Below are 57,671 nucleotides of genomic sequence, written 5' to 3'. Positions count from 1 at the left end.
ACTTGGCCCGGAACGCGCGCTTCGGGTCGAGGATGCGGGCGTAGCTGGCGAGCACGTCGGCGGCGCGGACGGGACGGCCGTCGTGGAAAGCCGCCTGGCGCACCGTGATCCGCCATCTGGTCAGGTCGCCGTTCGGCTCCCATCTCTCGGCGAGGCGGGGCACCGGGGCGACGTCGTTGCCGAGGTCGGCCAGCTTGTCGAACATCGCCTTGGCACGCGACGCCTCGACGAAGAGGTTGGCCATGTGCGGGTCGAGAACCTCCTTGGCCCCACCGCCGGCGAAGGCGGCGCGCAGCCGGCCGCCGGAGCGGGGCTGGCCCGGTCCCGCCCCCTGCGATCCCCCGGCGCAGCCGGCGAGCGCGAACGCGGAGGCGGCCGCCGCGAGGCCGAGGAAACCCCGACGGCTCAACGGGACGGGATCTCTCGACGGACGGGCGGCGACGCGGGCGGAGCGCAGGGGGAACATGGATCACTTCCTTCGGGGCGGCGGGTGGGGTCACGCGCGCAGGCGCGCGACGACGTGCAGGCGGTCGGCAGACAGGGCGGTGGACAGTTCGGCGTCGGCACTCCACGGTCGGTCGGTGCGGGGACCGGGCTGGTCGAACATCGCCAGCACCTCGAACCCGGCGAGGGACAGGAAGTGGCGGAGTTCCTGGGGGAACAGCAGCCGCCACGCGGAGTTCTGGTGCAGCGGCTCGACGCAGCCGGGCCACTCCCACACGCGGTGCCGGCGCAGGAGTTGTTCGGCGTGGTCGATCCACAGCGTCGTGCGCGACGTGTAGGTGACCCCGTCCCACGTGACGCTCCGGGTGCTGGTGCCGTCCAGCAGCTCCGTGTTCCCCAGGAAGAAGGCGCCGTTGCGCATCTCGGCGACGAGCAGTCCGCCCGGCGTCAGGTGCTCGCGGCAGCGGTCGAGGAACGCGGACAGCTCCTCGTTGCGGTGGCAGTAGAGGAAGGCGCTGTCCAGGCAGGTGACGGCGTCGAACCGCCGGCCGAGCCGGAAGGAGCGCATGTCGCCGTGCTCGAACCGCACCGCGGGGTGCCGCTCCCTGGCGTGGGAGAGCATCCGCTCGGAGAGGTCCAGGCCGGTGACGGTGTAGCCGAGGGACGCCAGGTGGCCGGCGTCCCTGCCCGTGCCACAGCCGATGTCCACAATGGACTTTCCACCGCCGAACCGGCGGAGGACGTCGTGGACGAAGCGGGCCGCGCGGTGGTCGGGGTCGGGAAACTGGTGCTCGTAGAGCTCCGGGTTGTCAGTGAGCAGATTTTGGCTGACGATCGCGGGTTCCACAAGCTCACCTCGACATTTCGACGTTCGCGTGCGCCGGGCTGACCGCGCCCCGGCGGTCGAGCCAGCGCACCGCCGCCGCCGAGGCCAGGCCCGCCGCCGCGCACAACAACCACGCGGGCCAGGCGACACCGCTGCCGGAACCGGCGCTGGCCCAACCGATGACCGCGTTGCCGCCGGCGGCCACCACTCCGGACACCAGGTAGAACACCCCGAAGTAGGTGCCGGACAGGCCGTCCCTGCCGAAGGCGGGGATCAGCTCCAACACGAACGGCTGGGCCACCATCAGCCCCAACGACATCGTGAACACGGCCACCAGCACGGGCGCGAGGCGCACCGCCGCCGCCACGAAGCCCCCTGGCGGCGCCGTCGTGGCCGGCAGGAGCGCGGAGCCCAGCAGGGGCACGAAGAACGCCGCGCCCATCAGCCCGAGTCCCACCGCGATGGCCACCCCCCGGGACACCCGGCGTTGGCACCACTGCGTGATCCGCACCTGGAGCGCCAGACTGGCCATAGTGGACACCAGGAACACCGCGGCCACCGAGCCCGCCTGACCGGTCGCCCACTCCGCCTGCATCGGCAGCACCAGGTAGAGCTGGTTCTGGAGGGCGAACATCCCGGTCAGCGCCAACGTGAACGCCACGAACCGCCGGTTGGTCAGGCACTCCCGCCAGTCGCCCAGCACGGTTCCCCTGCTGGGTTTGACGGGCAGGGCGGGCAACGCCATCGTCTGCGCGACGGTCAGCACGGCGAACACCAGCGCCGCGACCACCGCCGAGGCGCGGAAACCCACGACCAGCAACGCGCTGCCCAGCAGCGGGCCGAGCAGCGCCCCGGTGTTGGCGAACACGTTGAACAGGGAGAAGGCCTCCGCGCGGCGGTCGGCCGCCGCCACCGAGAGGTAGGCCCGGACCGCGGGGTTGAACAGCGCCCCGGCCAGGCCGCTAAGCACCGAGGCGGCCAGCAGCACGGTCAGCGAGTCGCCGATCGCGAACAGTCCGAACCCGACGGTGCGCAACCCGCACCCGACGATGATCACGGAGCGGGCGCCGAGCCGGTCCGAGGCCGACCCGCCGATCAGGAACAGCCCCTGCTGGCTGAGGTTGCGCACGCCGAGCACGACGCCGACCAGGGCGGCCGACATCCCGAGGTCCTGCCCCAGGTGCGTGGCCAGGTAGGGGATCAACAGGTAGAAGCCGGTGTTCACGCCGAGCTGGTTGACCAGCAACAGCCGCACCGACAACGGGAAACTGCGCAGAAGGCGGAGCGTGGTCACCGGGTCGCCCCCACCGGGCTGACGCCCAGGCCCGGGCGTCCGGTCAACCGGAGCACGCCGTCCTCCCCGCCGATGCCGGTCCACGGGTCGTTGGCCAGCAACAGGTGCCCGTCCAGGTCCACCCACCGGGCCTGGCCGGCCAGGTGCACCGCGGGCGCGATGCCCAGGGAACTGGCCACCAGGCAGCCGAGCATCACGTCGGTGCCCCGGGAGCGCGCGGCCTCGATCAGCCGGCGGGCCGCGCTCACCCCACCGCACTTGGCCAGCTTGACGTTCACGCCGTGCACCACGCCGGCGAGCCGCTCGACGTCGGCCAGGGTCGACGCGTCCTCGTCCGCGATGACCGGCACCGGCGAGCGCTCCGCGAGCGCGGCCAGCTCGTCCGGGGTCCCCGGTGGGATCGGCTGTTCCACCGCGTCCACGTCGAAGCGGGCGAAGTCCGCCAGCAGCCGCGGTGCGTCCTCCGGCCGCCACGCGCCGTTGGGGTCCAGCACGAGCCGCGCCGCCGGCGCGATCGCGCGCACGATGGCCACCCGCGCCAGGTCCTCGGCCGGGTCCGGTGCGCCCAGCTTGAGCTTCAGCGTGGTGAAACCTCGGTCGGTCAACTGCTTCGCGGTGGTGGCCGCGTGTTCCGGGTCGGTGATGCCGATCGTGCGGGCGGTGGCCACCGGGCGCCAGGTCGACTGGCCGAGCAGGTGGTGGACCGGAAGGCCCACCTGCCGCCCCACGAGGTCGTGCGCGGCCGCGTCCAACGCGGCGAGCACGCCGGGCGCCTCCGCCAACGGCCCCGCCGCCTCGGGCAGCGCCGCCAGCAGGCTCGCCGGGTCGGGGAACTCGCGCAGCCGGGGCGCGAACTCCATGACCAGGCTGGTGATCCGGCGGACGTCGAGTCCGAAGTAGACGCTGGTGACCACCTCGCCGTGCCCGACGACGCCGTCGTGCTCCAGTGCGAGCTGGACCGCGTCCCTGGTGGACATCACCGAGCGGGAGATCCGGAACGGCTCCCGCAACGGCAACGCCACCACGTTCCAGTCGAGCTTCACGCGGGGACCTCCATCGTGTTCAGGGGATCGACGACGCCGCGGCACCGCGCCCACCCGGTCACCTCGACCGCGCGCGGGTCGGCGATCTCCACCGGGTGCGCGGCGGCCGGGCCGGTGAGGCCGCGCGTCCGGCAGAAGTCGTCGTCGAAGATCGTGCCGAGATAGCGGTGCGGGCCGTCGGGGAACACCGTCACCACGCGCGCGCCCGGTTCGACCCTGGCGATCCAGGCCGCCACCCTGGCCACCGCGCCGGTGCTCCAGCCGCCGGTGACGAAGGCGTGGGCGGCCAGCCGCCGGCAGGAGTCGACGGCCTCGGCCGGCCCGACCCAGTGCACCTCGTCGAACTGGCGGTAGGCGACGTTGCGGGGGTAGATGCTGCTGCCCAGACCGCGCATCACCCGGGGACGGGCGGGCTGACCGAAGATCGTCGACCCGACGGTGTCCACGCCCACCAACCGCATCCGGGGCCAGTGCTGGCGCAGCGCCACCGCCAACCCTCCACTGTGGCCACCCGTGCCGACACTGCACACCAGGACGTCGGCGTGGTCGAGCTGGTCGACCAGCTCGCGGGCCAGCGAGACGTACCCCGCCGGGTTGTCCGGGTTGTTGTACTGGTCCGGCCAGTACGCCCCGGGCAGCTCGCGCAGCACCTGGTGCAGCCGGTCCAGCCTGGCCTGCTGCCAACCGCCCGTCGGGTGCGGCCGCCCGACGACCTCCAGGCGCGCGCCGTGCGCCACGAGCAGCGCCCGCATGGCCGGCTCCAGGTCGTCGTCGACCACCAGCACCACCGGGTGGCCCAGCGCCTGGCCGGCGAAGGCCAGGCCCACGCCGAGGGTTCCGCTGGTCGACTCGACCACGGGCGCGTGCGGGCGCAGCTCGCCGCGCTGCCGCGCGCCCCGCAGCATCGACACCGCCGCGCGGGCCTTCATCCCGCCGGCGCTCAGGCACTCCAGCTTCGCGAAGAAGCCCCGGTGGGCGTGCGGCAGCGGGGTGGTGATCCGCGCGACCGGGGTGTTTCCCAGCAGTGCCAACAGGTCCTGGTTCGCGCCGATGCTCACGACGCGCCGACTCTCGTCCACTGTGGACTTCACGATGCGTTTCCCCCGTACCGGTAGAGCACGCTCGGACCGCCGTCCAACCAGAAGAACGGGTAGGGCTCGGCGGAGACCGCGGTGACGCCCGAGCCCAGGAACCACGGCAGCACGGCGCTGCCGGTCTGGGCGAACAGCACGAACGGCTTGCCGGTGCGCCGCGCGTGCCGGAGCAGGGGCTCGAACGTGCCGTTGCCCACCGTCATCCCGGAGGCGAGCAGCACGTCGCAGTCGTCGACGACCGCCATGCAGTCGGCCACGAACGGCTCGCCCCACTCCGTCACCCCGTCCTTGAGGTCGCACGGCAGGTAACGCAGCCCCCGGGTCCGCAGGTGGGACAACAGGGAGTTCACGACCCCGACGACCAACACGGTCTGCCCGGGACGGGCCGGAACCAGGTCGGTCACCGCGGCGGCGCGGGCCATCGACTTCTCCAACGACGAACCCCCCGGCACGGTGACGGCCGCGTCCGCGACCCGCTCGTGGGGGTGCGCCGCCATGAGGTACGCGTCGAGCGCGGCGACCCGGACGGCGTTCACCGGATGCGCCAACAGGTCCAGGACCGGCGCGCCCACGCAGTCGTAGACCACGTCGTCGGGCACCTCGTCCGGTTCCACCGCGCAGGAGCCGACCGCGCGCTCCACCCGGAAGCTGACGACGTGGTTGCGGTAACCGCTTTCCCGGGACGCGTGCCGCACGCCCTGCCGGGTCACGAAGGCGACGCTGACGCGCACCTCGGCCGGGTCGGGCCCGAGCCGACCGGCCGCCGCGTGGTCGACCAGATCGGCCAGCGAGTTCGGCCGCAGCCCGTCCACGCGGGGGAAGGGGACCGCGGCGGAGGACGCCGGGCTCACGCGGGACACCGGTCCGGCTCCGTCGCGTACTCCACGCGCAGTCCGCCGACCAGCCGTTCGGCGTGCGTCCGCGCTCCGGCGCCGTGCCGGTCGACCACCATGACGTGGCCGAGGTAGTTGTTGTTGCTCGTGGCCGCGCCGGCCTGGACGCCGTCCTTGACCTGCCACTCCACGACGTCCGGGTCGGCGGCCAGCGCCTCCGTCCCGTGCACCCGGTCGACCAGCCCCGCCCTGGGCGGCAGGAGGAAGGAGACCGCCGCGCTGCGCGCGCCGGTGTCGACCTGGGCGAGCGCGGGCCGGTTTCCCAGTGCCAGCTCGGCGAAAGCCATCGGCAGGTCGACGCCGGTGACCCTGCGGACCAGCTCGGTGATGCGGTTGCCGGCGGGGCGCGGGTTGATCTCCACGATCCGCGGGCCGTCCGGCGTGAGCTTGAGCTCGGTGTGCGCCACGCCGTGGTCCAGACCGACGGCCCGCAGGGCGGCGACCGCCGTCTCCTCGGTGGCGCGCCGGAGGTCGGCGTCGAGGTTCGCGGGGAACATGTGGCCGTTCTCCACGAACCACGGGTCGCCGACGACGCTCTTGTCGGTCACGCCGATGACGTGGGTCTCCCCGCGGTAGGTGACCGTCTCGACGCTCACCTCCTCGCCCACCAGGACCTCCTCCAGCAGCACGGCCGGCGACCTCGGCTGCTGCCGGGCGTTGACCGGAAACCCTTCCAGCGCCAGGAAAGCCTCCCGCAGCTCGGCCTCGTCGGAGACCTTGCGGACGTACATCCCCGCGCACAGGTCGACCGGTTTGAGCACCAGCGGGTAGCCGAGCTCCGCCGCGGCCCCCGCGGTGGCCGCCCAGCCCTCGGTCACGGCGAAGGCCGGCCCCGGCAGCCCGGCCGCGCGCATCGCCTCCCTGGCGAGGTCCTTGCGGTAGGCCCGTTCCACCGCCCCGGGGCTGGCTCCGGGCAGGCGGAGGTGCTCGGCGACCCTGGCGACCGTGCCCAGGTAGTAGTCGCAGGAGGAGAGCACGCCGTCGAAGCCGAACACCTCGTGCAGGCGCGCCACCCGGGGCAGCAGCTCTGCCAGGTCGTTGGTCTCCGCGGTGAGCACGTTCTCCGCTGACAGCAGGGGATGCGGCCCGCCGGGTGGGGTCGCGCGCAGGTAGTGGTGCAGGTCCCGGGTGAGGAACGTGAACCGGTGGCCGGCCTCCCCGATGGCTCGTGGCAGCAGTGTGCTCATCGCGCCCACCCAGCTCTCGATCAGCAAAAGGTGACCCACGGCACTCCCCTCGGTCGCTCGCGGGCCTCGTCGGCCCGAGCTCGTTGACCCTACAATGAAAACGGTTATCAATTGCTTCGATAGTAGACCACCTGGACGAGGCCGTGTCACCGCGTAGTCACCATTTCCTGGTCACCGTGCTCACCTTCGGGCTGCTCACGGGCCTCCCGGCGTCGTCATCAGCGATGACACCGGAACCCGTCACCGGCGCCCGGATCTCCTTCGGACCGTGCCCTGAGCCGCCACCGCCCACCCCGGACGGAGCGACGGTGGAGTGCGGCCGGCTCGACGTCCCCCTGGACCACTCCCGACCGGACGGACCGACGCTGCGACTGGCGGTCTCCCGCGTCCGCGCGTCCGGGACTCCCGAGGAGCACAGGGGAATCCTGCTCGTCAACCCGGGCGGCCCCGGTGGCCGCGGCGTCCCCTACGCGGCCACCAAACGCGCCAAGATGCCCGAGTCCGTCCGGCGGAGCTTCGACGTCGTCGGCTTCGACCCCAGGGGCGTCGGCGCCAGCACGCCCGTCGACTGTGGACAGATGGGCGGGCGCTTCGACCACCCCGCACCCGAGCCGGTCCCCACCACCCCCGAGGCGGAACTCTCCTATTTGGACGGTCTACGCCGGACCGCTCGGGACTGCGCCGCGGCAATCGGGGATGTCCTCCCGCACATCAGCACCACGAACACCGCGCGGGACATGGATCTGCTCCGCGCGGCGCTCGGCGAGCGCCGGCTGAGCTTCCTGGGCGTGTCCTACGGCTCGTACCTCGGAGCCGCCTACGCCACGCTGTTCCCGCACCGCGTCGACCGGATGGTGCTCGACAGCGTCGTCGGCCCGGTCGGCTGGTACGACTTCGACCGCGACCAGGCCGTGGCCCTGCTCCGCCAGCGGGACACGCTGTTCGACTGGCTGGCCGAGCACCGCGCGGCCTTCCGCCTCGGTGCGACGAGGAACGAGGTGCGGGCGCACTACCTGCGGACCCGCGAGGCCCTCGCGGCTCGCGGGGACTCCTTCGGCCCGGCCGAGTTCGACCGGCTCGTGTACCGGGCGCTGGGCCGAACCGAACGCTGGGAGAAGCTGGGACTGGGCCTGCGGGCGTTCGCGGAGACCGGCAGCGACGAGCCGCTCCGCGCGCAGCTACCCGCGGAGGACGCGGCCACGCGCAACTTCGAGGCGGCCAACCGCACCGTGAAGTGCGCGGACGGCCCGGGACCCCGGAGCGGCCTGCGGATCGTGGCCGACCTGCGGTGGCTGCGCGCGCTCGATCCGCGGCCGGTGGTGACCGGCATGGAGGCGGCGGTCTGCCGGTACTGGGCCCACCAACCCCGGGAGCGGGTGGCCTTCGGCGGGCCGGACATTCCGCCGATCCTGTTGACCCAGGCGGAGTTCGACCCGGTGACTCCGTACGCGGGCGCGCGTCAGATGCGGCGCGCCCTGCCGGACTCCCGCATGATCACCCTGGCCGGCGGCTACTCCCACGGCGTGTTCGCCAGTCAGCGCAACACCTGCGTGGACGAGACCGCGGCGGCCTACCTGGTGCGGGGCGCGCTCCCGGCGCACGATCTCCGGTGCACCGGAACAGGGTCGGGTCTGCCCACACCGTCGTCGTAAGTCTGATCACCGGGTTTCCGTGTGGCCAGGCCGAAAACGGCGACAGGCGCCCACCTTCTGGCGGGCGCCTGTCGTCGGAGCGGTCGATCAGCGAGTGATGATCAGCTCGCGGCGGGGACGGGAGCCGGAGCCGGCTTCTGCACCGACCGCAGCGTGAGCAGGCTGGCCAGCAGCCCGGAGAAGACGCACACCACGCCGGTGGCGATCAGCGTGGCCGACGGCAGGACCAGCCGGACGATCTCACCGGGGACCAGGTCCGCGAAGTCGTGCGAACCCCACCACGAGACGGCGAAACCGGTGCCGACCAGACCCGCGACGACCAGCAGCAGCCCGATGCCGAGCAGCACCTCCAGCCGCATCACCGACAACAGCCCGGATTTCCCGGTGTCCCGCGTCAGCCCGTTGGCCCTGCCGTAGATCTTCGCGCAGCCACCGAACAACAACAGCTGCACGCTGACCAACACCAACAGGCACGCGTACACCAGCGCGGCGATGTCGAACCGCACCTCGCCCAGGGTCACCGGCCCCGCGGTGAGCACCGCGGACCCGACCAGGCCGAGCAACAACAACACCGCACCCGGCCAGACCAGGGTCTTGCCCGGCGCGAACACCAGCAGGAAGCGCAGGTGCCGCCAGCCGTCCCGCCAGGTCCGCAGGTGCGGCGGCCGGGACCGGCCGTCCGGCTGCAACGTGGTCGGCACCTCGACGATGTCGTAGCCGGCGAGGGCCGAGCGCACGACCAGCTCCGAGGCGAACTCCATGCCCGGCATGCACAGGCCCAGCGCGCGAATCCGGTCGCGGTGGAAACCCCGCAGGCCGCAGTGGAAGTCGCCCACGTTCTTCAGTCCGAACAGGACACGACCCAGCCAGCTCAGCACGGGGTTGCCGAGGTAGCGGTGCAACGGCGGCATCGCCCCGGGCGCGATCCCACCCCGGAACCGGTTGCCCATGACGACGTCGTGGCCCTTGCGCAGACCCTCGATGAACGGCCCGAGGTTGCCCAGGTCGTAGGAGTCGTCCGCGTCACCCATGATCACGTACTTGCCGCGGGCGTTCTCGATGCCCGCCAGCAGCGCGCCGCCGTAGCCGCGGATCGGGGCGTGCACCACCCGCGCGCCGTGCTTCTCGGCGATCTCCTGGGAGCCGTCGGTGCTGCCGTTGTCCGACACCAGCACCTCGCCGGCGACACCGAGCTCCCGCAGGCACCGCACGGCCTTGGTCACGCAGGTCGCCAGTGTCTCGGCCTCGTTGAGGCAGGGCAGCAGGACGGTGACTTCGAGGTCGTCGTTCACACCTTCTCCGATGTGGTCTCGCGCCGCGGCCCGCCGTGCTCGGCGCGCCCGTCGATCCGCGCTGGGGTGTTCGGGGGACTCGTCGAGAAAGTCGTGCGCAGCCGGTGAACGGCCAGGACGCCGCCGACCGACAGCAGGGTGATCGACGGGATGCCGTACCTCGGTTCGAGCATCGAGGTGGCCACCGCGAGCACCAGCAACGCGACGCCGACCGCCGCGAACAGCAGCGCGTCCAGGCCGACGCGGAAGCCGGGGCGCCGCACCCGCCAGACCACCGCCGCCAGCGCGAGCAGGACGGCCAGTCCCAGCGCGGCCGGCGGGACCTGCACGGCCCTGGAGTAGTCGGCCAGGAACTCCCGCGACCGCGAGGACGGCGTCCACTCGTTGGGCGCGGCCTCGCCGACGAAGGCGCCGTCGCGGTTGAGCTGCTGCTTGCAGCGCGGCTCGCCGGGGACGTCCCGCAGGTCGGCCGGCATGACCCACCAGTTGCCCAGGCACGTCAGGTCCGGTCCGTACTTCTGGCCCGGCAACAGGTAGTGGGCGAGGTCCCCGGCCACCGACACGGCGAAGTCCACCGGCTGCTGCCGCAGCACCTCCTTGGCGAAGGTCCCGACGAAGTCGTCCTGGTCCAGCCCGAAGCGCTGGATGTTCGGGTCCGACCACAGGTAGTAGTCCGCGCGCTCGGGCCGCTGGCCGAGCGGCTCCCTCGGGCACAGCTCCCGCTGCTGGTCGGTGAGCTGGAGCCGGTCGCAGTCGGCGACCAGCGCGGTGCGGGCGTAGAGGTAGTGGCCCTGCATGATCGTGAAGGAGAACCGGCCGGTGTTCGCGTGCGCCCACGTCAGGTAGCCGCCCAACAACGCGCCGACGGCGACCGTGAAGGCGACGACCTGCTTCCAGCCCACCCGGCGGACGATCAGGTAGAGCAGCACCACACCGCAGACACCGACGCCGACCGACCGGGTCAGCGCGGCGCTGGCGGCCAGCACGCCGGTGATCCCGCACACCAGCCAGCTCGGCCGCTCCCGCCACAGCAGCAACAGGAGCGCGGACATCAGCAGGACGGTGAACAGGGTCTCGGCCAGCAGGTAGTGCTCAAGGGTGATCTGGCGGCCGTCGAGCGCCGTGGGCGCGACGCCCAGGGCGGCGAGCCAGCCGGGCAGGCCGCGCCGACGCAGGAACGCGTAGGCGACCACGACCAGCGCGAGCGCCATCAGGTGTTGCAGCACCGTGACGACGGAGATCGAGCCGGTGACGCTGAGCAACCGCAGGAGCAACGGGTAGCCGATGAGGTTGGCGCCGTGCGCGGTCGCCGGGTTCAGGTGCTCGCTCGCCCTGACGTACGCCGAACTGTCCGGGAACCAGAACGCCGGGCGGTACGCGTGCACCACCAGGGCGCGCACCGCGACCCCCGCGACCAGCAGCAGGGCGATCGCCCAGTGCCGGCGGAGGAATCCGGCGACGCCGCCCCGCCCGGACGTGACTCGGCGCGGCGCGTCCGCCGTGTCCCCCGGGCGCTCGGCCACGAGGGACGACGCGCCAGGAACATCGTTCATTGGCTCCGTCTACCTTTTTGGTCACACTTCGACAACAGAAGCAATGGCACAGTGTTGGCACGCACAATTGAGGGCCGCGTCGAACCACCCAGCCGTTCGACGTCGACCCCACCGAGACAATACGTCCCCACTTCGTTTTCCCCCAAGGCGGGCGAGTGCCGCTCCGGTCGTATTCCCGGAGCTGACACGGGTTCGACACTTCGTGGACGCCCGGGGGTGAGCCCCGGTTGTCACGCACCCCACACACTGTGTTCTTGGCCGCACGCAGCGGAAATCGCCGCGTCGTCGCCACCGGCCCCGGCGCGCGCACGGGGCCGGCGAAGCGCGCGAACGACGACGCCCGCGCTCACCCGGAAGATCAGGGTCCGGGTGAACGCGGGCGGGCTGTGTGGTGACGGTGGGTCAGCGGGCGGCCACCGCCGCGCGCTCCCTGGCGGCGCGGACGCAGCGCCACAACTCCTCGCCGTAGGGCACCGCGATCAGGCCGACGACCCCGGCGGCGACACCCGCCAGGTACCTGCCGGGCAGCCGGTTCCGCTTCAGCCGCAGCCGCCAGGCGTCGCTCCGGTCGGAGCCGCTCAGCAGCTCCCGCGCCTGCCGCCAGTGCAGGCAGGCCACGGCGGCGCTGCCCATGAACGGCAGCGACTCCAGGAAGCTGTGGATGTGCTGCTCGACCGGGCGCACGTCCCGCCCGCTCTCCACGGCGGTCGTGACGTCCCACAGCGCCGTGGCCTCGTGCGCGGCGATCGCCGCCAGCATGATCAGCATGACCGCCGGGTTGATCTCGCAGAGCAGGGTGAGCGTGATCGGCACCCCGATCTCGGCCATCATCAACAGGTGGATCAGCGACTCGCGGACGCCCGCGTTGTCCTGGATGTGGGTGCGGCGGTGCTGCCACCAGTCGAGCAACCCCGGGACGAACCATGCGGGGAGCAGGCCGTAGAGCAGGTAGCGCAGGGTCGCGCTCTCCACGTCGCCGGCCTCCTGGGGGATGTGGATGCGGGGGCGGGACAGCACCGCCCGCCGCAGCCGCGACAGCGGTGAACGCATCGCCTGACCTCCTCGTCCGTGCTCCGCGTCCGAATGTCGACCTGATGCCGACCTGATGCCGTTCGGCGCCGACGGCACAGCGGCCGGCCCGCTTCCAGGCTGCACCGGAACCTCGTCCCCCGCTGGCCGAGCACGGGGACCCGAAGCGGTGGCACGACAGCGGGTCACCGCACGCGCATCGCCCGTTGCGGTGAAGCGCCAGCGTTTCCCCACCGCGGCCGGCGGCGGCGTTGTCTCCTCGCCGAACCGGGTTCGACCGCGTCCGAGGGGAGACGGAGATGGCCGCACCAGGGGAGTTCGTCCCGACGTCGACCTCGTGGACCAGCGCGGAGCGGGGCTGGGTCCTCGGTTTCGCCCACGACGACACCACAGCACGTCCGGTCCTGCTGTCCACCGAGGACGGCGGTGCGCGCTGGACGCGCCGCAACGCTCCGGACATCACCGTGTCGCCGATCTCGGCGCAGGTGCGCGTCCACCTCGCCAACGACCGGGACGCGTTGGCCACCAACGGGGAGATCCTCCACGCGACGCACGACGGCGCGGCGAGCTGGCATCCCGTCGAGCTGCCGGACGCCCGGCCGCCGGTGCGCGTCGAGGCCCTCGCGACCAACGGCGCCTCGGCGTACGCCCTGGTCATCTCCGGAGCCGAGGACGACAGGCGGACCCGGCTCTTCGCCTCGCCCGTCGACCAGTCGCGGTGGGCGCCCGTGCCCGGGCTCGCGGCTCCGGGCGTCGCCGGCGGCTCCGTCGTCGGCGTCGGGAGCGCGGCGTTCGTCGTGATCGGCGGCGGCGGGACGCCCGGCCGCTACTGGACCACCGAGGACGGGAGCGACTGGCGGGAGGCGGACCCGCCGTGCGCGGAGCCCGAGATGGCGACCTGGCTGGCCCTCGTGCCCGGCGACCGGGCTGTGCCGTCCGCGGTGTTCGCGGTGTGCGCGTACCGGGCCGAGCTTCCCCCTGGGCAGAGCCACAAGGACCTCAGGCGGTCCACCGGCGGCGGCCCGTTCGAGCTGCTCGGGCGGGCCCCGACCACCGGCATCGCGCGGGGCCTGGCCGTGCCCGCCCCGGACACCGCCCTGGTGGCGTCGGTCGGCGGCGGCTTCGCCTTCCTGTTCCGCACCACCGACGGCGGCCGGACCTGGGACACGGTGCTCAGGCAGGAACCGCCCGAGTTCCTCGACCTGGCCTTCCAGGACACCACGCACGGGGTGGTCTTCCGCGGCTCCGGCACCGGGTCGCACGGCGCCGTGCTGCGCACCACCGACGGCGGGGTGAGCTGGCGCGAGCTGTCGTTCGGCGAAGCCCGACCGGCTACCGCTCGGCCGTGACGGTCAGCGCCGGCCCGAGCTTCCCCTTCGGCGCCCCGGCCTCGCCACCGTTCTCGCTCACACCGTTCTGGCTCGCACCGCTCTCGCTCGCGCCGCCCTCGCTCACGCCGCCCTCGCTCACGCCGTCACCGCCCCGGCGGCCGACGAGCCACGCGTAGACGAGGACACCGGCGAACAGCAGCAGCGTCCCCTGGTACACGGCGGCCTGGCCGGCCCCGGCGATCAGCCACAGCGAGAACGCGAAGGACACCCCCGCGACGAGCAGGTCGCGCCCCAGCCGCAACGGGCGCACCCGGGCGCGGGCGCCGGACACCAGCCAGCGGAGCTGGGCGGCGGCCGACAGCAGGTAGGGCACCGCCACCGTGAAGCTGGTGATCAGCACCAGGCTCTGGAACACACCGGCCGTCCCGCCGAGGTAGTTCAGCACGATGAGCGCGGAGGCGAGCACCTGGCCGACGAGCACGCCAAACCGGGGGATGCCCCGGTGGCGACGGGCGAACGCCGCCGGGAACAACCCGTCCAGCGCAGCCGCGTACGACACCTGCGCGGTCATCAGGATCCAGCCGTTCAGCGCGCCCACGATGGACGTGACCGCGGCCAGCGCGACCACGACACCACCGACCGAACCCCCGACGACGGTGTTGACGGCGTCGGCGAACGGCGCGGACGAGCCCACCAGCCGGTCGTGCGGCACGATGCCGAACACCGAGACGATGCCCAGCAGGTAGACCACGGCCGCACCAACCGTGCCGAGCACGCTCGCGCGTCGCACGTTGCGCTTGGGGTCCCTGACCTCCCCGGCGCACATCGCCGCCGACTCGACGCCGAGGTAGCTGTAGAGCAGCAGGGCCGCGGACGCCGAGAGCGCGCCCGGCCAGCCCTCCCCCGTGGCGTCGAACGAACCGAAGTTCTCCGCGCGGACGAAGAACAGGCCGCCGACGGCCACGAGCAGCAGCGGCACGAACTTGAGCACCGTCGAGACGACCTGCACGAGACCCACCGAGCGGGCGCCGGCGAAGTGCGCGACGGCGGGCAGCCACAGGCACGCCAGCGCCACCCCCGCCTGGGCGGCGGCGTTGTCGTGCAGGGGGACCAGCACGTTGACGTAGCCGACGGCGGCCACGGCCAGCGCGGCGTTGCTGGCCCACGTCGTCGTCCAGTAGGACCACGCGGACAGGAAGCCGGCGAAGCTCCCGAAGGCGTCCCTCGGGTAGACGTAGAGCCCGCCGGTGACCGGGCTGCGCTCGGTGAGCCGGCCGAAGAGCAGGGCGAGCGCGACGGCGCCCACCGTGAGCACGGCGAAGGCGAGGATGCTCACCGTGCCGTAGGGCGCGACCGTGGCCGGCAGGGTGAAGATGCCGCCACCGATGATGTTGCCCATCACCAGCGCGACCGCCGTCGCGAGGCCGAAGCGCGACGCGCGTCGCCCGGCTCGCGCGTCGGTCGGCTGGTCCGGTGCCACGGGCGTGGCGCCGCTGTCCCGCATCCCTGCCTCTTCCCTGTTCCGGTCCCTGTTCCTGGCCTGTTCCGGCAGAACAAACCGGCGAAGCATAGGGCGGGGAAACGGGGCGGTTCCAGGGCTTCCGGGGCCCCCGAACCAGCGACACGTCGGGGGAGGGAAAATCTCCTGACGGCCCGTGGGCGGAAGGGAAATCCTGTCGCCCACGCCCGAAGCCGCTGCTCAGGCCCGGCTCAGCCGCCGCCCCGCTCGCCGGAGCGGTCGAGCGGTCCCCACCCGCCGGCCTGCTGCTCGGCGACCACCCGGTCGCAGTCCGCCAACACGGACTCGTGGACCCACGCGACAGGTTGGCGACAGACCACCAGCGGCTCGTTGTCCGGGCCGCGCCCCCGCTCCTCCGCGCGCAGCACCCACGGCCGCACCCCGGGGCCGCGCTGGTCGCGCAGGTGCCGGTAGTCGTGCAGCCGGCGCGCGACCCACAGCTCCCGGGACCGGTCGCCCCACCAGTCCTCGACGCGCAGCGGGTTGGCCGACAGGCCGGGCAGCCGCACCCCGGTGAGGCCGTCCCGGCTGGACTGGCCGCCGCCCTCGGCCAGGTCCGCCGCCGGCCCCTTCGACCACCGCAGGTACAGGCCGAGGCCCCGGTCGGGGCCGGCCACCAGCTCGGCGAGCTCGCTGAGCCGGGTGATGGTGGGCAGGTCGGCCGGGTCCTCCGGTGTGCGCGCGCTGTTCACACTGTTCACGCTGTTCACCGCCGAGGAGTACCCGCTGCCGGGCGAGACGTCGCCGTCAGTGGCGCACGGCGTCGGCGGTCTGCTCGGCGGTCCGCCGCAGCCCGGACAGCTCGCTCGCCCGCCGGCCCCGGGACGGGTCGTCCTCGTAGCGGGACAGCGCCAGGCCGAGGCCGAAGAAGGTGGGCGCCCACTCGCCGATGAAGATGCCCCACCGGTCGGCCCTGGCGAGGGAGGCGTCCTCGGCGTTGCGGGACACCAGCCAGGACACGAACGACGCGACGATCGAGCAGAAGGCGGCGAAGTAGGCGTGCTCGCTGCGAACACCGAGGTCGTACATCTTCTTGACGATCATGGTGGCTCCTCCTTGGGCTTGGGCCGTTCGCGGGTCCGCTCGCGGGTTCCGTCGTGGTTCCGTCGTGGGTTTGTCGTGGGTCCGTTCGCGGGTCCCGCGCTGGGTGCGCCATCCGTCGAGGTACCCCGGAAGCCGGGGGTTCTCCCCAGCACGGCCTGAAAGCGTGAACGAGGGGCGACAGGGTGTGATCACGGCGAGGCAGGATCGGTGCGGGACCGGCCGGCGCCGGGCAACCCTTCCGTATCCCACGGCTTCCGCCCGCCCGCAACTCGTTTGTCGTGTTCAGGCGGTAGTTATCCACAGACGCCCGTTTTCCACTCTGCCGGGTGATGCCTTTTCCGGAGTTGTCCACAGGCTCGCGCCGGGTTCTTGGCCCCTCCGTGGCTGGCCGATAGGCTGGAGCAGGGCTCGCCCCCCAGGGCGGGTGGGGGCTGTCCCCGGGTAGGGAGTTCGGGGCGGCGCGGCCCACGGGAATTCCGCCGGAGCGGCGGGAACGCTTTCCCGGTTCAGATCGCCGAGGTCATTGCCGAGAATCGGGGCATCAGGACGACGACCGATTTCCCGGCCGTCAGGAGAATGTTTCGGAGCGGGCAGCCGCACGGGATTTCCCCCGCCCCCGCGCCGGACTTCCTCGTCGCCGGGTCAGCTCCCGGGCAGCGGCCGGCGCGCGGCCAACGCCAGCAAATCAGCCGAGGACAGCCCGGTGAGCCGCTCGACCTCCGCCGCCTCCACCGCGCCGCAGTCCACCGCGCGCCGCAACGAGCCCGCCAGCGCCTGCGCGGTCGCCGGTTCGTCCAGCACCGCGCCCCCACCCCGCCCGACGTACCGCCGCAGCCGCGCGGCGTCGGCGTCCAGTCCCGAGCGGAAGAAGGCGAACACCGCGGCGTACCGGCTCACCAACTGCGCCGGGTGCAGGTCCCACCCCTGGTAGAAGCCGTGGTCCAGACCACGGCGCACCAGCGTGCCGTGGGTGCGCCACCCCGACCGCACCTGCCCGGCGTCGCCGACCGGCAGCACGTTCGTCGACCCGTCGGACAGCCGCACCCCGGTTCCCGCGGCCGCGAGCTGCATGACGTGCCGCGCGAAGTCGCACGCCCCGTGCGCCAAGTGCTGCTGCGCCGCCGACAGCCCGCACGCCGCCGTGTAGTCGTAGGTGCCGAAGTGCAGCCCGCTCACCCGGCCCTGCCCCGCCTCGATCCACGCTGGAAGGGCCAGACTGCCGCTGCCGTCCAACACGGACTGCGTCGTCTCGACCTGGATCTCGAACCGCAGCGCGCGGTCCGGAAGCCCCAGCGCCCGCTCGGCCAGCCCCAGCACGGCGACGAACGCCTCCACCTGCGCGGTCGCGGTGACCTTGGGAAAGGTCAGCACGAACCCGTCCGGCAGCGCGCCGCCGGTCCGTTCGAGCAACGCTGTCAGCAACACGTCCAACGTGCGGACGCTACGCGCACGCAGCACTGGGGTGTCGAAGGACTTCACCCGCGCGCCGAACGACGGCGGGCAGGTCCCAGCAGCGCACCAGTCGGCGACGTGCCCGGCGGCGGCCACGGCGTCGGCGTCCTCCTGGTCGTCGCCCGGCGCCCCGTACCCGTCCTCGAAGTCGATCCGCAGGTCCTCCACCGGCTCGCCGGCGAGCTTGGCCCGCACCCTGGGGTGCACGGCCCCGGCCAGCTCCGGTGCGAGGTCGAGCACCGCCGCCAGGTCGGCCGGCGTCGGCGCGTGCTCGTCGAGTGCGGCGAGCGCGGCGGCGCCCCACTCCCCCGGCAGGTCGGCGTGCACCCGGTCGGCGGGCACGTAACAGGTGTGCACCGGCTGCCGGCCCCCGGCGTCACCGGGGTAGCGCCGGGCGCGCTCGGCGTCCACCTCGGCCAAGGAAGCGAGCGCATCGGCGACGGCGGTGGCGTCGAACGAGGTCCGCGCCACGGCTCAGTCGATCCGCTCGCAGGCGGGCAGGGTCAGGAACTCCACGAACTCCTCGGCCAGCGCGACCTCCTCGAAGACCTCCCTGGCGTCCCGCCACCGGCCGGCCCGGAAGGCCTCGTCGCCGATCTCGGCCCGGATGCGCTCCAGTTCCTCGTCGACCACCCGCCGCACCAGGTCCGCGGTCACCCGCTCGCCGACCAGGGAGTCGCCGGCGGCGAGCCGCACGTCGTTGCGAATCCACTGCCAGACCTGCGAACGCGCGATCTCGGCCGTCGCCACGTCCTCCATGAGGTTGAACAACGCGGCGGCGCCGATGCCCCGCAACCACGACTCGACGTACCGCAGACCGACGTTGACGTCGCTGCGCAGCCCCTCCTCCGTCACCTCACCTGGTGTGGCGGCCACGTCGAGCAGATCGGCCGCGGTGACCACGACGTCGTCGCGGCGCCGGTCGACCTGGTTGGGGCGCTCGCCCAGCACCGCGTCGAACGCCTCGGCGCACACCGGAACCAGGTCGGGATGGGCCACCCACGAGCCGTCGAAGCCGGCGACGGCCTCGCGCTGCTTGTCCTCGGCCACCTTCGCCATCGCGCGCGCGTTCACCTCCGGGTCGCGGCGGCTCGGGATGAACGCGGCCATGCCGCCGATCGCGAAGGCCCCGCGCCGGTGGCAGGTGCGCACGAGCAGGTCGGTGTAGGCCCGCATGAACGGGGCGGTCATCGTGACCGAGTTGCGGTCGGGGAGCACGAAGTCGGCTCCGGCGTCCCGGAAGTTCTTGATGACGCTGAACAAGTAGTCCCACCGCCCGGCGTTCAGGCCGGAGGCGTGCTCCCGCAGCTCGTGGAGGATCTCCTCCATCTCGAACGCCGCGGTGATCGTCTCGATCAGCGCGGTGGCCCTGACCGTGCCGTGCGGGATGTCCAGCGCCCGCTCGGCGTGGGTGAACACGTCGTTCCACAGCCGGGCCTCGCGGTGGCCCTCCATCTTGGGCAGGTAGAAGTACGGGCCGCTGCCCCGCTCCAGTAGGCGCCGGGCGTTGTGGAAGAAGTAGAGCCCGAAGTCGAGCAGCGCGCCGCTGACGGGTTCGCCGTCCACCAGCAGGTGCCGGTCGACCAGGTGCCAGCCGCGCGGCCGGAACACGATCGCCGGGGTGCGCTCGGCGGTGAGCCGGTACTCCTTCCCCTCCGGGGTGGTGAGGCTGATCCGCCGTTCGATGGCGTCCGTCAGATTCACCTGGCCGGCGATCACGTTGTGCCAGGTGGGGGTGTTGGCGTCCTCGTGGTCGGCCAGCCACACCCGGGCTCCGGAGTTGAGGGCGTTGATCGTCATCTTGCGCTCGGTGGGGCCGGTGATCTCCACCCGCCGGTCGCGCAGGTCGGCGGGGGCCTCGGCCACGGTCCAGTCGCCCTCGCGCACGGCGGCGGTCTCGGGGAGGAAGTCCAGGCGGCCGGTGCGCGCGATCTCCGCCCGGCGCTCGCCCCTGCGGCGCAGCACCTCGGCGCGCCGGGGGCCGAACCGCCGGTGGAGGTCGGCCACGAACGCCAGCGCCGCCGGCGTGAGCACCTCCTCCCCCCGGTCGACCGATGGGCCATGGACGGTCACGCCGTTGTGGTCGCTCACGATCCGCTCCTCGGCAGTACGAGCGTCATCATTCTGCGATTCGGAGCTTAGATTCTGTATGGTGGAAGTCAACAGCCGCGGGCGGATCGGGCTCCCCGATCTCGGACCCGGCCGTCGGCGGGTGTCCCTAGAATCCGCGCGGGAGTTCGCCCGGCGAGAGGGGAGACGGCATGACGCCGCAGAGGACGGAGCGCGGCTCCAGCGGCGGCGTGCAGTCGCTGGAACGCGCCTTCCAACTCCTGGAACGACTGGCCGACGCGGGCGGCGAGGCCGGCCTGTCCGAACTGGCCGCCGCCTCGGGCCTGCCGCTGCCGACCATCCACCGGCTGGTCCGCACCCTGGTCACCCTGGGCTACGTCCGACAGGACAGCTCCCGCCGGTACGCGCTCGGCCCCCGGCTGATCCGGCTGGGCGAGACCGCCAGCCGCCAGTTCGGCGCGTGGGCCCGCCCCCTGCTGGCCGACCTGGTCGAGCAGGTCGGCGAGACCGCCAACCTGGCGATCCTGGACGGCGACGAGATCGTCTACGTGGCGCAGGCGCCGTCGCGGCACTCGATGCGGATGTTCACCGAGGTCGGCCGACGCGTGCTGCCGCACGGCACCGGGGTCGGCAAGGCGGTGCTCTCCCGGCTTCCCCGCGAGGAGGTCGAGGAGCTCCTCGACCGCACGGGGCTGCCCGCCTTCACCCCGCACACGATCACCGACCGCGCCAAGCTGCTCCGCCAGCTCACCCAGATCACGCGCCAGGGCTACGCCATGGACGAGGGCGAGCAGGAGGTCGGCGTGCGCTGCGTGGCCGTGCCGCTCGGCGCGGGCCCGGCGCTCGCCGCCATCTCCGTGTCCGGCCCCGAAGGACGGCTCACCAAGGCGGTCGTCAGCCGGATCGTCCCGCTCATGCAGCGCACCGCCGAACAGCTCACCCAGCAGTTCGCCAACGCCGCCTCCGCCTGAGCCCCCTGGACATCCGACAGCCAGCACACGACCATCAGCTGGCCGGCCCACACCCACTCCACGAGTCGGGGTGATCCCCGTGCCCGGACCGCCGCCGCGCGACCGCTTCGGCAACGCCCTGCTCGACTTCCGCTTCCTCACCGGGCCAGGGTCTTCCGGCCTGGACGGGCACACCCCGCTGCCCCTCGCCCTCGTCGTGGTCCACCACGCGGAACACGTCCTGATGGTGTTCGACCGCCGACGCCAGCAGTGGGAACTCCCCGGTGGACTCATCGAGCCCCACGAGTCCCCCGCCGAGGCCGCCGTGCGGGAACTGGCCGAGGAAACCGGAATCCACGGCGTTCACGCGCGACTGACCGCCCTCGCCGAGTTCGAGCTCCAACACCCGCCCCGCCGCGAGTACGCCGCGGTCTTCCGAACCGCGCTGTCCGCCCCGCCAACCCTGACCGTCAACGACGAGGTGTCAGCCTTCCACTGGTGGCACCCGAACTCCCCCGTCCCCAACACCATGAGCCCCCTCGACGCCGAAATCGCCCACCGCGTCACCACCCACCCCCACCACGACTGACGCCCCCCGCACGTCGCATCTGACACCCACTCGACGACCAAACCACCGTCCATCCACAGTGGACAGAGTGATCGAAACACCTGTGGTTGTCCTCGGTGTCGCCGGGCAGGTTGCTTCAGGCTCGCGGATCGACGGGGACGACGCGGAACGACAGTCCTTCCGGACCGGTCAGGCGCAGGACCCGGCGCCCCACGCGTTCGAGCCAGGCGACATGGCCCAGGCCGTGGGCGGCGGCGCGGGCGGCGACGCCGTCCACGTCGGTGGCGCTGACGACGAGTTCCCAGCGTGGGGCGCAAGATTCCGGCTCGGGTGGCGGAACGAAGTCCGCGAAGGCGAGGTCGACGCCCAGCAGCTCACGGTAGAAAAGCCGTGCCTGGTTGGGCTGATCGCTGATGTGGACCATTCGGTGCGGAGCGAACGGCGCACCCGGTGGGCACTGCCAACCGCCAAACTCCCGTGCCTGCCAAGGAGAGAAGGCCGCGCCGAACGGGTCGACCAGGGTTGCCGTGCGGCCCTGGTCGCCGGCGTCGAAGGGAGCGACGACGAGTCGAGCACCGTTCGCGGTCGCCGCGTCGACACGGCGCTCGACGTCGTCCACGGCGAGGTAGTAAGCGATGTGGGCGGGAATCCCGGGCGGGTAGACCGGATTGGCGAGGTCGCTCACCCCACCGATCTGGTGTCCGCCGGAGCTGATCCTGACCGCTCGACGCCAGTCGCCCTCGTCCACCGCGAACCGCCATCCCAGCGCCGCGCTGAAGAACTCGGCGACTCCGGCGACGTCGTGGGCCTTGAGGTCCATCCAGCAGAACGAGTTCACCGAGCCGAGGCGGGTGGTCATCCGGTCGCTCCTCGCCGTTCGGGGGCTTGAGGCGAGGGCGCCCTTCGTATACGAAAGACGCCCCCTCGGCCGCGCTTCGTATCCGAAGGACGTTCTCTCCTTCGACCTTCGTATACGAAGTGCGCCTGGGTTTTGTCCGAAGTCTTTCGTATACGAAAGACGGCGGGGCCTCCATCGGATTTCCGCCTCCCGAACGCCCTCCCCGCGGGGAGGGCACGGCTCAGCCAAGTCGGGCCAACACCTCCTCCGCCGACAGGCACCCCGCGGTCGTCAACTCCAGGTTCGCCAACGACGCGGCATGGACCGCCTCGTCAGCGGCGGTGACGCAGTCCGAGACCACGTGCACCGTGAACCCGAGATCCGTCGCGTGCCGAGCGGTCTGCTCGACAGTGAGGTTGGTGGCGACACCGGTCAGGAACAGGGTGTCGACCCCCCGACCCGACAACCAGTCGGCGAGGTCGTTGCCAGCCAGGCCGGACAGCTTCTGGTTGTCGACAACCCGCCCCGCCTCGGCCTGCGCCGCCATCTCCGGAACCACCGCCGCCCCGGCCGCGGTGGGCCGGAACGCCTCCTGGGCGTCCCCGACCGCGCGCATGAACCCGGTGTTGCGCACCAGACCACCCTCGCCCACCGGAATCGTGAAGCGGGTGAACACCAGCTCCGCCCCGGCGGCCGACGCCCGCTCGTGGAACCGCGCCGCGCGCCCCACGACCCCGCTCCTGGCCACCGGCTCGCCGAGCATCCCACCGAAGAAGCCCTCCGGCTTGATCACGTTGACCTGCCAGTGCAGGGCGAGCACGGCCGCGCCCCTCGCGTTGATCACCATGGGCACATCCTGCTCCACACCCCGCCGATCCGACGGGCTACCGCCCTCCCGCGCCCACCAGCTCCGGGTGCCCGACGACGGCCGGACGGTCGCCGAACAGCGGGTCGAGCGGAGTGGCGGAGGCACGGGTGACCAGGTCGTAGTCCGCCTCCCGCACGCGCCGCGTCCGCAACCAGTAGGTGAAGGTGAAGCCGGGCCACAACGTGCGGTTGACCCCCTGGTCGTCGAGGTACCAGCTCTCGCATCCCGACTGCCACACCGACCGGTTGAGCCGGCCCTGCACCTTCCGGTTGAAGTCGTCCTGCACGCTGGGCCGCACCGCCATCCACTGCGCCCGGCGCTCGTCCAGCAGCCGCAGGCACTCCACCACGTACCGCGCCTGCGCCTCGATCATGAAGACGATCGAGTTGTGCCCGAGCCCGCTGTTCGGGCCGACCAGCATGAACAGGTTGGGGAAGCCGGCGATGGCCACGCCCAGGTGCGCCTGCATCCCCTCCCGCCGCCACAGGTCGTTCAGCTCGACGCCGCCCGCGCCGACGATGTCGAGCGAGCTGACGTCGCCGACCCGGAACCCGGTGCCGTGGATGATCGCGTCGACCTCGCGCTCCACCCCGTCGGCGGTGACCACGGAGTGCTCCCGCACCTCGCGGATGCCGTCGGTGACCAGCTCGACGTTCGGCCTGGTCAACGCCGGGTAGTAGTCGTCGGAGATCAGCACGCGCTTGCAGCCGAGGGTGTAGGTGGGCGTCACCGCCGCGCGCAGCGCCGGGTCGTCGGGGATCTGCCGCGCGATGTGCCGCTTCGACAGCGCCTCGGCCGCCCGCACCAGGCGCTTGTCGACGTTGAAGCCGAGGATGCGGCTCTCCAGCTGCCAGTAGATCGCGTTGCGGTAGAGCCGCTGCACGAACGGCAGCCGCCGGAACAGCCGGCGCTCCACCGCGCTCATCACGCGGTCGGGCTTGGGCATGATCCACGGCGGCGTGCGCTGGAACAGGTGGAGCTGGCCGACCCGCGCGGCGATCCTGGGCACGAACTGGATGGCGCTGGCCCCGGTGCCGATCACCGCGACGCGCTTGCCGGTGAGGTCGTAGTCGTGGTTCCACCGCGACGAGTGGAACGTGACGCCGCGGAAGCGGTCCAGGCCGGGCACGTCGGGGAAGGCGGGCACGTGCAGCGGGCCGAGGCCGGCCACCACCACCCGCGCGGTGAGGCTCCGGCCGTCGGCCAGCGAGACGTGCCAGATCCCGGCGGTCTCGTCGAACGCGCACCCGGTGACCTCGGCCCCGAACCGGATGTTGCCGCGCAGGTCGTACCGGTCGACGCAGCGCCGCAGGTACTCCCAGATCTCCGGCTGCTCGGCGAACATCCGCGACCAGGACGGGTTGGGCTCGAAGGAGAACGAGTACATGTGGGACTGCACGTCGCAGGCGCACCCGGGGTAGGTGTTGTCCCGCCAGGTCCCGCCGACCTCGTCGGCCTTCTCCAGCACCACGAAGTCCCGGCAGCCGGCCTGGCGGAGGCGGATCGCCATGCCCAGCCCGGCGAACCCGCTGCCGATGATCACGACCTGGTGGTCCGGGCCCTGCGCGTGTGTCGCCATTCCGCCTCCTCGCCCCGACGGCGGGGGCCGTCGCCCGCAGTGGACGCCCCGCCCGGCTCTACGTGTTACCGACGGTAACACCAACGGCGTTGACCAGGTCAAGGCGACGAAATGGTGACCCAGATCACAACATGGCCCGCGTTGGCCGGGCGGGACGACGGTCCGGCAGACGGCAGGGAGGACGGTCAGAAGAAGGTGCCGCAGTAGGGGCGGCCGGCGGCGAACAGCCGGTCCGCCCTGGCCAGGGCGGCCGCGTCCCGCACCCGGATCCGGCCCACGCCGGCGAGCACCGAGGGCGCGACCTCCCCGAGGTAGGTCGCGGCCAGCTCGGCCACGTCCAGCTCCAGGTCGGCGGGCGCGTCGGTGCGCCGAACCCCGTCCGGCCCGATCCGGTAGCGACCGGCGTTGTCCGGCAGCGTCCGGTCGGCGACCTCCACCACGACCGGCTCGGCCTCGCCCCAGCTCCGCGCCGCCAATGCGGCGGGCACGTCGACCAGGCGCACCCACAGCCCGTCCTCGACGTTCTCCGTGGTCGCCAGGCGCGGGTCGGTCAGCAGCCACTCCAGGGGCTCGTCCACGGGGCGGTCCGCCCGGACCTCCGCCACCAGGTCGATCCCCAGCAGGAAGGACCACAGGCCCGCGACCGCGGCCGGCGTGGCGGCCTGCATGTCCTCGATCTGGAGCACCGCGCCCTGGCCCAGGTTCTCGCTCGGCACCGGCCGCCAGAGCACGAAGCCGTCCTCGCCGTCGGGGCCGTGGTGCACGGCGGCCCGCGCGCCCTTCCACACCAACGCGCGACGGGTGCGCACCACCGTCCACCACGCGTCGGGACGGGTCAACATGCCCGACCGGAACAACCCGATCCGCTCGTACACGGCACGCAGACGCGCCTCGACGTCGCTGGCCGGGACGATGCTCACCCGGCCGGCCGGAGCCTCGGCCCGGACCGCGCCCCGGCGGGCGCGCACCCGCACGACACGGCTCGTGGTCGCCGGCCCGTACCCGAACCGGCCGTAGATCAGCGGCTCGCTCGCGTTCAGGGCCGCGAGCACCTCGCCCCGCTCGCGGACGTCGGCGAGCTGGCGCCGCATGAGCGCGCCCAGCAGGCCGCGGCGCGTGTGGTCGGCCCGCACGGCCACCCGGATGACCGCGGCCGTGGGCAGTTCCGCACCGCCCGGAACCGCCAGCCGGGTGGGCCAGCTCGCCGCGGTCCCCACCAGCTCGTCGGCGACGTGGACGCCGAACACCCGCCCGTCCGTGTAGGTCGGGATGGCGTGCGTCCACTCATCGTCCGACTGCGGGGGGAAGTGCAGCGCCTCCCGCATGATGTCGATGGCGGCGCGGTGCTCACTCGTGTCGAGGACGCGGACGGCGTGATCGGTCATCGCCCGATCCTGCCGGCCCTTCCCCCGGGCGAGCGACAGATTTCCGAGAACCCCGGTCCCGCGTTGGCCCGCCCCGGTCAGGGCGGACCAACGCGGCGCGTCACTTCGGCTGCCCGACCTCGTACTCGCCGTTGTCGGACTTCACGGTGATCGTGACCTTCTTGCTCTTGCCGTCCACCTTGACCTGGCAGTCGAAGGTCTCGCCGGCCTTGACCCGCTGGTCGGAGGGGCAGGTCACCCCGTCCACCTTGGCCAGCTTGTACTCGCTGGTCAGGATCTTCTTCACGCCGTCCTGGACGGCGGCGGTGTCGAAGACCTTCTTCTGGAACCAGCCCGGCCACACGAAGCCGAGCACCAGCACGACCGCCACGACCAGGACCAGCGCGCCGGTGAGGATCCACGGCAGCGCGGACTTCTTCTTCGGCGCGTCGGCCGGGGTCATCCCGCCGTACTGGCCGAACCCGCCCTGGAAGCCGGTCTGCTGGCCGTACGCGGGCTGCTGCCCGTAGGAGCCGGTGAACGGCTGCTGCTGGCCGGGCTGCGGCTGGCCGTACCCCGGGAACTGGGCGGCCTGGTTCGGGTCCACCGCGCCGTACTGGCCCGGCACCGCCTGACCCGGCATCTGGCCGGGCGCCTGCCCCGGCATCGGCTGGCCGGGCACCGGCTGACCGGGGGCGGCCTGACCAGGCGCGGCCTGGCCGAAGGGGGTCTGGCCGGGCTGGGCCTGCGCCGGGTCGACGCCGAACTGGCCCTGGCCGTAACCGGCCGGTTGGCCGAAGCCGCCCGGCTGGCCCTGCGCGGGGAACCCCCCGGACGGGGTGCCCGGGTTGGGCCCGGCGCCGTAGGGCTGCTGGCCCCACTGCTGCGGGTCGTTCCCTCCGGACGGGCCGTAGGGGCTGGTCATCGTTGCCTCCGCGGTCAGGGTCCAAGTCAGCGGTGAGCTGCGGGCGCCCGGTCGGACACCCCGCCCGCGATCAAACCACAGGTCGGGTTGGGTGCCCCAGCGAGGCAGGCGGGCGCGGCACGACCGTGACCGGGGGCGGCGGTCAGACGGTGCCCATCGCGACCACGCCCCGGCGCATGGCCTCCGCCGCCCGGGCGGCGGACCGCCCGAGGGGGTGGGCCCTGCCGACCACGTCCCGGAGTTGGTCGAGCAGGTCCAACACCTGCCGGCACCACCGGACGAAGTCCCCGGCGGATAGCTCCTGACCAGCGGTTTCGCTGGCCACCAGCACCCGCTCCAGCGACTCGCCCCGCGCCCACCGGTACACCGGCCAGGCGAACCCCGGGTCGGGCTCCCGGGTGCGGTCCAGCCGGTGCCGGCGCTCGTCGTCCTCCAGCTCGGCCCACAACCGCAGGGTGGTGTCCCACGCCCGGGTGACGCCACCGGCCGGCAGGCGCGGCGCGGACGGGCTGTCCCGCCGCGACTCGTAGACCAGCGTCGAGACCACGGCCGCCAGCTCCGCCGGCTCCAGCCCGTCCCACACCCGGTTCCGCAGGCACTCCGCGGCCAGCAGGTCGCACTCGCTGTAGATCCGGGCCAGCCGCCGGCCGTCCTCGGTCACGTGCTCGCCGTCGTCGCCGACCGCGAGGTAGCCGCGCTCCCGCAACAGCGCCCGGATGCGGTCGAACGCCCTGGCGAGGGAGTGCGTGGTCGCCGCGACCTTGCGCTGGAGCTGCTCGGTCTCCGCGGCGAGCCGCTGGTGCCGCTCCGCCCACCTGGCGTGCTCCTCGCGCTTGTCGCACCCGTGGCAGGGGTGCGCGCGCAGCGCCCGGCGCAGGGTCGCCAGCTCGGCGTCGTCGTCCGGCCCGCCGCGCCGGCGACGGCCGGTGGGCGCCTCGATGCCGGTGTTGCGCAGCGTCGAGGCGAGGTCGCGCCGCGAGCGGGGCGAGCGCACGTCGACGTTCCTCGGCAGCTTGACCCGCCCCAGCGCCTCGACCGGGGTGGGGAAGTCGGCGACCGACAGCCGCCCCGCCCACCGGTCCTCGGTCACCACCAGCGGACGCGGCTCGCTCATCGGGTCCAGGCCCGGGTCGATCACCACGGCCAGGCCGGAACGCCGGCCCGAGGGCACCGCGATGACGTCGCCCCGCCGCAGCCGCTCCAGCGACGCGGCGGCCTCCGCCCGTCGGTTGGCGGTGTTCTGCCGCGCGAGCATCTTCTCCCTGGCCGAGATCCGCCGGCGCAGCTCCGCGTACTCGCCGAAGTCGCCCAGGTGGCAGGTCATCGCCTCGGCGTACCCGGCCAGCGCCTCGTTGTTGCGCTCGACCCGCCGGGACAGCCCCACGACCGACCGGTCGGCCTGGAACTGCGCGAACGACTGCTCCAGCATCTCCCTGGCGGCCTTGGCGCCGAGCTGCTCCACCAGGTTGACAGCCATGTTGTAGCCGGGCCGGAACGACGAGCGCAGCGGGTACGTGCGGGTGGAGGCCAGCCCGGCGACCGCCTTCGGGTCCATCCCCGGCTGCCACAGCACCACCGCGTGGCCCTCGACGTCGATGCCGCGCCGCCCGGCCCGCCCGGTGAGCTGCGTGTACTCGCCCGGCGTGAGGTCGACGTGCGCCTCGCCGTTGTACTTGACCAGCTTCTCCAGCACCACCGTGCGAGCGGGCATGTTGATGCCCAGCGCGAGCGTCTCGGTGGCGAAGACCACCTTCACCAACCCGCGGACGAACAGCTCCTCGACGGTCTCCTTGAAGGCCGGGAGCAGGCCGGCGTGGTGGCTGGCGATGCCCCGCTCCAGGGCCTCCCGCCACTCCCAGTACCCCAGCACCATCAGGTCGCCCTCGGGCAGGCCCGCGGTGTGCTCGTCGATGATCCGCCGGATCAGGTCGACCTCGTCGTCGCTGGTCAGCCGCAGCCCGGCCCGCACGCACTGGGTGACGGCGGCCTGGCAGCCGGCCCGGCTGAAGATGAACACGATCGCCGGCAGCAGGCCCGCGTCGTCCAGCTTGCGCACCACCTCGACGCGGGAGGGTGGCCGGAACCGCGGCCCGCCCTGCGCTCCGCCGCCACGCCGCCCGTTGCGGGGGCCGCGCAGACCGATCGACGGCAGGTACCGCTCCAGGTCCTGGGTGTGCCGCACGAGGTTGGGGTTGATCCGCAGCTCCGCCCGGCCGGTGCGCGGGTCGACGGTCTCCCCGCCGAACAGGTCCATCATCCGGCCCGCCACGAGCATGTGCTGCCACAGCGGCACCGGGCGGTGCTCGTCGACCACCACGGCGGTGTCGCCCCGCACCTCGACCAGCCACTCGCCGAACTCCTCGGCGTTGCTGACCGTGGCCGACAGGCTGACCAGCCGCACGTGCTCGGGCAGGTGGAGGATGACCTCCTCCCACACCGCGCCCCGGAACCGGTCGGCGAGGTAGTGCACCTCGTCCATCACCACGTAGCCGAGGCCGTGCAGCGCCGAGGACCCCGCGTACAGCATGTTCCGCAGGACCTCGGTAGTCATCACGACGATCGGGGCGTCGCCGTTGACCGAGGTGTCGCCGGTGAGCAGGCCCACGGCGGCGGAGCCGTACCGGGCGGCCAGGTCGGCGTGCTTCTGGTTCGACAGCGCCTTGATGGGCGTCGTGTAGAAGCACTTGCGGCCCTCGGCCAGGGCCAGGTGCACGGCGAACTCGCCGACGACGGTCTTGCCCGCCCCGGTCGGCGCGCACACCAGCACGCCGTGCCCGTTCTCCAACGCCGCGCAGGCGGCGTGCTGGAACGGGTCGAGCTCGAAGGACAGACCGGCGGTGAACTCGGTCAACCTCGGCTGTTCCGCGCGTCGCCGGGAGGCGCTGTACGCCTCGGCCGGGGACAGCGCCGACGGTCGGGACGGGCTTGCCACCCGTTCAGGTTTTCACATCCGGGGCGGTTGGCGCGCGAAATACCTTCCGCGCCGCCGTCACTCAGACGACGACGGTCAACGCCCCCGGTTCACAGCGCACCGTCAGGGGCAGCCGGGCCTGCCGCTCACCGTCGGCGTAGGCCACCCACCCGTTCTGCCCACCCAGGTGCACCGACCGGGCACGCAACGTCGTGACCGCCGGGTGGTCGACGTGGTGTCCGCCACGCAGCCTCGGGAGGATGCGCACCAGCGCGGAGCGGCTGGCCCGCCCCACCACGGTCAGGTCGAACCAACCGTCGGTGGGGTCGGCGTCCGGGCAGATCGGAATGCCCCCGCCGTACCAGCCGGTGTTGCCCACCGCGACCAGCGTCGCGTCCAGTTCCAACCGGCCGTCGGCGCTGTCCACGACCAGCGGCCGGGCCCGCAGCCGGGCCAGCTCCAGCAGGATCGCGAGGTCGTAGCGGCGCGGCCCCCTGGGCCAGCGCAGCGCGTTGGCGCGCTCGTTGACCGCCGAGTCGAACCCGGCGCAGAGCACGGTGGCGAACCAGCCGCCGCCGGAGACCCGGCCCAGGTCCATCCGCCGCCGACGCCGCTCCCGCAGCGCCGTGGCCACGACCTCGGCCGCGGCCAGCGGGTGGGCCGGCAGGTCGAGGGAGGACGCCAGGTCGTTGCCGGTGCCGGCCGGGATCACCGCCAACGCGGTGCCGGTGCCCGCGCACGCCTGCAACGCCGCGTGCGCGGAGCCGTCCCCGCCGAGGACCGCGACCACGTCGGCGCCGTCCGCCACGGCCCGCAGCGCGAACCCGGTGGTGGCGTCGGCGGTCCCGGCGACCTTCACCCGGAGTTGGCCGCTCGCCGCGCGCAGGCGGTGGGCGACGCTGCCGGCGACCCGGGCGGCGGCGCCGTTGGCCGCGGCGGGGTTGACGAGGAGGACGGTGCGCACGGAGCGGCATCTTGTCCTACCCGTGGGTAGCGGCGCCAGAGCGCACCACCCCCACGCCAACCCCGCCGAACTCAGGTCACGTCGTCGTAGCCGCCCCGACGCGGCTCCGCGGCCTTCGCCTGCGGCGGGCTCGTCCGCGACGGCTCGGGGTTCCCGACCGGCTCCGGCTCGGGGATCGGCTCGGGCTCGTGCTGGAGCGGGGACGCCTCGTCGTCGGACAGGCCGTCCCAGCCCTCGGCCAGCCGCTGGCGGGCCTTGCGCCGGTCGTGCAACCGCGCGACCTGCACCGACAGCTCGAACAGGGCGGTCAGCGCCAACGCCAACGCCAACATCGAGAACGGGTCCTGGCCCGGCGTGGCCACCGCGGCGAACACGAACAGGCCGAAGATCAGGCCCCGCCGCCACCGCTTGAGCTTGTCGTAGGTGAGCACCCCGAGCCGGTTGAGCATGATCACCAACAACGGCAGTTCGAAGCTGACCCCGAACACCACCAACATGCCCAGCATGAAGCCGAAGTACTTGTCACCGGTGAGCGCGATGGCCACGGTCTGGCCACCGAAGCCGAGCAGGAAGAGCAGGCCCTGGGCGACCACGAAGTAGGCCAGCACCGCGCCGGCGGCGAACAACGCCGTGGCGAAGCCCACGAAGGACAGCGCGAACTTGCGCTCCTTCGCGTAGAGGCCGGGGGTGATGAAGGACCAGAGCTGGTAGAGCCAGAACGGGCTGGACAGGACCGCGCCCGCGCTCATCGCCACCTTCAGCCGCAGCATGAACGCGTCCAGCGGCGCGGTGCCCAGCAACTGGCACCCGCCCTGACCGAGCTGCACCCGGGTCGGCTCCGGCACGGAGCAGTACGGGTCCGTCAGGAGCTTGCCCAGGCTCGGGATGCCCAGCGGCCCGTTCTCGAACCACCAGAACCCGACCAGCGACGCGAGCGCGAGGGCGGCGAACGCCACCGTGAGCCGGTACCGCAGCTCGTAGAGGTGCTCGACGAGCGTCATGGTGCCGTCGGGGTTGTGCCGACGGCCCCACCGGCGCTTGCGGCCCTTCTCGCGGCGCGACGACCCGTCGCGGCGGAGCGGATTGCTCCCCACCGTGCGGACCGTCCCTCTCAGTGCTTGACGTCGTTACGCGGCTGCGCGGGCGCTGGAGCTGGCGCGGCGGCGGGCACGGAGGGCGCCGAGGTCGCCTGCGGGGCCGGCTGGGCCGGCTGGGCCGGCGGCAACGACTGCGGCGCGGCCGGCTGCTCCGGAGCGGCCGGGGCCTGCTCCTCGTCCTGCCGCATGCCCTTGGTCTCCGCCTTGAAGATGCGCATCGACCGGCCGACGGCGCGCGCGGTGTCCGGCAGCTTCTTCGCGCCGAACAACAGCACCAGCACACCGACCAGAATGAGCAGCTCCCAGCCACCGAGGCTTGGCATGATCGTGGTCCTCCTGTCTCCCCCGATCAGATGGTACGCGGGGAGGACGGCTCGTCGAGATTCCCGCCGCGCCGCTCGGCCACGGCCACCCGAAGGGCGGCAGTGCGCGCGCGGAGCAGCCCGGCCCGGTCCCCGGTGTGGGCCCGCAACGTCCTGCTCGCGACCGCGAACCGCCGCAGCGACCGCAGCACCGGCACCACGAGCACGGCAAGGACGACCAGTCCGACCACGACCAGCAGCAGGCTCACCAGGTAGGGCACGCGCTCACCGTAACGAACGAAGGTGGACGGCAGGTGACGCGCCCGCCGTATCCCGCGGTGTCCGCTCTCCGCCGTTCGGCGGTGTTTGGTTCTCCGCCGTCCGGCGGGCTCAGAGCACCCCGTCGAGGATCTTCGCCAGGGCGGCGGGCTCCCGGACGAACCCGAGGTGGCTGGTGGCCAGGTCGCGCACGGCGAACGGGGTGTCCGGGGTCAGCTCGTCGGCCTCGCGGACCAGCCGGTCCTGCAGCTCCGGCGGCATCGTCCGGTCCAGCGTCAGCCGCACGTAGGTGCGCGGCACCCCGCCCCAGGTCGCGGGCTCGGGCCGGGCGTCGGCGAGGAACACCCGCAGCGACTCGTCCGGCTGGAGGGTGTTGAGCACCGCGCGGAACTCCTCCTCGCTGGCGTCGGCCATCATCGCCGCGTGGGCGTCGGCGAGGAAGGCCGGGTCGGCGGAGCGCCAGTTCGTGCGGCCCGCGCCCCGGCGGTCGACCCCGGGCAGGCCCCGCACCCGGAGCAGCCGGCTCTGCCGGAACTCCGGTGACTGGAGGTAGTCCGCCACCGTCCGCAGCCGCACACAGCACCACGCCGCCACGTAGACCAGGTGGTCGACCAGCTCCGGCGCCTCGCTGGCCACCCGCGTGATCGTGGCCCCGCCCAGGCTGTGCCCGACCAGCACCACCGGGCCGTGCCCGACCACCCGCCGCAGCAGCTCCACCACGTGGTCGACGTTGTCCCGCAACGTCACGCCGGCCAGCGCCGACGGCGCCACGGCGAGCGCGTCGAGGTCCTGCGGGGCCTGGTAGGCGGCCGGGAACCCCGCGTCGAAGCCGTGGCCCGGCAGGTCCACGGCAAGGGCGCGGTGGCCCAGCACCGCCAGCTCGCGGATCACCGACGTCCACAGGAACGAGTTGCTGCCGGCGCCGTGGACGAACACGAACGTGGGTCCGACCCCGACCCCGGCCCCGGCCCTCGCTTCGACGCCGCGCCGGGCGCCCCCGGCCCTGTCCTCAGCGATCTCCCCAGCCATGTCCCCTCACTCCGGTCACGGCCCGTCCGCACGCCTCGGCCGCGGGTCCGGCCAGGCCGACACCCGCCCGATCCTGACAGTGCGGGAGGACCGGTCGGGGCGCACGTGGGCAACCCGACACGACCGCCGAAAGAGAACGACCAGCGTCCGGACAGCAGCGCCGACCCGGACCTGCACAGGCAGGCGAGCGGGCGCCGCGCGGCACTCGCTCGGGGAGGCGGACAGGACGGGCTACAGCGACGGGTGGCTGGCCAGCCGCGCCAGGGCCGCCTCCGCCCGCTCGGCGACCTGCCTGGCCAGCGACTCCGGCTCCAGCACCCGCGCCTGATCGCCCAGGCCGAGCAGCATCCGGACCATCCGGGACGGGTCGGAGTACCGCAGCCAGACCCTGGCCCGGCCCGCGCCCAGCTCGACCAGGTCGTCGACCTGGTAGTACTCGGCGACCCACCGGGCGTCCGCCGCCAGCTCCAGCACGGCCACGCCCTGCCCCGGCTCCGGGCGGAACAGGCCGGCGGAGACGTCCGTGGGCCGGGCGTGCGGCGGCGGGGACGCCGGCTCGTCCAGCACCCGCACCGCGTCGATGCGGTCCAGCCGGAACAACCGCACCCGCTCCACCGAGCGGCACCACGCCTCCAGGTAGCTGCGCCCCTCGACGATCAGCACCCGCATCGGGTCCACGACCCGCTCGGTGATCTCGTCCCGGGAGGCCGTGTAGTACCGCATCCACAGGGCGCGCCGCTTCTGCACGGCCTCGGTCACCGTCGAGCGGGTCTCCGCCGAGACGGTCCGCTCGCGCATCGTCAGACCCACGACGACGCCGGCCGGCTGAGCCTGGCCCACGGCCGCCTCGACCTTGGCCAGCGCGCGCTGCACGGCGTCGGTGTCCACCACGCCCGGGGTGTCGGCGAGCGCCCGCAACGCCACCAGCAGGGAGGTCGCCTCCGCCGCGGTCAGCCGCAGCGGGCGCCGCATCCCCGCGTCGTAGGTGACGGTGACCGTCTCCCCCTCGAACGACAGGTCGATCAGGTCGCCCGGCCCGTAGCCGGGCAGGCCGCACATCCACAGCAGCTCCAGGTCGCGCCGGAGCTGCTTCGGGCTCACCCCGAAGTCGGCGGCCGCCTCCTCGATCGGGATGCCCGGCCGGGCCAGCAGGTAGGGCACCAGCGCCAGCAGCCGGGGCAACCGCTCCGTCGAACCACTCACGACCGGCTCTCCTCCCGCACGACGCCCTCCCGCCGGCCGGCGGCGCCCAACAACAGCTCGGTGACGGACCTGCGCAACGTGTCCGGTTCCAGCACGACCACGTCCGGCCCGTAGCCGGCGATCCAGGTGTCGGCCGACTCCGGGAAGTGCAGCTCGACCTCCAGGAGGTCGCCGGGCTCGCCGTCCAGCTCGACCCGGCCCAGCGGCTTGGCCCGCCGGCGCAGGCCGTGCGCCCTGCCCTCGGCGACCCACAGCTTCGCGGTGGTCGGCGGCGTCGGCTCGTCGGAGGAGCCGGCGACCAGCCGGAGCAGGTCCACGTCCGCCGGCCGCCGCACCACGCCCGCCGGACCGACCGCGCGCACCTCGCCGACGATCCGCGACAGCCGGAAGCAGCGCGGGGCCGCGCGCCCCCGGTCGTGGCCCACCACGTACCAGCGGCCGCGCCAGGAGACCACGCCCCAGGGCTCGACCTCCCTGCTCAGCACGTCCGGCCCCTTGAGGCGGCGGTAGTCGAAGGACACCGCCCGCCCGGACTGCACGGCGGCCAGCAGCGGCGCGAACGCCGGCTCGCTGGCCCGCACCTTCGGCTCGACGGCGGCGGGGGCGGTCTCGTCCACGTCCACCCCGGCGGCGCGCAGCTTGAGCAGCGCGCCGTGGGCCGCGCCGGTCAGCTCCGGCGAGTCCCACAACCGCACGGCCAGCGCCACCGCGGCCGCCTCGTCGGGCTCCAGGTCGACGTCGCCCAGCTCGTAGTCGCGGCGGGCGATGCGGTAGCCGTCGGCCGGGTCGAACACCGAGTTCCTGCCGACCTCCAGCGGGACGCCGAGATCGCGCAGCTCGGCCTTGTCGCGCTCGAACATCCGGAAGAACGCCTCGGCGCTGGGCGCGTCGGCGTACCCGGGGACGATGCCGCGGATCCGCTCGGCGGTCAGGTACTGCCGGGTGGACAGCAGGCACAGCACCAGGTTGACCAGACGTTCGACACGGGCGGTGGACACGCGGGAACCCTAGCCCCACCCGTCGGGTGAACGGCCGGGGATCCTCCCGCTTGCCCCGTTCCGGTGGTTCCCGGAACCCGTTCGCTCTGGTCGCCGCGGGTGCGCGCCCGGCGGGCGGCAGTGTTCTCGCTCCGCACTGAACCCACAGTTGCCACACCGGCAACAGGGTGGTGATCATCAGGGTGGGTGATGCTGGGCCGGCAGGCGCGTGCCGATGACTCCACCGTCGTCTGCCCCCCGCCCGCCGGAGAGAGATGTCCCGCATCGCCGCCGTGCACGTCGCGCTCCCGCCGCACGTCTACCCGCAGCGGGAGATCACCGAGGCGTTCACCCGGATGTGCGGGCACGACCGGGCGGTGGTGCGGCGCTTCCACGAGGCGGTCGGCGTCAGCACGCGACACCTCGCGCTCCCGCTGGACGCCTACCCCCAGCTCGCCGACTTCGGCGCGGCCAACGACGCCTTCCTCCGCTGCGCGCTCGACCTCGCCGAGCACGCGGTCAAGGGCGCGCTGACGTCGGCCGGCCTCGCCCCCGTCGACGTCGACCTGGTGCTGTCCACCTCGGTGACCGGCCTGGGCGTGCCCAGCGTGGAGGCCCGGCTGGCCCACCGGGTCGGGCTCCGCGCCGACGTGAAGCGGCTCCCGCTGTTCGGGCTCGGCTGCGTGGCGGGCGCGGCCGGCGTCGCCCGCGCCCACGACTACCTGCGGGGCCACCCCGGACAGGTCGCGCTGCTGCTCGCCGTCGAGCTGTGCTCGCTCACGGTCCAGCGCGATGACGCCTCCACGGCGAACCTCGTGGCCAGCGGCCTGTTCGGGGACGGGGCCGCGGCCGTGGTCCTGCTCGGCGCGGACCGCGCCCCCGCCGGCAGCGGACCCGCCGGCAAGGGATCCGCCGGCAGGGGTCCCTCGGTGGTCGCCGCCCGCAGCCGGCTCTACCCCGACTCCGAGCGGGTCATGGGCTGGGAGATCGACGGGCGCGGCTTCCGGATCGTGCTCAGCGCCGAGGTGCCCGCGGTCGTGCGGCGCCACCTCGGCGGCGACGTCCGCCGCTTCCTGGCCGACGCCGGCCTCGACCTCCCCGCCGTGACCACCTGGATCTGCCACCCCGGGGGTCCGAAGGTGCTCCAGGCGCTGCAACGGGCGCTCGACCTGCCCGACGAGGCGCTCGCGCTGACCCGTCGATCACTCGACCGGGTGGGAAACATGTCGTCGGTGTCGGTGCTGGCCGTGCTGGCCGACACGATCGACCGGCGACCGGGGCGGCCGGGCGAGAGCGGCCTGCTCCTCGCGATGGGTCCTGGTTTCTGCTCCGAACTCGTCCTGCTGCAGTGGTAGGTGAACCGTGCCGGCACCGTCGTTGATCGCGTACCTGGGGCTCGTGCTGCTCGTGGCCGCCGAACGGGTGGACGAGCTCAAACGCAGCCGCCGCCAGCTCCACTGGGCCCGGCCCCGGGGCGGGGTCGAGTTCGGAGAGCGGCACTTCCCGGCCGTGCTCGCCCTGCACGTCGGGCTCCTCGTCGGCTGCCTGCTGGAGCCGTGGGCGCTGGAGCGCCCGTTCCTGCCCCTGCTGGCCGGGCCGATGGTGGCGTTCACGATCGCCGCGCAGGCGTTGCGCCGGTGGTGCATCACCGCGCTCGGGCCGCGCTGGACGGCCAGGATCGTGGTCCTGCCCGGCGTCCCCCTCGTGACCCACGGCCCGTACCGCTGGCTCCGGCACCCCAACTACCTCGCGGTGGTCGTGGAGGGCGTCGCGCTGCCGCTGGTGCACACGGCGTGGCTGACCGCGTCGCTGTTCACGGTCCTGTACCTGCTGACGATGGCCGTGCGCATCCGCACCGAGCAGGAGGCGCACGCATGGGCCACGGCCTAGTGGCGTTGGCGCGGGCCGGCCACCCCGGCCCGACCCTGGTGGTCACGGCGGCCACCGTGGCGCTCGCGGCCGCGGTCGGGCGCGGCCCGGCGGCCCTGGTGGCGGTCGGCGCGACCCAGCTCACCACCTTCCTGTCGATCGGGTGGCTCAACGACTACCTGGACGCGAGCCGCGACGCCGCCGTGGGCCGCGCGGACAAGCCCGTGCCCACGGGCGCGGTGTCCCGCGAGCTCGTCGGGGCCTGCGCCGTGCTGGCCGCGCTGGCCTGCGTGCCGCTCTCGGCGCTGTCCGGACCGGTCGCCGGGGTGCTCCAGATCCTCGTGCTCGCCGCCGGATGGGGGTACGACCTCGGCCTGAAGGCGACCGCGATCTCGGTGGTGCCGTTCGTCGTCGCGTTCGGCCTGCTCCCGGCGGTGGTGGTGACGGGAGCGCCGGGCGTCCCGCTGCCGCCGCTGTGGCTCGTGGTCGCCGGCGCGCTGCTCGGCTCCGGCGCGCACTTCGCCAACGTGCTGCACGACCTCCGGGACGACGCGGCGACCGGCGTCCGCGGCCTGCCGCACCGGCTGGGCGCCCCGGCGACCCGGGCGGGCGCGGCGGTGCTGATGCTCGTCGCCTCCGCCGTGCTCGTGCTCGGGCCGGGCACGCCGTCGCCCCGCGAGCTCGTGGTCGTCGCGCTGGCCGCCGCCGTCCTGGCGTACGGGCTGGCCAGCCGGCGCCGCCGGGTGCTCGCCGGCGCGGTGCAGCTCGTCGCCCTGCTGGACGTCGCCCTGCTGCTGGTGTCCGGCGCCGCGCTCCGCTGAGTCGCGCCGGACCCGCCGGGCCGTGCCAGACCCGCTGGGTCGTCGGAACCGCCGAGCCGTGCCAGAACCGTTGAGCCGTATCGGGAACCGCGGGTCGCGTCGGGACCGCCGACCTCCCGGCCCCCGACCCGCCGGCCGACGCGGCGCCGGGCGACTACAGCGAGGCGATCAGGCGCTCGACGCGCTCGTCGACCGAGCGGAACGGGTCCTTGCACAGCACGGTGCGCTGCGCCTGGTCGTTGAGCTTGAGGTGCACCCAGTCCACGGTGAAGTCCCTGCCGGCGGCCTGGGCCGCGGCGATGAAGTCGCCCCGCAGCTTGGCCCTGGTCGTCTGCGGCGGGGTGTCCTTGGCGGCCTCGATCTCCCCGTCGTCGGTCACCCGCTCCACCAACCCCTTGCGCAGCAACAGGTCGTAGAGGCCGCGGCCCCGGCGGATGTCGTGGTAGGCCAGGTCGAGCTGGGCCACCCGCGGGCTGGACAGGTCCAGGTCGTGCTTGGCCCGGTACCGCTCCACCAGCCGGTGCTTGATCGCCCAGTCGATCTCCCGGTCGATCTTGGCCAGGTCCTGGGCCTCGATCGCGTCCAGGGTGCGGCCCCACAGCTCGATCACCCGCTGCGCCGCCGGGTCGGGCCCGCGCCGCGACACGTGGTCGACGGCCCGGGTGTAGTACTCCCGCTGGACGTCCAGGGCCGAGGCCTCCCGCCCGCCGGCCAGCCGCACCAGCCGCCGGCCGGTCAGGTCGTGGCTGATCTCCCGGATCGCCCGGATCGGGTTGTCCAGGGTGAAGTCCCGGAACTGCACGCCCTGCTCGATCATCTCCAGCACCAGGTTGGCGGTGCCGACCTTGAGCAGCGTGGTCACCTCGGACATGTTCGAGTCGCCCACGATGACGTGCAGCCGGCGGTACCGCTCGGCGTCGGCGTGCGGCTCGTCCCGGGTGTTGATGATCGGCCGGGACCGGGTGGTGGCGCTGGAGACGCCCTCCCAGATGTGCTCGGCCCGCTGCGACAGGCAGTAGACCGCGCCGCGCGGGGTCTGCAGCACCTTGCCGGCCCCGCAGATGAGCTGGCGGGTGACCAGGAAGGGCAGCAGCACGTCGGCGATCCGGGAGAACTCCCCCGCCCGCGCCACCGAGTAGTTCTCGTGGCAGCCGTAGGAGTTGCCCGCGGAGTCGGTGTTGTTCTTGAACAGGAAGATGTCCCCGCCGATCCCCTCGTCCGCCAACCGCCGCTCGGCGTCGACCAGCAGGTCCTCCAGGATCCGCTCGCCGGACTTGTCGTGCGTGACCAGCTGCACCAGGTCGTCGCACTCGGCGGTCGCGTACTCGGGGTGGGAGCCCACGTCCAGGTACAGCCGTGAGCCGTTGCGGAGGAAGACGTTGGACGAGCGGCCCCAGGAGACCACGCGTCGGAACAGGTACCGCGCGACCTCGTCGGGGGAGAGCCGACGCTGCCCGTGGAAGGTGCAGGTCACCCCGAACTCGGTCTCGATGCCGAAGATCCGCCGCTGCATGTGTCCACACTAGGCGCATCGGCCCGCCACCACCCGCCGCCGAACGGGGCGGGTTCGCTGGTGGCGGGCGGGGCCGGATAGCGTCGCGGGGTGCTGGAGTGGGTGCGTCGGGCCGCCCGACGGGTCAACGAGGTCGACGCCGAGCTGGTCCGCCGCAGCGCCGCGCTGCCGAGGACGGTCGCCGACCCCGCGCTGGGCGCCGTCACCGTGGCCGCCAACCACGGCCTGCTGTGGTTCTCGGTGGCCGCGCTGCTCGCATCACGCCAAGGGGTGACGCGCCGGGCGGCGCTGCGCGGCGTCGCCGCGCTCGCCGGCGCGAGCCTCACCACGAACGCCGTCGCCAAGCCGCTGCTGCCCCGCCGCCGCCCGGTGGACGACCTGGTGCCGGAGCACCGCCGGCTGGCCGACCGGCCCCGCTCGTCGTCGTTCCCGTCCGGGCACGCCGCCTCCGCCGCCGCGTTCGCGACGGCCGTGGCGATGGAGAGCCCGGCGGCGGGCGCGGTGGTGGCGCCGCTGGCGGCGGCCGTGGCCTACTCCCGCGTGCACACCGGCGTCCACTGGCCCAGCGACGTGGCCGGGGGCGCGCTGCTCGGCACCGCGGTCGCGGTGGCCACCCGCCGGTGGTGGCCGGTGCGGCCCACCACCCCTGGCCAGGCGAGGGCCGACGAGCGGGTGCCCGCGCTGACCGACGGCGCGGGCCTGCTCGTCCTGGTCAACCCCGCCTCCGGCGACCAGAACCACGACCCGAGCGCCGAGCTGGCCCGGGTGTGGCCGGCGGCGACGCTGGTCCACCCGGACGGCTCGGACGGGGAGGACCTCGCCGAGACGCTCGACCGCGTGCTGCACGGCGACTGGAGCTCGGTGCGGGCGCTGGGCGTGGCCGGCGGCGACGGGACGGTCGCCGCCGCGGCCGTGGTGGCCGCCCGCCACGGGCTGCCCCTGGTCGTGGTACCGGCCGGGACGCTGAACCACTTCGCCAGGGACGTCGGCGTGCCCGACCTGGCCGGCGCGGCCCACGCGGTCGCCGAGGGGGCCGCCGTGCGGGTCGACCTGGCCGCGGTCCGGGTCGACGACGGCCCGAGCCGGTCGTTCGTCAACACCGCGAGCCTGGGCGGCTACCCGGAGATGGTCCGGCTCCGGGAGCGCTGGACGGGCCGGTGGGGCAAGTGGGCGGCGGGCGCGGCGGCCCTGGTGCGGGTGCTGGCCGGGGCGGAGCCGCTGACCGTCCGCGTCGACGGCCAGCTGACCCGGGTGTGGCTGCTGTTCGTCGGCAACAACGGCTACCACCCCCAGGGCCTCGCCCCGGCCTGGCGCCCCCGGCTGGACCACGCCCGGCTCGACCTCCGCTACGTCCGGGCGGACGTGCGCTTCTCCCGGCTCCGCTTCGCGCTCGCGGCCCTGACCGGGGCGTTGACCCGGTCGCGGGTCTACGTCCGGCAGGAGCGGCAGAGCGTCGAGGTCGAGGTGCTGGGCCCGCCGGTGGCGTTGGCCAGGGACGGCGAGGTGTCCGCGAGGGGCGCCGAGGGCAACCGGTTCCGGTTCGTCGCGCGGGACCGGGTCCTGCGCGTCTACCGCCCGGCCGAGATCGACTGACCGGTTCCGGCGTCGTCGCCCCCGGTCGACGGGTCCCGGCGTGGTCCGCGAACACCTCGCCGCCGGGTCAGCGGGCCCGCTCCACGTCGCTGCCCGCGTGGCCGCCGCCCTGGTCCAGGTTCAGCGTCCGGTCGATCTCCAGGAGGCTGTCGTTGTCCACGTAGTTGACGGTGACCAGGCCCCCGGGAGCTGGCTCCGCGAGCCGGACGCCGTCGCCGCGGTCGGCCGAGCCCGACGCGCCGGCGAGCGCGGCGGCGGGCGCGGCGAGCACCACGCCCGCGGCGGTCAGGATCTTCCTGGTGGTCCGACGCATCGGCGCCTCTCCTCCTCGGACGGGTGACTCACTCAGGCCGGCACGGCCTCGGGACGGGGCTGGCGCCGGCGCAGGTTCTCGTGGAGCAGCTCCAGCGAGGCCGCGACGCCCACGACGCCGTTGGTGACCTCCGGCAGCCGCCCGTCACTGGCCTTGAGCTCCGTCAGAGCGGCATCCATGGCGCTCTGCGCTGCGAACAGGCACGGGGTGCTGTAGATGGCGACATCCACCCCGAGCCGCTCCAGCTCGGGCAGGGACAGCCGCGGCGACCGCCCACCGGCGATCTGGTTGAACAGCAGCGGCTTGTCGCCGATGACCGCGCGCACCTTGCGGATCCAGTCCACGCTGCGCACGCCGTCGACCAGGATGACGTCGGCGTCGGTCTCGGCCAGGGCGGCGGCCCGACGCAGGATCTCCGGCTCCTCCGTCGCGTCGGTGCGGGCCACCACCAGCAGGTCGGTCCGCGTCCGGAGCACGCGGTCGAGCTTGGTGAGGTACTCGTCGAGCGGGAGGACCTGCTTGCCGTCCACGTGGCCGCACCGGCGCGGGCGCTGCTGGTCCTCCAGGATCACGCCGGAGGCGCCGACGTGCTCGACCTGCGCGACGACGTGGGCGGCGATCTCCGGGTCGCCGTAGCCGTCGTCGATGTCCACCAGGAGGTGGTGGGTGGGGAAGGCCGTGCGCAGTCTCTGGACGAAGGCCACGATGTCCGGCCATGCGATGAACCCGATGTCGGGCAGACCATAGTGGGACGCCGCGAAGCCGAAGCCGGAGACGAAGAAACCGTCGTAATGCCGGGCGGCGACCGAGGCGGAGAACATGTCGAACACCCCGATCAGCGGGGTGATCTCGGGAGAGAGAACGTGCTTGCGAAGACTGTTTCCGGGACTCACAACTCCTCCTGACGACAGGTGTCGGTCCGGTGGTGACAGGCGCCGCCACTCGCGTTCGGCATGTCGTCCGCGCAGGTCACAGGGGATATACGTCCGACGCGGGAACCTGTTGTCCCCTCCCCACCGCCGGCCCTGTGCTCACTCCCGGACGATCGCGAGCGAAACGGACATACCAGCCATACCGGACACTACGTTATGGGTCCCCCGCGAATCTTGCCAAGTATCGATAGTGGCCAACCTGGGATGAGTTTTGGCTACCGAGAGTCGCAAAATCTGCCAACAGCGACCCCAGACGAGTGGATCGCGCGGCACACTGTTCGCTGTTGGACGAACGAAGGTGTCGTCCGGTGAAACGAGGTGGAAACCCCGGGAACGCCGCGGCCGCGTCGCCCGGTGGCGACGCGGCCGCGAGGTGAATCCGAAAACCTGGTGGAGCTCTTTCACCGACTGCCCGGACAGCCCCCACCCGCCCTGGGGGGCGAGCCCTGCTCCAGCCTATCGGCACGTCGCACGGCCCCCAAGCCGGTCACGCGCCACTGTGGACAACCAGCTCCCCTGTGGACAACTACGGGGTTCGCGGGCAGAAGCGTTTGACAGCGCCCGACAACCCGTCCAAGGTGGACGGTCAGCTCTCGGCGGTGTCGCCGCCCTCGGAGCGGTCCTCCGCCCCACCCGCGGGCGTGGCGTCGGCGGCCTCGGCGGCGCTCTCGCCCGCCCCGCCGTCCCGCGCGGCGCCCCCGCCGGTCAGCAGGTCCTCCAGCGCGGCGCCCCGGATGCGGCGGAACGCCCGGCGCGGGCGGGCCCGGTCCAGCACCGCGACCTCGAGCTGCTTCACGCCCAGGTCCCGCTGCTCGCCGCCGTTGCCGCTGTTGCCGGCGCGCAACGCCGTCACGGCGGTGGCGATGGCCGCCCCGAGGTCCATCTCGGCCTCGTACGCCTGGCGCAGGGCGGTGGTGATGGTCTCCGCCTGGCCGCCCATCACCACGAAGTCCGGCTCGTCGCCGACCGAACCGTCGTAGGTGACCCGGTAGAGCTGGTCCTCGGCGGAGGTCTCCCCCACCTCGGCGACGCACAGCTCCACCTCGTACGGCTTGGGCTGCTCGGTGAAGATCACGCCGAGGGCCTGCGCGTAGGTGTTCGCGATCTGGCGGCCGGTGACGTCGCGGCGGTCGTAGCTGTAGCCGCGGATGTCGGCGAACCGGATGCCGGCCTGGCGCAGGTTCTCGAACTCGCTGTACCGGCCGACCGCGGCGAAGCCGATCCGGTCGTAGATCTCGGAGACCTTGTGCAACGTCGTCGAGTGGTTCTCCGCGACGAACAGCACTCCCCCCGCGTAGGCGAGCACCACGACGCTGCGCCCGCGGGCGATCCCCTTGCGGGCGTACTCCGACTTGTCCCGCATCAACTGCTCGGGAGAGGCGTAGAACGGAAGCGTCACGGCGTGTGCTCCTGGAGTCGCGAACCGGTGGATGTCGGCACGGTCGGGGGTCAGCCGCCCGGGTTCTCCCGGCGGGCGGCCACCACGGCCTCGGCGACCGCGCCCGTCTGCTCGTCGGACAGGCGGACGGCGCCCTCGGCGGTGATGGTGACCACCACCGGGAAGATCCGGCGGGACAGGTCGGGGCCGCCGGTGGCGGTGTCGTCGTCGGCCGCGTCGTAGAGGGCCTCGATCGCGGTCCGCACGGCGGCGTCGGCGTCGGCGTTCGGGTCGTGCCGCTTCTTCAGCGCCGACTTGGCGAACAGCGAGCCGGAGCCCACCGCGTGGTAGCCCCCGACCTCCTCGTACCGCCCACCGGCGATGTCGTAGGAGATGACGCGGCCCGCGCGCCTCGGGTCGGCCGCGTCCGGGTCGTAGCCGACGAACAGCGGGAGCACGGCCAGGCCGATCATCGCGCCGTCGAGGTTGCCGCGCAGCATGTTCGCCAGGCGGTTGGCCTTGCCGTCCAGCGACAGCGGCACGCCCTCGATCTTCTCGTAGTGCTGGAGCTCGACCGCGAACAGCCGGACCATCTCGATCGCGATGCCGGCGGTGCCCGCGATGCCCACGGCGGAGTACTCGTCGGTGACGAAGACCTTCTCGATGTCCCGCTGGGCGATCAGGTTGCCCATCGTGGCCCGCCGGTCGCCGGCGATGAGCACGCCGTCGGCGAAGGTCAGGGCGACGATGGTGGTTCCGTGCGGGGCCTCCACCCGGCCCTCCGGGAGCGCGCGCCGACCCGGCAGGAGGTCGGGCGCGGCCACGCGGAGGAAGTCGGTGAACGACGAGGTGCCCAGGCTGAAGTAGGCCGCCGGCAGGGCCGCGCCCGGCTGGGACCGGGCCGACGTGGGTTCCATCGGCTGGATCGTCTCCTGCTCGCGTCGGGGGTACGGGGTCTGGTTCGCGGGTTGGGTCTGGTTCACGGGTCTGGCCGGCGCCGAACCGGGGTCGGCGGCGCCGCGTCGCGGGCGGAACCGGGGGTGACGCCGACGGCGTCCCCCTGGCGGCCGGCCCGTCCGGGTCGGTCGCGTCGTGGGGGCGGCCACGGCGGGGGTGGGGTCACCCGAACGGCGGCCCCACCCGGTCCCGTCGGCTACTCGCCGCCCTTCTGCACGTAGGCGCGGACGAAGTCCTCGGCGTTCTCCTCCAGGACGTCGTCGATCTCGTCCAGGATGGCGTCGACGTCCTCGCCGAGCTTCTCCCGGCGTTCCTGGCCGGCCGGCGCGGCGCCCGTCGTCTCCTCGTCGCCGTCGCCACCGCCGTGCCGCTGCACCTTTTCCTGCGACATCTCGCCTCCCGGTTCGGTGGGCCTGGCATGAACATTACCCACCCGCTCGGACAAACGTCGCCGGCCACCCGGGCACTTCCCCGCGCCCGCGCCGCCGGTTCGACTCGGGGTTACCCGCGCGTGAGCGACTCGACCAGCTCCTCAGCCGTGGCCGCCGCCTCCAGCAGGTGGCCGACGTGCGACTTCGTGCCGCGCAACGGCTCCAGCGTGGGGATGCGGACCAGCGACTCGCGGCCCAGGTCGAAGATGACCGAGTCCCACGAGGCGGCCGCCACCGAGGACGGGTAGCGCTCCAGGCACCGGCCGCGGAAGTACGCCCTGGTGTCCTCCGGCGGGGCGGTGACGGCGGCGCGCACCTCCTCCTCGCTGACCAGCCGGCGCATGGAGCCCCGCGCCACCAGCCGGTTGTACAGGCCCTTGTCGAGCCGCACGTCGGAGTACTGGAGGTCGACCAGGTGCAGGCGGGGCGAGGCCCAGCCCAGGCCGTCCCTGGCCCGGTAGCCCTCCAGCAGGCGCAGCTTGGCCGGCCAGTCGAGGCGGTCCGCGCAGTCCATCGGGTCGCGCCCCAGGGTCGCGAGCACCTCGTCCCAGGTGCGCAGCACGTCCACGGCCACCCGCTCCGCGCCGTGCCGCTCCACGTGCTCGGCGGCCCGCTCGTGGTAGGCGCGCTGGATGTCCAGGCCGGTGAACTTGCGCCCGTCCGCCAGCTCGACCGTGGTCCGCAGCGTGGGGTCGTGGCTGATGGCGTGCACGGCCCGCACCGGGTCGGCCAGCCGGAGGTCGTCGAACCGGCGTCCGGACTCGATCATGTCCAGGACCAGCGAGGTGGTGCCGACCTTGAGGTAGGTGGAGTACTCGGCGAGGTTGGCGTCGCCGATGATCACGTGCAGCCGCCGGTACTTGTCGGCGTCGGCGTGCGGCTCGTCGCGCGTGTTGATGATGCCGCGCTTGAGCGTGGTCTCCAGGCCGACCTCGACCTCGATGTAGTCGGAGCGCTGGGAGAGCTGGAACCCGGCCTCCTCGCCGGCCGGGCCCATGCCCACCCTGCCGGCCCCGCACACGACCTGGCGGGAGGCGAAGAACGGGGTGAGCCCGGAGATCACGGCGGTGAACGGGGTGCTCCGGGACATCAGGTAGTTCTCGTGCGCGCCGTAGCTCGCGCCCTTGCCGTCGACGTTGTTCTTGTAGAGCTGCATCCGGGGCTGCCCGGGAACGGTGGCCGCCTTCAGCGCGGCCTCCTCCATCACCCGCTCCCCCGCCTTGTCCCAGACCACCACGTCCCTGGCGTTGGTGACCTCGGGGGTGGAGTACTCCGGGTGGGCGTGGTCGACGTAGAGCCGCGCGCCGTTGGTGAGGATGACGTTGGCCGCGCCGAGGTCCTCGACCTCCGGGTCGGTGGGCGGCACGCCGGGGGCGCCGAGGTCGAAGCCCCTGGCGTCGCGCAGGGGCGACTCCACCTCGTAGTCCCACCGCGCCCGCCGGGCCCGCGGCACCTCGGCCGCCGCGGCGTAGGCCAGCACCACCTGCGTGGAGGTCAGCACCGGGTTCGCGGTCGCGTCGCCCGGCACGGCGATGCCGTACTCGACCTCTGTCCCCATGATCCGCCGCATGCGCCCAGCCTACGGGTCCGAGGGCCCTCCGCACCGCCGACGCATGGGGTACACGCGGGGCGAGCCGACCGGTCCGGGGCACGGCGCGGGCCGTGCCCCGGACCGACGCGTCGACAGCGGGTACCCGCTCCCGGCCGGGTGCCGCTCGCTGCCGCGCGGCCTCGCCACCGCTCGGGCGCGGCCCCGCCGCGCGCTCAGCCGCGCTCAGCCGCGCTCAGCCGCGCTCAGCCGTGCTCGGCTGTGCTCGGCTGTGCTCAGCCGCTGGCCAGTCCGGCCGCCGGCGCGATCCGACCGGCCGTGCGCGCCGGCCCGAAGGCGGAGAGCGCGGCCAGCAGGACCACAGCGGCCGCGCCGACGCCCAGCGTCCACAACGGGGTGGTGGGCGTGGCGCCGAGACCGGAGCTGTAGAGCAGCAGCCAGGAGTAGGCGGCGCCGAGCGCGCCGCCGCCGACCAGGCCGACCAGCGCGAGGATCACCGCCTCGGCCACCAGGCCGTGCCGCATCCCGAAGCGGTGCACGCCCAACGCCCGCCGCAACGCCAGCTCCTTGCGGCGTTCCTGCACGGAGATGGCCAGCGCGGTGCCGATGCCCGTGACGGCCACCGCGACCGACAGCCCGAGCAGCACGGCGAACAGCGTGGCGAGAACGTCGAAGCGCTGCGCGCTGCGGGCGATCCGGTCGGCCCTGGTCTCCACGAGCACGGTGGGCTGCCCGGCCAGGGCGCGCCGCACGTCGGCCTGGTAGGCGGTCTGGTCGGCGCCCGGCCGCATCGCGACGAGCACGGTGTCCGGCGTGCCGAGCCCGCTGTCGGCCAGCAGCACGGCGGGCCGCATGAGGGTGTAGGGGTACGTGCCGGCGAACCGCACCGTGCGGGGTCCGCCCGGCAGCCCCTCCACCGTGAACTCCTGGCCCGGCCGCAGGTCCAGCCGCGTCGCGGTGGACGGGTCGGTCAACGCGGCGCCGGTGTCGAACCGGTCCACGACGTCGCGGGGAAGCCCGAGGCGGGTCAGCACGTCCCTGGTCGCGGCGGGGTCAGCGGCCGCGACGGTGTTCTCCGGCGGCGTGCCCCGCACCTTCGTCGGCACGGTGCCCGTGGTGCGGCGCAGCGTCACGGTGGCGGCGGCGCCCGCGCCCTGTTCGGCGGCCCGCGCGGCCTCGGTGGACAACGGACGCTCGCCCACGTCCTGCACCACCACGTCGGCGCGGGGGTAGCGCGCGTCCTCCTCCTCGGAGGCGGCGAACCCGCCCATCGTGCCGAGCCCGAAGCTCACCAGGGCACTGGCCAGGACCAGCGGCAGGGCCACCGCGGCGGCGCGGTGCGGGACCCTGCGCACCTCCAGCGCGGCCAACCGCCAGGTCGTGCCGCCGAGCCGGCCGACGGCCGCGCCGAACAACCGGCTGATCCACGGAACCGTGACCGGGCCGAACGCCATGAACCCGCCGGCGACGGCCGCGATGGCCGAGCACAGGGCGGCGAACGCCGCGGCGCTGCTCCCCCTGCTGGCCACCGCGCCGGCCGCGAACGCGACCGAGATCGCGACCGAGATCCAGCCCAGCACCCGCCGGCCCCTGGTGAGCGCGCGCTCCGGCGGCGCCTCCTCCGCGGTGCGCAGGGCGACCAGCGGCGGCACCAGCGACGCGCCCAGGGCCGGCCGGACGGCGGCGACCACGCTGAGCGCGGCGGCCACCCCGACCCCGAGGACCAGCGTGGACGCCGGGGGCGCCAGGGACGGGCTCAGCTCCACCGCGCCCAGCAGCGCCGACGTGCCGGTCGCGTCGAGCACGCGGGCCAGCAGCCACCCGGCCGGTCCGCCCAGGAGCGCCCCGACCAGACCGGACACGACGCCGGTCAGCACCGCTTCGAGCAGGTTGGCCCACACCAGGGGCGCCCGTTCCGCGCCCAGGCAGCGCATCAACGCGGTCTGCCGCTGTCGTTGCAGGTAGACGGCCCGGAAGGTGGCCGCGGCCACGAACACGGCCGTGGCCAGCGCCAGGATGCTGAACAACAGCAGCCCGCCGAGGTTGTGGTTCGCGGTGTTGGAGCTGGCCTCGGCCGCTGGCACGACGCGCAGCCCCTTGCCCACCACGGCCGTGACGGCGGTGCGCACCGCTGCCGGGTCGGCCCCCGGGGCGAGGACCAGGCCGAGCTCACTCGTGGTGATCTTCGGAGCCACCCTGGCCGCCAGGTCCGGTCCACCCACGAGCTCGGCGCGGCCGACACCGCCCCGCACCGTCACGCCGCTGACCACGACCTCGGTCCGCCGGCCGGCGGTGTCCGCGATCGCCACCCGCGAGCCGGGTCGGAGATCGCGGTAGTGCGCGGTGACCCGGTCGACCGCGATCTCCCCGTCGGCCGCCGGCGCGCGCCCCTCGGCGATCGGGATCCGGCGCAGCGCGTCGTCGCCCGCCGGCTCGACGTCCAGGACGGCCCGGTCGTCGACCGCCCGGCCGTCGGCGGCCAGCAGCAGGTCCACGTCGCCCTGCCGCACGGGCGCGACCTGCCGCACGCCGGGGACGGCCGCGAGCTTCGGCGTCAGCGCCTCGAACGGGGCGGGCGTCTCCTCGGACCTGCTGTCGTCCTCGACGACGAGCCCGACCGCGGCCGGCACCCGAGCTCGCCCGTCGCTGGTCGCACGCTCCATCGCGTCACTGAGCACGAGGGATGCGGCCAGACACGCCACGCCCACCACGAGCGCCACGCCGGGCAGCAGGGCGCGGCCGGGACGACGGCGCACCTCGCCCAGCACCACCCGCAGCACGGTGAACAGGTTCACTGGTTGTTCGTCCTTAGATCGTGTTTCACGGTTGCCCACCGACGAGGGGGTGTCGGGGCACGTTCGAGCCGCCGACCGCGAGCACGGCCGGCTGTTCACCCGCTGAAGCGGGCTCGCGCGCGGGTCAGTCGGCGGTCAACGCCTCCAGCGGACTCGCCTTCGCCGCGCGGCGCGCCGGGCCGACCGCGGCCACCAGCGCCAGGAACACCAGCCCCGCCGCGACGGTGACGAGCTGGAGGTACGGGATTCTGATCACTTCGAACTCGTGGAGCGCGCGCACCCCGAGCACGCCGAACAGCACGCCGAAGCCGAGACCGAGCGCGGCGGCGCACGTGCCGAAGACGGCGGCCTCCCAGGCCAGCGCGCCGCGCAACCCGCCCCGGTGCAGCCCCAGCGCCCGGAGCAGCCCGGACTCCTGGGTGCGCTCGACCACCGACAGGGAGAGCGTGACCCCGACCCCGACCACGGCCACCAGCACGGTCATGCCGACCAGGCCGAGCGCGACCAGGGCCATCGTCCGCAGGGTCCGCTCCCACTCGGCGCGCTCCTCGCCGGGGACCTCGACCATGAGGTCGCTGTTGCCGGCCAGCGCGGTCTCGACGGCCCTGCGCAGCGTGTTGAGGTCGGTGCCGGGGGCCGGGTCGACGAGCACGGTCCTGACCGGCGCGCCGGGTGCGATCCTGGCCAGGTCGTCGGGGTGCACGCTGACCATGCCCAGCCCGGTGGCGTTGCGGTAGACCGCCCCGACGGTCAGGGTGACGACTCCTCCCCGGCCGCGCACGGTGAGCCGGTCGCCGACGTGCTTGCCCAGCGTCTCGGCGATGCCGCGGTACAGGCCGGCCCGGCCGGGCCCCAGATCACGGACCGAGCCCTCCAGCACGACGCCGTCGGCCAGGGCAGGGAACCGGGCGGTGTCAACCCCGGTCACGCCCATGCCCTCCTCCCCCTCGACGTCGGCCGGGGCGTCGACCACCGCCGCGACCGGCCCGGTCTCCGGCAGGTCGGCCAGCTTCCGCTCCAGTTCCCGGGGAACGCCGCCTTCACCGCCCTGGACGAAACCGGCCTGGGTGACCAGCAGCTGGGCGGGGAGCCGTCCGGCCACCCGCGCCTCGCCGCTGGCCTGCAGGGAGCTCATCCCCACCAGCACGGCCGACACGAGCGTGACGCCGAGGGTCAGCACGGCCGTGGTGGCCGCGGTGCGCTTGGGCACGCGCAACGCGTTGCCGATCGCGAGCCGCCCCGGCACCCCGCCGAGCCGGCGGACGGGACGGGCCAGCGCCCTGGCGAGCAGGGACAACACCATGGGGCCGGCCGCGAGCAGCGCGCCGAAGGCCAGCAGTCCGGCCAGCACGACGACGGCCAGCCCCAGCCTCGCGCCGTCGAGGACGAGAACGGCGTACGCGGCCAACGCCCCCGAGGCGAGGGCGAGCACCGCGGCGAGCACCCACCGCAGGGCGGACGAGCCACCGCCGGCGTCGGTGGTCCTGGCCGCGCCGAGCGCCGCGACCGGCGGCACCCGCGAGCCGGTGACCGACGGCGCCACGGCCGCCACCACCGTCACCAGGACGGCGAGGCCCACGCACACGGCCAGGCCGCCGACGGGGACCTGGAGCTCGGGCAGGGGCTGGTCGGCCACGCCGCGGACGACGCCCAGCACGCCGTACCCGAGCAACACCGCCAACCCAGCGCCGAGCAGCCCGGCGACCAGGCCGGACAGCGCGGCCTCGGCCAGCAGCGACCGCACGACCTGGCTCCGGCTGGCGCCGACGCACCGCAGCAGGGCCGTGGTGCGGCGGCGCTGGGCGACGACGATCCGGAAGGTGGAGGTCACGACGAGCGCGGCGGCCACCATCGCCAGCCCGGTGAACACCGACAACACGGCGAACAGCGCGCCGACACCCCGGACGCGCTCCCTCAGCTCCCTCTCCCGCAACGCGGGGGCGCTGTCGGCCTGGGCGGAGTCGCCGAGGGCCGCCCGCACCCTGGCGGTCAGCGCGTCGGCGTCGACCCCCTGGCCAGCCGAGACCAGCAGCGTCGTCCAGGGGCCGCCGAGCAGTTCGCGGGCGGTGTCCGGGGTGGCGACCAGGGAGTTCCCGCCCTGCTGGAACGGAGCCCGGACGACGCCGATGACCGTGAGTTCCCGGGGTTTCGGCGGGGTCTGACCCTTCCGCGTCTCAGCGGCCCGCAGCAGGACCCGGCTCCCGACTCCCAGCCCGGTCCGGTCCGCCACCTCCCGGGTGACGGCGACCTGGTCCCGCTGCCGGGGCGCGGCTCCGGACAGGACCTGGTGGTTGGTCAGCGCTCCGGAGAACGGGTCGCTGACCAACCGCCAGTAGCCGCTCTCCGCGGTGCCCCCCGGCCGGCTCAGCACCACCGAGCCGCTGGCGACGCCGACGACCTCGGCCACGCCGTCCACCCGGGCGACGGTGTCGAGCGCCGCGGCGGGCACGCCGTACTCGCCGGGAGCCGTGCCCCGGGACGGCTCGACGACGGTGGCCGCGCCCGGCGGGAACGAGGTGAGCCCCTCGGCCAACGCGGAGCGCAGGGTCGAGGTGAAGATCAACGAGCCGGCCGCGAAGACCGTGGCGACGACGACCGCCAGCCCGGTCAGCAGCAGGCGTGCCGGCCGTTGCCGCACCTCGGCCAGCACTGTGCGCAAGAGCGCCACAAGATCACACTCCCAGGCGCCGCAGCGCGTCCAGCACCGTGTCGGGCGTCGGGCGGTAGATGTCGCCCGCCAACGCGCCGTCGGCGAGCAGCACGACCCGGTCGGCGTAGGAGGCCGCGACCGGGTCGTGGGTGACCATCACGATCGTCTGGCCGTAGTCGTGCACCGACCGGCGCAGGAACCCGAGCAGCTCGTTGCCGGACCGGGAGTCGAGGTTGCCGGTGGGCTCGTCGGCGAACACCACGTCCGGCCGGGTGACCAGCGCGCGGGCGACGGCGACCCGCTGCTGCTGACCGCCGGACAGCTCCGACGGCCGGTGCCGCAGCCGCTGGCGCAGGCCGAGCACGTCGACGACCTGGTCCAGCCACGACTGGTCGGGGCGCCGGCCGGCCAGCTCCAGCGGCAGCAGGATGTTCTCCTGGGCGGTGAGCTGCGGCAGCAGGTTGAACGCCTGGAAGACGAAGCCGATCCGGTCGCGCCGCACCGTGGTGAGCTGGCGGTCGCCCATCGCGGTCAGGTCGGTGTCGCCCAGCAGGACCCGCCCGGCGGTGGCCGAGTCCAGCCCGGCGAGGCAGTGCATCAGGGTCGACTTGCCGGAGCCGGACGGGCCCATGATCGCGGTGAACCGGCCGGCGTGGATGTCCAGCGTGACCCCGGCCAGCGCGCGGACGGCGGCCTCACCCCGCCCGTAGACCTTCTCCAACCCGATCGTCCGCGCCGCGACCCGCGCGCTGTGCGCCCCGCCCGCCCGGCGCTCGGCGTCCAGACCCTGCTCGGTGGCCAACCCCAACCTCCCCGATCCCACACGTCTCTTGGCAGCGACCCTAGGCAGCACCCACCCGGGTGGGCGTCCGCCGGTGGTCTCGACCAGTGATCCACCTTAGGGCTGATCGGGGATCAGCCCCGAGTAGCAGGAACGCCCGCTCGTGCGACGATCGGCGGAGTGAGCACCGCTGAGGAGCAGGTCGCGATCTACGACGCCGAGGGCCACCCGACCGGGGCACTGCCCAGGTCCCGGATGCGCGCCGAGGGCCACTGGCACGCCGCGGCGTCGGTGCTCCTGCGCTCGACCGACGGCCAGCGCGTCTACGTGCACCGACGCACCGACGACAAAGACGTCTACCCGGGGATGTACGACTGCTGGGCCGGCGGCGTCCTCGCCGCCGGCGAGCAGCCCGAGGAGTGCGCGCGCCGCGAACTGGCCGAGGAACTGGGCGTGCGCGGCGTCCCGCTCACCCCGATGTTCACGGTCCCCTTCGTGGACCCGCCGGTGCGGTACCACGCGTTCACGTTCGAGGCCCGCTGGGACGGACCGGTCGTCCACCAGCCGGAGGAGATCGCCGAGGGCGGTTGGCTGCCGTTGGACGAACTGCGCGCCCGACTGTCCGACCCGACCTGGCCGTGGACCCCGGACGGCCGCGCCCTGTTCACCGAGTGGGACCGCCGCCAGTCCCACGCCTGACCGCGCGCCTCTGGTCATCGACGGGGCCGCCGGGAAAAGCGCCTCAGCCAATCCCCGGTTCAACCACCGGAAGCTGGACGGATCGAGCAGTGTCAGCCAGCCGCTTGTCGTACGTGACGAACGCAGTCAGATCCGCACCAGGTTGACCAGCGAGTGTCTGCGCGGTTGCCAGGTGAATGACGTCCAACGAGCGGAGCGAAGACTGGGGATATGCGGCGGCGGTCTGCCGGGTCACAATGTCGATCTCCAGCAAGTACAACCGCGCCAAAGCCGCCGGGACCCCGGGCAGTGCTGCGGGCGCGCACCTTCGAATCGCCCGGGGAACCTCGATCTCGGCCAGGGCCGAGGAGACCAGGGGCAACGACACGTGGCGGGAGTCGTTGAGCCAGGTTACGAGGTTGCCGCTGTGCTCCTCCTGCCGGATGAGCTTCACGATGGCTGACGAATCCAGGTAGATCACCAGCGTTCGTCCTCCCGCGCCTCAGCCAGCTCGGCCGCGACGTTGACGTCGGGGGAACCCAGCCGTGGCGGAAGCGGAATCGGACCGCGTGGCGTCCGTGGCGGTACGGCCCGGCCCGTGGCGACCAGCTGGCCGAGCAAGGAGGTGGCTGCCTGCACGGGAATCAGGTGCGCCACAGGAACGCCCCGCTCGGTCACGGTCACCGGGTGTCCCTCGCGAACCCGTCCGAGCACCTTGCTGGTGGCCTGGTTGAGTTCTCGAACCCCGACCTGATCCATCTCGTTAGAGACGACCAGGAGAGGGGTCCCCACCTCTGGTCAGAGGACACCTCGCTGGACAGCCCCCACCCGCCCTGGGGGGCGACCCCGCTTCCAGCCTATCGACGCCCCGCACCCCGACGCCCGCGGAAAAAAGTGGCCTGTGGATAGAAACCCGATCAGGGCAACGAAATGTCACCCGACAATCGGGTTGTTGTGGACAACTTCCGGGGCCTGTGGACAACCCAGGGCAGAAAACTCGCCGAGCGTGTTTCCTGGTTCTGTCCGCCTCGACGACCCACACGTCACCGGGAGGCCCGCGATGGTGGGAACGAGCGACCAGATGGTCAGGTGGAACTCACCGGGCACCGGCCGGCGCGCCGGGAAGGCCCCGCTCGTCAGCGCGCGGCCAGACCCTCCGCGGCCTTGGGGGCCAGCTGGGTGAGCAGGTCGCGCGACCGGGCCTCGCTGTTGGCGACGACCTCCAGGTCGGCGAGCAGGTCGCCCTTGGCCAGCAGCACGCGGCAGGCCGGCCGGGTCTTCTCGCACCACGCCAGCTGGGCATCGGCGCCGGCGACGGACGCCAACGGCACCTCGGTCGCGCACCCGTTCACCCGCTTCGCGCGCCGCACCAGGTCGGCGGCTGACCCCTTGTCGCTGACGCCGACGAACTGCGTGAGCGGCACGGCGGTGCGCACGCCCTGCCAGTCCGCCTGCCGGCCCGACCGCAGCTCGCGGCGAAGGTCCACGTCCGTCACGCACGCCGGCAACGCGCGCGGGTCGCCTGCCCTCGCCGGGGTGACCGCCTTGAAGCCCTCCGGGCCGAGCACCGCCTCGGTCAGCAACGCGCGACCGACCCGCTGCCCGTCCTGCTGGGCGGAGGCCGTCGGCGCCGAAGAGGACGTCGCCGAGGACCCGGTGGCCGGCCTGGCGGAGGGCTGGCCCGACTGACCGGGCTGGCCGCTGGCTGAGGCCGGCGGCCCGGCGACCGACGAACCCTGTGCCGCCGGTCGCGCGTCGGCGTAGTAGCTGCCGTCGGAGAGGTCGTTGGGCCGCCCGGAGCACCCGCCCACCAGCACCACGCCCAACACCAGCAGAAGCCCTCGCCCGCGCAAGCAGAACACCTCCGACCACGGCACGCCCACCGTCGGCAGGGTAACGATCAGCCTCGACCGCGCGTCCCCCACCCGTGCGAAGCCCCACCGAAGCCCCGCCGAAGCGCCACCTGGAGGTGATCGCATGGCGTCGGTTCGTCCCCCGGACACGCGGCGACCCCCGCCCGGGAGGGGGCGGGGGTCGCCGGGGTGTCCGTCCGGCCTACAGGTACTGACCGGTGTTGGTGGCGGTGTCGATCGCCCGTCCCGCCTCCTGGTTCTTGCCGGTGACCAGGGTGCGGATGTAGACGATGCGCTCGCCCTTCTTGCCCGAGATCCGCGCCCAGTCGTCCGGGTTGGTGGTGTTGGGCAGGTCCTCGTTCTCGGCGAACTCGTCGACGATCGCGTCGAGCAGGTGCTGCACCCGCAGACCCGGCTGGCGGGTCTCCAGCACCGACTTGATCGCCGCCTTCTTCGCGCGGTCGACGATGTTCTGGATCATCGCGCCGGAGTTGAAGTCCCGGAAGTACAGGACCTCCTTGTCCCCGTTGGCGTAGGTGACCTCCAGGAACCGGTTCTCCTCGGTCTCGGCGTACATCCGTTCGACCGTGTGCTGGATCATCGCCTCGACGCACGCCTGCTTGTCGCCGCCGAACTCCGCGAGGTCGTCGGCGTGGATCGGCAGGTCGGTGGTCAGGTACTTGGAGAAGATGTCCTTGGCCGCCTCGGCGTCCGGCCGCTCGATCTTGATCTTCACGTCGAGCCGGCCCGGCCGCAGGATCGCCGGGTCGATCATGTCCTCGCGGTTGGAGGCGCCGATGACGATGACGTTCTCCAGCCCCTCCACGCCGTCGATCTCGCTGAGGAGCTGGGGCACGATCGTCGTCTCGACGTCGGAGGAGACCCCGCTGCCCCGGGTGCGGAAGATCGAGTCCATCTCGTCGAAGAACACGATCACCGGGGTGCCCTCGGAGGCCTTCTCCCTGGCCCGCTGGAAGATCAGCCGGATGTGCCGCTCGGTCTCGCCGACGAACTTGTTCAGCAGCTCGGGGCCCTTGATGTTGAGGAAGTACGACTTGGCCTGGCCGTCGTCGTCCCCCCGGGCGGCGGCCACCTGCTTCGCCAGCGAGTTCGCCACCGCCTTCGCGATGAGCGTCTTGCCGCAGCCGGGCGGGCCGTACAGCAGCACGCCCTTGGGCGGGCGCAGCTGGTACTCGCGGAACAGCTCCGCGTGCAGGAACGGCAGCTCGACGGCGTCCCTGATCTGCTCGATCTGCCGGGAGAGGCCGCCGATGTCGACGTAGTCGACGTCCGGGACCTCCTCCAGCACGAGGTCCTCGACCTCGGCCTTGGGCACCCGCTCGTACGCGTAGCCGGCCTTGGTGTCGACCAGCAGGGAGTCACCGGGCTTGAGCGGGGAGGTGAGCAGGGAGTGCGCCAGCAGGACCACGCGCTCCTCGTCGGCGTGGCCCACCACCAGCGCCCGGCTGGCGGCGTCCTCGCCGCTCTCGGCGAGCAGCTCGCGCAGGGTGCAGACCTCGCCGGTCCGCTCGAAGGAGCCGGCCTCCACGACCGTCAACGCCTCGTTGAGCCGCACCGTCTGCCCCAGGCGCATCGACTCGTTGTCCACCGCGGGCGACACCGCGACGCGCATCCGCCGACCGGCGGTGAACACGTCGACGCTGCCGTCCTCGTGCGTGGCCAGGAACACGCCGTAACCACTCGGCGGCTGGGCGAGGCGGTCGACCTCCTCACGCAGAGCCATCAACTGGCTCCGCGCGTCCTTCAACGTCTCGACCAGTTTGGCGTTACGCTCCGTGAGCTGACTGACCCGGTTGGACGCCTCGGCCAGCCGCTGCTCCAACAGGCGGACGTGCCGTGGGGACTCGGTGAGCTTGCGGCGCAGCAGCGCCACCTCGTCTTCCAGGAAACGGATCTGCGCGGTCAACTCAGCGGCGCTGGCACCTGTGTTCAGCTCGCCGCCCTCTTCGGGTCGGCTGCC

General features: G+C 73.4%; 51 protein-coding genes (2 of these 51 cut by a window edge). 9 read left to right on the top strand and 42 right to left on the bottom strand.

All coding sequences use genetic code 11. The features are described from left to right. The 7 genes in view from BUE43_RS34980 to BUE43_RS07495 are tightly spaced (at most 30 nt apart) and all read right to left on the bottom strand, a layout consistent with a single transcriptional unit that may run on beyond the window. A protein-coding gene (locus BUE43_RS34980) for an ABC transporter substrate-binding protein (protein WP_073480646.1) crosses the window boundary here: on the bottom strand, positions 1 to 466 show its start. The gene continues 1,118 nt to the left of window position 1, outside the view; only the first 466 of its 1,584 coding nucleotides appear in the window; the start codon lies at positions 464 to 466; its stop codon lies off the left edge, out of view. Between the two features lie 30 nt (positions 467 to 496). Next, positions 497 to 1,291, bottom strand: coding sequence for a class I SAM-dependent DNA methyltransferase (locus BUE43_RS07520; protein ID WP_200797404.1), 795 nt, complete (start codon positions 1,289 to 1,291; stop codon positions 497 to 499). Positions 1,292 to 1,295: 4 nt separating this feature from the next. Beyond that, on the bottom strand, positions 1,296 to 2,564 hold the full coding sequence (locus tag BUE43_RS07515; RefSeq protein WP_073480645.1) for an MFS transporter: 1,269 nt from the start codon (positions 2,562 to 2,564) through the stop codon (positions 1,296 to 1,298). Next, complete coding sequence (locus BUE43_RS07510; RefSeq protein WP_073480644.1) at positions 2,561 to 3,607, bottom strand: mandelate racemase/muconate lactonizing enzyme family protein; 1,047 nt, start codon at positions 3,605 to 3,607, stop codon at positions 2,561 to 2,563. Before BUE43_RS07510 ends, BUE43_RS07515 begins: the two co-directional genes overlap by 4 nt. Then, positions 3,604 to 4,698, bottom strand: a complete 1,095-nt coding sequence (locus tag BUE43_RS07505) for a PLP-dependent cysteine synthase family protein (RefSeq protein WP_083959432.1) — start codon at positions 4,696 to 4,698, stop codon at positions 3,604 to 3,606. The genes BUE43_RS07510 and BUE43_RS07505 overlap by 4 nt, the downstream gene beginning before the upstream one ends. Beyond that, positions 4,695 to 5,561 (bottom strand): Rossmann-like domain-containing protein, encoded by an 867-nt coding sequence (locus tag BUE43_RS07500; RefSeq protein ID WP_083959431.1) that lies wholly within the window; start codon positions 5,559 to 5,561, stop codon positions 4,695 to 4,697. Before BUE43_RS07500 ends, BUE43_RS07505 begins: the two co-directional genes overlap by 4 nt. Continuing rightward, positions 5,549 to 6,820: an ATP-grasp domain-containing protein gene (locus BUE43_RS07495; protein WP_073480643.1), complete on the bottom strand. Its 1,272-nt coding sequence runs from the start codon at positions 6,818 to 6,820 to the stop codon at positions 5,549 to 5,551. The genes BUE43_RS07500 and BUE43_RS07495 overlap by 13 nt, the downstream gene beginning before the upstream one ends. Before the next feature lie 104 nt (positions 6,821 to 6,924). On the opposite strand from BUE43_RS07495, the gene BUE43_RS07490 reads away from it, so the two are divergent. Beyond that, the gene (locus tag BUE43_RS07490; RefSeq protein ID WP_234995590.1) at positions 6,925 to 8,433 is read left to right on the top strand and encodes an alpha/beta hydrolase; all 1,509 of its coding nucleotides are present in this window, start codon (positions 6,925 to 6,927) and stop codon (positions 8,431 to 8,433) included. A 101-nt stretch (positions 8,434 to 8,534) separates the two neighbouring features. Here the strand turns inward: BUE43_RS07490 and BUE43_RS07485 are convergent, their stop codons facing one another. The 3 genes from BUE43_RS07485 to BUE43_RS07475 all read right to left on the bottom strand — a co-directional run bounded on the left by BUE43_RS07485 (position 8,535) and on the right by BUE43_RS07475 (position 12,328). Beyond that, on the bottom strand, positions 8,535 to 9,725 hold the full coding sequence (locus BUE43_RS07485; RefSeq protein ID WP_143174010.1) for a glycosyltransferase family 2 protein: 1,191 nt from the start codon (positions 9,723 to 9,725) through the stop codon (positions 8,535 to 8,537). Then, positions 9,722 to 11,278 carry a hypothetical protein gene (locus BUE43_RS07480; protein ID WP_143174009.1) on the bottom strand — a complete coding sequence of 519 codons (1,557 nt, stop codon included), beginning with the start codon at positions 11,276 to 11,278 and terminating at the stop codon, positions 9,722 to 9,724. Before BUE43_RS07480 ends, BUE43_RS07485 begins: the two co-directional genes overlap by 4 nt. 402 nt (positions 11,279 to 11,680) lie before the next feature. Then, on the bottom strand, positions 11,681 to 12,328 hold the full coding sequence (locus BUE43_RS07475) for a hypothetical protein (protein ID WP_200797403.1): 648 nt from the start codon (positions 12,326 to 12,328) through the stop codon (positions 11,681 to 11,683). 278 nt (positions 12,329 to 12,606) lie between these two features. On the opposite strand from BUE43_RS07475, the gene BUE43_RS07470 reads away from it, so the two are divergent. Next, positions 12,607 to 13,656, top strand: a complete 1,050-nt coding sequence (locus BUE43_RS07470) for a sialidase family protein (protein ID WP_073480641.1) — start codon at positions 12,607 to 12,609, stop codon at positions 13,654 to 13,656. On the opposite strand, the gene BUE43_RS07465 is transcribed toward BUE43_RS07470, so the two are convergent. From BUE43_RS07465 to aceB, 5 genes are all read right to left on the bottom strand, one after another. Further along, complete coding sequence (locus BUE43_RS07465) at positions 13,640 to 15,142, bottom strand: amino acid permease (RefSeq protein WP_083959429.1); 1,503 nt, start codon at positions 15,140 to 15,142, stop codon at positions 13,640 to 13,642. The two genes, BUE43_RS07470 and BUE43_RS07465, sit on opposite strands and share 17 nt — an antisense overlap. Positions 15,143 to 15,348: 206 nt before the next feature. Next, positions 15,349 to 15,858: a DUF6098 family protein gene (locus BUE43_RS07460; RefSeq protein ID WP_234995589.1), complete on the bottom strand. Its 510-nt coding sequence runs from the start codon at positions 15,856 to 15,858 to the stop codon at positions 15,349 to 15,351. 46 nt (positions 15,859 to 15,904) lie between these two features. Then, positions 15,905 to 16,201, bottom strand: a complete 297-nt coding sequence (locus tag BUE43_RS07455) for a hypothetical protein (protein ID WP_073480640.1) — start codon at positions 16,199 to 16,201, stop codon at positions 15,905 to 15,907. A gap of 642 nt (positions 16,202 to 16,843) precedes the next feature. Next, complete coding sequence (locus BUE43_RS07450; RefSeq protein WP_073480639.1) at positions 16,844 to 18,124, bottom strand: DUF6986 family protein; 1,281 nt, start codon at positions 18,122 to 18,124, stop codon at positions 16,844 to 16,846. A 3-nt stretch (positions 18,125 to 18,127) separates the two neighbouring features. After that, on the bottom strand, positions 18,128 to 19,744 hold the full coding sequence (gene aceB / locus BUE43_RS07445) for a malate synthase A (RefSeq protein ID WP_083959428.1): 1,617 nt from the start codon (positions 19,742 to 19,744) through the stop codon (positions 18,128 to 18,130). 170 nt (positions 19,745 to 19,914) lie between these two features. Here aceB and BUE43_RS07440 point away from each other — a divergent pair, with 170 nt between their 5' ends. After that, complete coding sequence (locus tag BUE43_RS07440; protein ID WP_073480638.1) at positions 19,915 to 20,694, top strand: IclR family transcriptional regulator; 780 nt, start codon at positions 19,915 to 19,917, stop codon at positions 20,692 to 20,694. Between the two features lie 79 nt (positions 20,695 to 20,773). Beyond that, positions 20,774 to 21,262 carry an NUDIX hydrolase gene (locus BUE43_RS07435; RefSeq protein ID WP_143174008.1) on the top strand — a complete coding sequence of 163 codons (489 nt, stop codon included), beginning with the start codon at positions 20,774 to 20,776 and terminating at the stop codon, positions 21,260 to 21,262. A gap of 115 nt (positions 21,263 to 21,377) precedes the next feature. On the opposite strand, the gene BUE43_RS07430 is transcribed toward BUE43_RS07435, so the two are convergent. The 13 genes from BUE43_RS07430 to BUE43_RS07370 form a co-directional block, all read right to left on the bottom strand. Beyond that, positions 21,378 to 22,100: a VOC family protein gene (locus BUE43_RS07430; protein WP_073480636.1), complete on the bottom strand. Its 723-nt coding sequence runs from the start codon at positions 22,098 to 22,100 to the stop codon at positions 21,378 to 21,380. A 220-nt stretch (positions 22,101 to 22,320) separates the two neighbouring features. Then, entirely contained in the window at positions 22,321 to 22,926 is a 606-nt protein-coding gene (locus tag BUE43_RS07425) for a cysteine hydrolase family protein (protein ID WP_073480635.1), read from the bottom strand. 37 nt (positions 22,927 to 22,963) lie between these two features. After that, positions 22,964 to 24,526: a flavin-containing monooxygenase gene (locus BUE43_RS07420; RefSeq protein WP_073480634.1), complete on the bottom strand. Its 1,563-nt coding sequence runs from the start codon at positions 24,524 to 24,526 to the stop codon at positions 22,964 to 22,966. 185 nt (positions 24,527 to 24,711) lie between these two features. Continuing rightward, positions 24,712 to 25,911 carry a GNAT family N-acetyltransferase gene (locus tag BUE43_RS07415; RefSeq protein WP_073480633.1) on the bottom strand — a complete coding sequence of 400 codons (1,200 nt, stop codon included), beginning with the start codon at positions 25,909 to 25,911 and terminating at the stop codon, positions 24,712 to 24,714. A 100-nt stretch (positions 25,912 to 26,011) separates the two neighbouring features. After that, positions 26,012 to 26,815 carry a DUF4333 domain-containing protein gene (locus BUE43_RS07410; protein ID WP_073480632.1) on the bottom strand — a complete coding sequence of 268 codons (804 nt, stop codon included), beginning with the start codon at positions 26,813 to 26,815 and terminating at the stop codon, positions 26,012 to 26,014. Positions 26,816 to 26,957: 142 nt separating this feature from the next. Beyond that, positions 26,958 to 29,747 carry a DEAD/DEAH box helicase gene (locus BUE43_RS07405; RefSeq protein ID WP_073480631.1) on the bottom strand — a complete coding sequence of 930 codons (2,790 nt, stop codon included), beginning with the start codon at positions 29,745 to 29,747 and terminating at the stop codon, positions 26,958 to 26,960. Positions 29,748 to 29,808: 61 nt separating this feature from the next. Next, the gene (locus BUE43_RS07400) at positions 29,809 to 30,690 is read right to left on the bottom strand and encodes a diacylglycerol/lipid kinase family protein (protein WP_073480630.1); all 882 of its coding nucleotides are present in this window, start codon (positions 30,688 to 30,690) and stop codon (positions 29,809 to 29,811) included. A 71-nt stretch (positions 30,691 to 30,761) separates the two neighbouring features. Then, complete coding sequence (gene tatC, locus BUE43_RS07395) at positions 30,762 to 31,784, bottom strand: twin-arginine translocase subunit TatC (protein ID WP_073480629.1); 1,023 nt, start codon at positions 31,782 to 31,784, stop codon at positions 30,762 to 30,764. Between the two features lie 17 nt (positions 31,785 to 31,801). Further along, positions 31,802 to 32,110, bottom strand: a complete 309-nt coding sequence (gene tatA / locus BUE43_RS07390; protein ID WP_073480628.1) for a Sec-independent protein translocase subunit TatA — start codon at positions 32,108 to 32,110, stop codon at positions 31,802 to 31,804. Between the two features lie 26 nt (positions 32,111 to 32,136). Beyond that, positions 32,137 to 32,370, bottom strand: coding sequence for a bacteriophage holin (locus tag BUE43_RS07385; protein WP_073480627.1), 234 nt, complete (start codon positions 32,368 to 32,370; stop codon positions 32,137 to 32,139). A 109-nt stretch (positions 32,371 to 32,479) separates the two neighbouring features. Further along, positions 32,480 to 33,397, bottom strand: coding sequence for an alpha/beta fold hydrolase (locus tag BUE43_RS07380; protein ID WP_083959427.1), 918 nt, complete (start codon positions 33,395 to 33,397; stop codon positions 32,480 to 32,482). A 231-nt stretch (positions 33,398 to 33,628) separates the two neighbouring features. Continuing rightward, the gene (locus tag BUE43_RS07375; protein ID WP_073480626.1) at positions 33,629 to 34,600 is read right to left on the bottom strand and encodes a helix-turn-helix transcriptional regulator; all 972 of its coding nucleotides are present in this window, start codon (positions 34,598 to 34,600) and stop codon (positions 33,629 to 33,631) included. Continuing rightward, on the bottom strand, positions 34,597 to 35,598 hold the full coding sequence (locus BUE43_RS07370; RefSeq protein ID WP_073480625.1) for a helix-turn-helix transcriptional regulator: 1,002 nt from the start codon (positions 35,596 to 35,598) through the stop codon (positions 34,597 to 34,599). The genes BUE43_RS07375 and BUE43_RS07370 overlap by 4 nt, the downstream gene beginning before the upstream one ends. 254 nt (positions 35,599 to 35,852) lie before the next feature. Between BUE43_RS07370 and BUE43_RS07365 the strand changes: the two genes are divergently transcribed. The 3 genes from BUE43_RS07365 to BUE43_RS07355 are packed head-to-tail and all read left to right on the top strand — an operon-like array spanning position 35,853 to position 38,267. Continuing rightward, positions 35,853 to 36,932 carry a type III polyketide synthase gene (locus tag BUE43_RS07365; protein ID WP_073480624.1) on the top strand — a complete coding sequence of 360 codons (1,080 nt, stop codon included), beginning with the start codon at positions 35,853 to 35,855 and terminating at the stop codon, positions 36,930 to 36,932. 7 nt (positions 36,933 to 36,939) lie between these two features. After that, entirely contained in the window at positions 36,940 to 37,467 is a 528-nt protein-coding gene (locus BUE43_RS07360; protein ID WP_234995588.1) for an isoprenylcysteine carboxyl methyltransferase family protein, read from the top strand. After that, positions 37,452 to 38,267 carry a UbiA family prenyltransferase gene (locus BUE43_RS07355; protein WP_083959426.1) on the top strand — a complete coding sequence of 272 codons (816 nt, stop codon included), beginning with the start codon at positions 37,452 to 37,454 and terminating at the stop codon, positions 38,265 to 38,267. Before BUE43_RS07360 ends, BUE43_RS07355 begins: the two co-directional genes overlap by 16 nt. 154 nt (positions 38,268 to 38,421) lie before the next feature. Here the strand turns inward: BUE43_RS07355 and pafA are convergent, their stop codons facing one another. Further along, on the bottom strand, positions 38,422 to 39,780 hold the full coding sequence (gene pafA / locus BUE43_RS07350) for a Pup--protein ligase (protein WP_073480622.1): 1,359 nt from the start codon (positions 39,778 to 39,780) through the stop codon (positions 38,422 to 38,424). Positions 39,781 to 39,870: 90 nt separating this feature from the next. Between pafA and BUE43_RS07345 the strand changes: the two genes are divergently transcribed. Beyond that, positions 39,871 to 41,373, top strand: coding sequence for a bifunctional phosphatase PAP2/diacylglycerol kinase family protein (locus BUE43_RS07345; protein ID WP_073480621.1), 1,503 nt, complete (start codon positions 39,871 to 39,873; stop codon positions 41,371 to 41,373). 67 nt (positions 41,374 to 41,440) lie between these two features. On the opposite strand, the gene BUE43_RS07340 is transcribed toward BUE43_RS07345, so the two are convergent. The 9 genes from BUE43_RS07340 to BUE43_RS07300 form a co-directional block, all read right to left on the bottom strand. Beyond that, a complete protein-coding gene (locus BUE43_RS07340; protein ID WP_073480620.1) occupies positions 41,441 to 41,686 on the bottom strand; it encodes a hypothetical protein in 246 nt (81 codons plus the stop codon). Between the two features lie 32 nt (positions 41,687 to 41,718). Further along, the gene (locus BUE43_RS07335; RefSeq protein WP_073480619.1) at positions 41,719 to 42,579 is read right to left on the bottom strand and encodes an isocitrate lyase/PEP mutase family protein; all 861 of its coding nucleotides are present in this window, start codon (positions 42,577 to 42,579) and stop codon (positions 41,719 to 41,721) included. A gap of 625 nt (positions 42,580 to 43,204) precedes the next feature. Beyond that, positions 43,205 to 44,017 carry a proteasome subunit alpha gene (gene prcA / locus BUE43_RS07330; protein WP_073480618.1) on the bottom strand — a complete coding sequence of 271 codons (813 nt, stop codon included), beginning with the start codon at positions 44,015 to 44,017 and terminating at the stop codon, positions 43,205 to 43,207. Positions 44,018 to 44,067: 50 nt separating this feature from the next. After that, complete coding sequence (gene prcB, locus BUE43_RS07325) at positions 44,068 to 44,913, bottom strand: proteasome subunit beta (RefSeq protein ID WP_073480968.1); 846 nt, start codon at positions 44,911 to 44,913, stop codon at positions 44,068 to 44,070. A gap of 236 nt (positions 44,914 to 45,149) precedes the next feature. Further along, positions 45,150 to 45,344, bottom strand: a complete 195-nt coding sequence (locus BUE43_RS07320; RefSeq protein WP_073480617.1) for a ubiquitin-like protein Pup — start codon at positions 45,342 to 45,344, stop codon at positions 45,150 to 45,152. Between the two features lie 110 nt (positions 45,345 to 45,454). Further along, positions 45,455 to 46,954, bottom strand: coding sequence for a depupylase/deamidase Dop (gene dop, locus BUE43_RS07315; RefSeq protein WP_073480616.1), 1,500 nt, complete (start codon positions 46,952 to 46,954; stop codon positions 45,455 to 45,457). A 254-nt stretch (positions 46,955 to 47,208) separates the two neighbouring features. Further along, a complete protein-coding gene (locus tag BUE43_RS07310) occupies positions 47,209 to 49,728 on the bottom strand; it encodes an FtsX-like permease family protein (RefSeq protein ID WP_234995587.1) in 2,520 nt (839 codons plus the stop codon). 124 nt (positions 49,729 to 49,852) lie between these two features. Continuing rightward, complete coding sequence (locus BUE43_RS07305) at positions 49,853 to 52,396, bottom strand: FtsX-like permease family protein (protein ID WP_073480615.1); 2,544 nt, start codon at positions 52,394 to 52,396, stop codon at positions 49,853 to 49,855. A gap of 4 nt (positions 52,397 to 52,400) precedes the next feature. Next, a complete protein-coding gene (locus BUE43_RS07300; RefSeq protein ID WP_073480966.1) occupies positions 52,401 to 53,105 on the bottom strand; it encodes an ABC transporter ATP-binding protein in 705 nt (234 codons plus the stop codon). Positions 53,106 to 53,339: 234 nt separating this feature from the next. On the opposite strand from BUE43_RS07300, the gene BUE43_RS07295 reads away from it, so the two are divergent. After that, on the top strand, positions 53,340 to 53,858 hold the full coding sequence (locus BUE43_RS07295; RefSeq protein WP_073480614.1) for an NUDIX hydrolase: 519 nt from the start codon (positions 53,340 to 53,342) through the stop codon (positions 53,856 to 53,858). A 43-nt stretch (positions 53,859 to 53,901) separates the two neighbouring features. On the opposite strand, the gene BUE43_RS07290 is transcribed toward BUE43_RS07295, so the two are convergent. From BUE43_RS07290 to arc, 4 genes are all read right to left on the bottom strand, one after another. Continuing rightward, positions 53,902 to 54,318 (bottom strand): type II toxin-antitoxin system VapC family toxin, encoded by a 417-nt coding sequence (locus BUE43_RS07290; protein ID WP_073480613.1) that lies wholly within the window; start codon positions 54,316 to 54,318, stop codon positions 53,902 to 53,904. Next, entirely contained in the window at positions 54,315 to 54,596 is a 282-nt protein-coding gene (locus BUE43_RS07285; protein ID WP_073480612.1) for a type II toxin-antitoxin system Phd/YefM family antitoxin, read from the bottom strand. Before BUE43_RS07285 ends, BUE43_RS07290 begins: the two co-directional genes overlap by 4 nt. 377 nt (positions 54,597 to 54,973) lie before the next feature. Further along, entirely contained in the window at positions 54,974 to 55,720 is a 747-nt protein-coding gene (locus BUE43_RS07280; protein ID WP_073480611.1) for a hypothetical protein, read from the bottom strand. 172 nt (positions 55,721 to 55,892) lie between these two features. Next, positions 55,893 to 57,671, bottom strand: partial view of a proteasome ATPase gene (gene arc, locus BUE43_RS07275; protein ID WP_073480610.1) — the 3' portion only. It continues 18 nt past the right edge of the window; 1,779 of the gene's 1,797 nt are visible here — the last part of the coding sequence; its start codon lies off the right edge, out of view; its stop codon occupies positions 55,893 to 55,895.

This window comes from Streptoalloteichus hindustanus (assembly GCF_900129375.1).
Lineage (GTDB): Bacteria > Actinomycetota > Actinomycetes > Mycobacteriales > Pseudonocardiaceae > Streptoalloteichus > Streptoalloteichus hindustanus.
This window is presented reverse-complemented; position numbering and strand designations above follow the sequence as displayed.

Excerpts from the sequence above, each read along its gene's own strand:
- BUE43_RS07480 (WP_143174009.1), bottom strand. The coding sequence starts at position 11,278 with ATGAACGATGTTCCTGGCGCGTCGTCCCTCGTGGCCGAGCGCCCGGGG.
- BUE43_RS07475 (WP_200797403.1), bottom strand. The coding sequence starts at position 12,328 with ATGCGTTCACCGCTGTCGCGGCTGCGGCGGGCGGTGCTGTCCCGCCCC.
- BUE43_RS07470 (WP_073480641.1), top strand. The coding sequence starts at position 12,607 with ATGGCCGCACCAGGGGAGTTCGTCCCGACGTCGACCTCGTGGACCAGC.
- BUE43_RS07465 (WP_083959429.1), bottom strand. The coding sequence starts at position 15,142 with ATGCGGGACAGCGGCGCCACGCCCGTGGCACCGGACCAGCCGACCGAC.
- BUE43_RS07455 (WP_073480640.1), bottom strand. The coding sequence starts at position 16,201 with ATGATCGTCAAGAAGATGTACGACCTCGGTGTTCGCAGCGAGCACGCC.
- BUE43_RS07440 (WP_073480638.1), top strand. The coding sequence starts at position 19,915 with ATGACGCCGCAGAGGACGGAGCGCGGCTCCAGCGGCGGCGTGCAGTCG.
- BUE43_RS07430 (WP_073480636.1), bottom strand. The coding sequence starts at position 22,100 with ATGACCACCCGCCTCGGCTCGGTGAACTCGTTCTGCTGGATGGACCTC.
- BUE43_RS07425 (WP_073480635.1), bottom strand. The coding sequence starts at position 22,926 with ATGGTGATCAACGCGAGGGGCGCGGCCGTGCTCGCCCTGCACTGGCAG.
- BUE43_RS07420 (WP_073480634.1), bottom strand. The coding sequence starts at position 24,526 with ATGGCGACACACGCGCAGGGCCCGGACCACCAGGTCGTGATCATCGGC.
- BUE43_RS07415 (WP_073480633.1), bottom strand. The coding sequence starts at position 25,911 with ATGACCGATCACGCCGTCCGCGTCCTCGACACGAGTGAGCACCGCGCC.
- BUE43_RS07410 (WP_073480632.1), bottom strand. The coding sequence starts at position 26,815 with ATGACCAGCCCCTACGGCCCGTCCGGAGGGAACGACCCGCAGCAGTGG.
- tatA (WP_073480628.1), bottom strand. The coding sequence starts at position 32,110 with ATGCCAAGCCTCGGTGGCTGGGAGCTGCTCATTCTGGTCGGTGTGCTG.
- BUE43_RS07380 (WP_083959427.1), bottom strand. The coding sequence starts at position 33,397 with ATGGCTGGGGAGATCGCTGAGGACAGGGCCGGGGGCGCCCGGCGCGGC.
- BUE43_RS07365 (WP_073480624.1), top strand. The coding sequence starts at position 35,853 with ATGTCCCGCATCGCCGCCGTGCACGTCGCGCTCCCGCCGCACGTCTAC.
- BUE43_RS07355 (WP_083959426.1), top strand. The coding sequence starts at position 37,452 with ATGGGCCACGGCCTAGTGGCGTTGGCGCGGGCCGGCCACCCCGGCCCG.
- pafA (WP_073480622.1), bottom strand. The coding sequence starts at position 39,780 with ATGCAGCGGCGGATCTTCGGCATCGAGACCGAGTTCGGGGTGACCTGC.
- BUE43_RS07340 (WP_073480620.1), bottom strand. The coding sequence starts at position 41,686 with ATGCGTCGGACCACCAGGAAGATCCTGACCGCCGCGGGCGTGGTGCTC.
- prcB (WP_073480968.1), bottom strand. The coding sequence starts at position 44,913 with ATGGAACCCACGTCGGCCCGGTCCCAGCCGGGCGCGGCCCTGCCGGCG.
- BUE43_RS07320 (WP_073480617.1), bottom strand. The coding sequence starts at position 45,344 with ATGTCGCAGGAAAAGGTGCAGCGGCACGGCGGTGGCGACGGCGACGAG.
- dop (WP_073480616.1), bottom strand. The coding sequence starts at position 46,954 with ATGCGGCGGATCATGGGGACAGAGGTCGAGTACGGCATCGCCGTGCCG.
- BUE43_RS07285 (WP_073480612.1), bottom strand. The coding sequence starts at position 54,596 with ATGGATCAGGTCGGGGTTCGAGAACTCAACCAGGCCACCAGCAAGGTG.